Consider the following 57671-nt stretch of genomic DNA (forward strand, 5'->3'; position numbering starts at 1 on the left):
GGAGGAGATCGCCGCCAAGCGCGGTCTGCCGATCGAGGACGTCGCCCCGCCGCCATGCTGCGGGCCCGTGCCGCCGGCGCTGATCTGCCATGGCGACCGGATCCGGCTGCCCGCCGGACGGCTCGGCGCGCTGCGGGACGGGCACGCGCCGGCGCTGGAGGCGAGCGAGGTCCTGCGGCCCGGCCCACTGCTGCAGGTGGAGCCGCTGGACGGGCGGACGGGGCTGCGGCTGAGCGGCGAGGCCGACCGGTCGAGCCTCGACCGGCTCGAGGCGGCGTTGCGGGGCGCCCTCCGCGACGGACACGACCTGCACCTGGACGTGCGGGGGCTGCGGTACGCGGACGTGGCCGCGGTGCGCGTGCTCGCCCGCGTCGCCGAGGCGATGCCGGCGGGGGGCCGACTCGTCCTGCACGCGCCCGGCCCCGTCGTGCAGGCGATCCTGCGGAGCTTCGCGTGGGATCGCCGGCTCGTGATGGAAGAGGGGGAGTGGAGGTGAAGGGATCGGAGTTCGTTCATCAGGGCTGCGTGTACGCCAGCGACGAGGAGTTCCTGGGGATGGCGGTGCCGTTCATCACCGAGGGACTGCGACGGGATGAACCAGTCCTGGTCACCACAAAGCCGGTCAATCTAGACCTGGTGCAGGACGCCCTCGGCCGGCACGCCCACAGGGTCGACTACGCCGAGACGGCGTTCTTCGGCCGCCGTCCCCCGCAGCGCGTCGCCGCGTTCACCGGCTACCGGTACCGGCATCCCCGCGCCGTCCGGGTCCGCATCCTGGCCGAGCCGGTGTGGTCGGGCCGGTCGGTGCGTCAGGTCGAGGCGTGGGAGTGCATGGAGTCCGCCCTCAACACGGTCCTCACCGGGTCCGGCATCCACATGATCTGCCCGTACGATGCCCGTGACGTCCCGCCGGAGATCGTGTCCAACGCGCGCCGCACGCACCCGCACATGGTCGAGGGCGCCACGGTGGCCCCCAGCGGCGCCTATACCGAGCCGGTCTCATTCGTCCGGCACCGATCCACCGCACTGCCCGGACGACCGCAGGAGGCGGTGGTCCTGGGCTTCGGCGGTGACCTGAGCCGGATGCGCCACGCCATCGTCATGGAAACCGCCATGCTGGGGCTGCTCGGCGAACAGCTGATGATCTTCTCGGCGGCGGTCGGTGAGATCCTCGGTGGCGCCACCGGCGGACACGCCCGGCCCACCGTCGCGCTGTGGGCGGGCCCCGGTGAGGTGGTGTGCGACGTGCACCTGCCGTCGACGACGTCCCTCGACCCGTTCATCGGGCTGCATCCGCCGACTCTCGACCCCCGGCCGGGGGACGGGTTCTGGCTCGCCCGCCAGATCTGCGACCACCTCGATGTGCGGTGCGGCCCGGACGGCGCGACCGTCCGCCTGCACACCCCCAATCTGCGCACGGCCGAGGAGGGCCGGGGCCCGTTCGCGTGAAAAGGGGTGGTGCGGGACGCACAATGATCCGCCGACCGGGTAGTTCACCGGGATGAGCACACGCGCGCCGTCCCCTGGTGAACCGCCCGCCCGCGGCTTCGCCGCCGAACTCCGCGACGCGGTCACGCCGCGCTCGCTGGGCCTGGTCGCGGGTGTGCTGGCCCTGCAACTGGGGTTCATCCTGTCCTACATCGGCGCGCTGCATTCGCCCACGCCGCACCGCATCCCCGTCGCGGTCGTCGCCCCGGCGCCGGCCGCGGGGCAGGTGGTCGCCACGCTCGACGGCCTGGAGGGCGATCCGGTGCGGGCCCGCACCGCCGCCTCGGAGCAGGACGCACGACGGCTGATCATGGACCGGACGGTGGACGCGGCGATCATCGTGGACGCGCGGGGCACCACCGACACGCTGCTGGTCGCGTCCGCGGGCGGTCCCGCCGTCTCCACCACGGCCGAGCAGATCGCCGGCCGGCTCGAAGGGGCCCAGCACCGCCAGGTGCGGGTCGTCGACATCCGCCCGCCCGGCGCCAAGGACGGGCGCGGTCTGTCCTCCTTCTACCTCATTCTGGGCTGGGTCATCGGCGGCTACCTCGCCGCCGCCATCCTCGGGCTGGCGGGCGGCGCCCGGCCGGCCAACCCGCGGCGTTCCGTGATCCGCCTCGGTGCGCTCGCGGTGTACGCGGTCCTGTCGGGGCTCGGCGGCGTCGTCGTCGCCGGGCCCCTCCTCGGCGCGCTGACCGGACACTTCTTCGCGCTGTGGGCCGTCGGGACGCTGGTGGTGTTCGCCACGGCGGCGGCCACCGCGGCGTTCCAGACCCTGCTGGGGATCATCGGGATCGGCGTGGCGATCCTGCTGTTCGTCGTCCTCGGCAATCCCAGCGCGGGCGGCGTGTATCCGACGTCGCTGCTGCCCGCGTTCTGGCGCGCCATCGGCGAGTGGCTGCCGACGGGGGCGGCGACGACGGCCGTCCGCAACGTCGTCTACTTCTCCGGACACGACATCGCGCACGCCCTCTGGGTGCTCGCCGCCTATGCCATCGCCGGGACGGCCGTCACGCTCGGATCGTCGGTGGCCCGGCATCGTCGCGGCGAGACCCCGGCCACCGGATAGGCCCGGGGCCGCGCGTGAGTCAGCGGGGACGGAATCCGAAGTCCGGTGCGCCGCCGTCCCTCGCGCTCCTCACACAGGCTCTGGTTCCGGCGAAGGGCCCGGGAGCCGGACGGTGACGTCGAGCCCGCCGCCGGGGCGGGGCGCGGCCGTCACCGCGCCGCCGTGCGCGGTCGCGGTGGCGCGGACGATCGACAGCCCCAGCCCGGAGCCGCGGTCCGAGCGGACGCGGTCGTTGCCCAGCCGGCGGAACGGCTCGAAGATCGTCTCGACCTCGTAGGCGGGAACGACGGGCCCGGTGTTGGACACGACGATCTCGGCCCAGCCGCCGAGGTCCCGGGTGCGGACCGTCAGTTCACCGCCGTCCCGGTTGTGCCGGATCGCGTTCTCGACGAGGTTCTGGACGAGGCGCTCCACCAGCACCGGGTCGCCCGAGGTCGGGGCCCGGCCGAGCCGGCGGCCGGTGTCCACCTCCCGCTCCCGTGCCTCCGGCGTCGCCTGGTCCAGGACGTGCCGGGCGACGTCCGCCAGGTCCAGCGGGCTCGCGTCCACGATCGCGTTCTCGGTGCCCGCGAGGGTGAGCAACCCGTCGATGAGCCGCTCGTGCCGCCCGTTGACGACCAGCAGCGATTCGCCGAGCCGTGTGACGTCGTCGGTCGCGTCGGGACGGCGCAGCGCGACGTCCACGAGCGTCCGGTTGATGGCGAGCGGGGTGCGCAGTTCGTGTGAGGCGTTGGCGACGAACCGGCGCTGGCCATCGAACGCCCGTGCCAGCCGGCCGAGCATGGTGTCGAAGGTGTCGGCCAGCTCCTTGACGTCGTCACGCGGCCCCTCGTAGGCGATCCGCTCGGTCAGGTCATGGCTGCGCGCCACCCGTCCCGCCGTCTCGGTGATCTTGTGGATCGGGCGCAGCGCCCGGTCCGCCAGCAGCCAGCCGAACCCGAAGCCCGCCGCGCCCACCACGATCAGCGCGATCGTGCCCTGAGTCAGCAGCGAATTCAGCGTTTCTTCCTGGGACTGCACAGCGGCCTTCTTCACCTCGACCCGGGCCCACTCGGTCGTGACCGTCCCGGTCGGCGGCACCGGCACCACCCCGTTCGCGGACGCCCTTCCGTAGACCCGGTCCGTGCCTAGCTCCGGCGGCTGCTGGAGGTTGTTCTGGACCAGCACGTAGGTCAGCCCCAGCAGGACGATCCCCGCAGACAGGAACAGCCCCGTGCACAGCAGCGTCAGCCGCATCCGGATCGTCGGGCGGAGCCGTTCGGGAAGCCGCGTCATGGGATGCGGTACCCCACTCCCGGGACGGTCTCGATCACCGGCGGGTCGCCGAGCTTGCGGCGCAGCTTCATCAGCGTCACCCGGACGGTGTTGGTGAACGGGTCGGTGTGCTCGTCCCAGACCTTCTCCAGCAGCCGCTCGGCGGACACGATCGTCCCGTCCGCGCGCAGCAACTCGGCGAGCAGCCCGAACTCCTTGCGCGCCAGGTGGACGTACCGGCCGTCCCGTAGCACCTCCCGACGGGCCGGATCGAGCTGGATGCCCCCGCGCTCCAGCGTCGGCGGCGCCGCCGGGCTGGCCCGCCGACCGAGTGCGAGGACGCGGGCCACCAGCTCCTCGAACGCGAACGGCTTGGTCAGATAGTCGTCCGCGCCGAGCCGCAGGCCGTCGACCCGCGCGGGGACGGCGGCCGCCGCGGTGAGCATCAGCACCCGGACGAGCGCGCCGGACCCCACCACGGCGCGGCAGACGTCGTCCCCGTGCACCACCGGCAGGTCGCGGTCCAGGACGAGCACGTCGTAGTCGTTCACTCCGAGCCGCTCCAGCGCGGCGTCCCCGTCGTACACCACGTCCACGGCGAGGGCTTCGGCCCGCAGCCCCTCGGCGATGGAATCGGCGAGCATCCGCTCGTCCTCGGCGATCAGTACGCGCACGTCAACCGTCCTCAGAACCCCGTCGGCATCTGCCGCAACAGCATCGGGCAGCGGGCGTAACGCCGGCATAACGAGACTTGGTTACACCGGGGTTATCGGCCGGCCGATGAACTTGCGGGCGCCACCGGAGCACGTCCGGCGGCGACGACGGAGGGAGGCCATCGATGCGACGGCAGACGCTCGCGGTGCTGGCCCTGGTCCCCATGCTCGCCCTCGGCCTGCTCGGATGCGGGGACGACGGCGGGAAAGCCGGCGCGTCCGGTACCGCCAAGGCGGCCAGCGACCAGGAGAAGCTGCGCAAGTTCGCGCAGTGCATGCGCGCCAACGGTGTGGACATGGAGGACCCGTCGGCCGACGGGAAGATCACGGCGAAGATGTCCGCGCAGCCCGGATCCGGCAAGGGGGCACCTGGCCAGACTCCCCGGCGTTTGGAGGAGGCACAGAAGAAGTGCCGGCACCTGATGCCGAACGGCGGCAGGCCGCCCAAGGCCAAGCCGGAGGAGATCGCCCAGCAGCGCGCCCACTCCAAGTGCATGCGCGACAACGGCGTCACCCAGTTCCCCGACCCCGACTCCGACGGCGGCATCCGCATCCAGGCCGGCGAGGGCACCGGGATCAACCCCGATGGCGAGGTGTTCAGGAAGGCCGACAGGGCGTGCAGGAAGTTCGCCCCGGGCAGTGCTGACGAGCCGTCCGCAGGATCCAGGAAGGACGGGAATTGACCAGGGTGCGCACCGCCGCCCTGGGCGCGACGGGGCTGGTGGTGGTCGGCGGCGCCGGGCTGGCCACCGCGGGGATCGGCGGCGGAGGCGGCGCCACCACGGCGCACAGCTCGCTGCCGCCCGCGACCGCGCCGGTCGAAAGGACGACCTTGGTGGAGACCAGGCAGGTGGACGGGACGCTCGGCTACGGTATGGCGCACACCGCGTCCGGTGCCGGACGCGGGACCCTGACATGGCTCGCCGCGGCCGGGTCGGTGATCGCACGAGGGCGGCCGGTGTATCGGATCGACAACGAGCCGGTCCCGCTGCTGTACGGGAGGCTGCCGCTCTACCGGGCACTGAAGCCCGGGACCAAGGGCGCCGACGTCCTCCAGTTCGAGCGGAACCTGCGCGCTCTCGGGTACACCGGCTTCACCGTCGACACCACCTACGGCGCGGCCACCGCCGGCGCGGTCGAGCGCTGGCAGGACGCCCTCGGCCGCGCCGAGACCGGGACGGTGACGCCCGGCTCGGTGATGATCGCCCCGGGTGAGATACGGGTGGCCGAACGCAAGGCGTCCGTCGGCGAGCGGCCCGGCGGTGTCGTCCTCACCTACACCGGTACCGCCCGGGTCGTCAGCGTCGACCTGGACGTGCAGTACCAGCGGCTGGCGAAGAAGGGCGCGGAGGTGGAGGTCGAGCTCCCGGACGGCCGGACGACCAGGGGCCGGATCACCTCCGTCAGCAGGGTCGCCAAGGACGGGGAGGGCGACGCGCCGACCACCATCGCGGTCACGATCGCCGTCCGCGGCCAGCGGTCCCTCGGCTTCTACGACAAGGCGCCAGTACAGGTGAGCCTCACCGCGAACCGGCACCCGGACGTCCTCGCCGTGCCGATCGCCGCGCTGCTCGCGCAGGGCGACGGGGGGTACGCGGTGCAGGTCGTCCAGAACGGGACCGTCCGCAACGTCGTGGTGGAGACGGGTGTGTTCACCGAGGGCAAGGTCGAGGTCTCGGGGGCGGGACTGTCGGAGGGTATGAAGGTGGGGGTCCCGACATGAGCCCGGTCGTGGAACTGCGGGAGGTCACCAAGACCTACCCCGGCGGGGTCACCGCGCTGGACGGGGTGTCGTTGAGCATCGAGCCGCGCGAGCTCGTCGCGATCGTCGGACCGTCCGGCTCGGGGAAGTCGACGATGCTGCACCTGCTCGGGACACTGGACCGGCCGAGCGCCGGGACCGTCCTCGTCGAGGGCCGGGACGTCTCGACGCTGTCCGACCGGCGCGTGTCGGCGCTGCGCGCCCGCCGGATCGGCTTCGTGTTCCAGCAGTTCCACCTCGCCGTCGGGGTCGGCGCGCTGGACAACGTCGCCGACGGGTTGCTGTACGGGGGCGTACCCCTGGCGCGGCGCCGCGACCGCGCGCGCCGCGCCCTGGAGCGGGTCGGGCTCGGGCACCGCCTCGACCACCGGCCCCACCAACTGTCCGGCGGGGAGAAGCAGCGCGTGGCCATCGCCCGCGCGGTGGTCGGGGAGCCGGCGATGCTGCTCGCCGACGAGCCGACCGGCGCCCTGGACTCGGCGTCCGGCGCGGGGGTCCTGGACCTGCTGCGCGAACTCGCCGGCGGCGGCACCACCGTCGTCTTGATCACCCACGACCGGGACATCGCCGGGCAACTGCCCCGCCAGGTGCGGATGCGCGACGGGCGGGTCGTCCACGACGAGGCAGGGGCGGAGGCTGCGCGATGAGGCGCGTCGGCGGGAGGGCGGGCCAGTCCGGTTCGGTGGGCGAGCCCCGGGCGTCCCGGCGCGACGACGTCCCGGCGCGCCTCGGTTTCCGGGACGTGCTGAGGGTCGGTGCCGCGGGGCTGCGAACCCGGCCGATGCGGGTGTTCCTGTCCGCGCTCGGAATCGCGATCGGTATCGCCGCCATGATCGGCGTCGTCGGCATCTCCACGTCCAGCCGCGCCCAGCTCCAGGCGACGCTCGACCGGCTCGGGACCAACCTGCTGACGGTGGGCCCCGGCCACGACCTGTTCGGTGATGATGCGCAGCTTCCCGGGGAATCGGTCGGCATGGTCGGCCGGATGGCGGGCGTCCAGTCGGCGTCCGCCACGGGCAAGGTCAAGGACGTCCACGTCTACCGCAACGACCGCATTCCCGAGGCCGAGAGCGGCGGGATCACCGTGCTGGCGGCCCGGCTCGACCTGCCTCGCACGATCGGACTCGACATGGCCGCGGGGACCTGGCTCAACGCCGGGACCGCCCGGTACCCGGCGGTCGTCCTCGGCGCCGAGTCGGCGGCGCGGCTCGGCGTCTCCACGCCGAACGTGCAGGTGTGGCTCGGCTCGCGGTGGTTCACGGTCGTCGGCGTCCTGAGCGCCAACGACCTCGCGCCGGAGCTGGACTCGGCCGCGCTCGTGGGCTGGGAGGCCGCGGCGTCCCAGCTCGGCTTCGACGGGCACCCGACCACCGTCTACACCCGTACCGACAAGGACGCGGTCGAGGCCGTGCGTGACCTGCTGGCCGCCACCGCCAGTCCCGAAGCACCGAACGAGGTCGAGGTCAGCCGCCCGTCCGACGCACTCGCCGCCGAGAACGCCACCGACAAGACGTTCACCGGGCTGCTGCTCGGCCTCGGCGGCGTCGCGCTGCTGGTCGGCGGTGTGGGCGTCGCCAACACGATGGTGATCTCCGTCCTGGAGCGGCGCGCCGAGATCGGGCTGCGCCGCTCCCTCGGCGCGACCCGCGGCCAGATCAGGCTGCAGTTCCTCGCCGAGTCGCAGCTGCTGGCCGCGCTCGGCGGGGTCGGCGGCGTCGCGCTCGGCATCGTGGTCACCGCGGTGTTCGCGGTCGTGCAGGGCTGGCCGACCGTGGTGCCGCCGTGGGCGATGGCGGGCGGTGTCCTCGCGACCCTGCTCATCGGCGGCGTCGCGGGCCTGTACCCGGCCGTGCGCGCAGCTCGGCTGGCCCCCACCGAGGCCCTCGCGATGCCGTGAGGGTGCCCGAGGCGGCTTGACCCTGACCCTGACGTCAACCCTTAGCGTCGCCTGCGTCCGGTAGCGATCGGGAGGAGACGCGGGTATGGGCTCGGCAACGCTGGAGGGCAAGGCCGTCATCGTCACGGGCGGCGGGAGCGGGATCGGGCGGGAGACCGTCCGGCAGTTCGCGGACGAGGGTGCCGGGGTCCTCGTCGTCGGCCGGCGGCATCATCGTTAACGTCACCTCCATGCCGGCGGGACGGGGCTGGCCGCGGAACTCGGTCTACGGGGGCGGCAAGGTGGCGCTGGACTTCATGACCCACACATGGGCGATGGAGCTGGCGTCGCGCGGAATCCGGGTGGTGTCGGTCGCGCCGGGCGTGACCCGGACGCCGGTGCTCGTCCACGCGGGCTACACACCGGAGGAGAGCCAGGCGGTCGGGGAGGAGCTGATACGCCGTGTGCCCCTGGCCCGGATCGCGGAACCGGCGGAGATCGCCTGGTGGATCGTCAATGCCGTCCGCCCCGAGGCGGGCTTCATGACCGGTGCCGTGATCCGGGTGGACGGCGGCATGGGCGTCTCCTGAGTGCGATCCTGGTGCGACGGAGGTGAGGCGATGCTCATCGGCGAGCTGGCCCGGGCATCGGGGACAACCACCCGGGCGCTTCGGTACTACGAGCAGCACGGCCTGTTGCACGCCCGGCGGACGTCCAACGGCTACCGCCACTACGACGAGCGGGCGGTGACGCGCGTCCGCAACATCCGGCGGCTGCTGGCCTTGGGCTTCACCAGCGACGACGTGCGCCGATTCGTGCCGTGTCTGGACCGCGCCGACCTGGAGGAGCGCCAGTGCGATGAGAGCGCCCGGTTCGTCGAGGGCAAGCTCGCCGCCCTCGACGAGCGGATCGCCGAACTGAACGCCGTCCGCGGGCGGCTCCAGGGATTCCTGAACGGGGTGGACGGCGGGGCCGTGCTGGGCGGCTAGCCACGCCTATGCGAACATATGTTCGTGTTCGCGGCCACGATCCTGCATGCTGACCTGGACGCGTTCTACGCGTCGGTCGAGCAGCGTGACGATCCCGCGCTGCGCGGGCGGCCGGTGATCGTGGGCGGCGGTGTGGTGCTGGCGGCCAGCTACGAGGCCAAGGCGTTCGGGGTGCGAACCGCGATGAGCGGCGGCCAGGCACGCCGGCTGTGCCCTCGCGCCGTCGTCGTCCCGCCCCGGATGGAGGCCTACACCGCCGCCAGCCGCGCGGTGTTCGCGGTGTTCCGCGCGACGACCCCGCTGGTGGAGGGCCTGTCGATCGACGAGGCGTTCCTCGATGTGGACGGGCTGCGCGGTGTGCCCGCCGAGATAGCGGCGCGGCTACGGCGGGAGGTCGCCGAGGAGATCGGCCTGCCGATCACGGTCGGCGTCGCGCGGACCAAGTTCCTCGCCAAGGTCGCCAGCGGCGTCGCCAAGCCGGACGGGCTGCTGATCGTCCCGCCGGACGGCGAGCTGGACTTCCTCCGGCCGCTTCCGGTGCGGCGGCTGTGGGGCGTCGGGCCCGCCACCGCGGCCAAGCTCGCGCGGTACGGCGTCACGACCGTCGGCGACGTGGCGGACATGCCGGAGGGCACGCTGACCGCGCTGCTCGGCCCCGGTGCGGGCCGTCACCTGCACGCCCTGGCCCGCAACCGCGATCCGCGTCCCGTCCGGACGGGGGTGCGGCGCCGTTCGATGGGCGCCCAGCGCGCTCTCGGACGCCGCGAGCGGTCGCCCGGAGAACTGGACGTCATCGTGGTGGGGCTCGTCGACCGGCTGGCCGGCAGGCTCCGCAGGGCGCGCCGCGTCTGCCGGACCGTCACGCTGCGGCTGCGGTTCGGCGACTTCACCCGCGCCACCCGCTCGCGCACGCTCGCGCAGGCCACCGCCGACACCCCGGTGATCCTGGAGACCGTGCGCGGTCTCCTCGGCGTGGCGGCGCCCATGATCGGCGACCGCGGCCTGACGCTCATCGGGGTGTCGCTCGGCAACCTCTACGACGACCGGGCCGTCCAGCTCGCGCTTCCGTTCGACCACGGCCGGGCCGTGGACACCGCGGTCGATGGCGTCCGTGACCGGTTCGGTTCGTCCGCGATCACTCGGGCGGTGCTGCTCGGGCGAGATCAGGGTCTCACCATGCCGATGCTCCCCGACTGACCCCGGCCGAAGCGCCGCAGTCGGCGGCCGGCGGGGTGCCGGCCGCCTGGGCCTCAGGACGGCTCGACGATGCCCAGCCCGTCTGCGCCCACCTGAACGGCGGACTCGTCCAGGTCGGCCTCGGAGATCGGCTGGATGCGGCCGTCGAGGTCGAGGACGGGCGACGCCTCCTTGTACCAGGACTCGATGACGGCGTTGCCCCAGAAGTCCCGGCGGCGGTCGTCGTGGACGTTCCACCGGAACGTCTCGTGGTCGGGGTCGCCGGTGTAGTAGTCGGAGGTGTAGATCTCCACCCGGTGCCCGTCGGGGTCGCGCAGGTAGACGTAGAAGGCGTTGGAGACGCCGTGCCGTCCGGGGCCGCGCTCGATGTGGTGCTCCTTGCCGAGCGAGCCGAAGATGTCGGCGGTGCGCAGCACCTGGTGGGACTCGTGGGTCGCCATCCCGATGTGGTGCAGGCGGGGGCCCGCGCCGCCGGTGAAGGCGACATCGTGGACGGTCTGCTTCCGGAACATCCACGCCGCGTACAGCTCGTGCTCGTCGCCCTCGATCGTCTCCGAACAGCCGAAGCCGAGCGAGCGGTAGTGATCGTAGGCCGCGGGGATGTCGGGCGTGCAGATGTTGAAGTGGTCGAGCCGCGCCACCTGCGCGCCACGGTGCAGGTCATAGCGCTGGATGAGGCGCTCGCCGCGGGCGATCTCGTGGAAGAACTCCACGGTGAACCCGAGCGGGTCGACGACCCGGACCGCGTCGCCGACCCCATAGGTGCCCTCACCGGCGGGGATCCGCCGGACGGGCCGTCCGAGCTCGGTGAAGAACCTCTCGGCGTGGTCGACGTCCTCCGGGGTGCGCACCCGGTAGGCGAGATGATCCAGTGCCGCCACCGGCCCGGCGCGCAGCACCAGGGAATGGTGGGTGAGCTCGTCCGTGCCGCGCAGGTAGAGGGTGTCGGCCTCCTCGTGCTGGACGTGGAGGCCGAGCATGTCGACCCAGAACCAGCGGGCCTGCGCCAGGTCCGTGACCGCCAGCTGGGTGTAGGCGGAGCGGATGACGTCGGGAGGTGTGCTCATGAATGCTCCTACGCGCCGAAGCGAGGCGTGTGCACCTCGCCGAGCATGACATGCACGATCTTGGTCTCGGAGAAGAAGTCGATGCTGTGCGCCCCGCCCTCGCGGCCGAGACCGGAGTCCTTCACACCACCGAAGGGGGTGCGCAGGTCACGGACGTTGTGGGAATTGATCCAGACCATACCCGACGCGACCGCATGCGCGATCCGGTGGCCGCGCTTCAGGTCGCCCGTCCACACGTAACCGGCCAGTCCGTAACGGGTGGCGTTGGCCAGTTCGATCGCCTCGGCCTCGTCGTCGAACGCGGCGACGGCCACGACCGGTCCGAAGATCTCCTCCTGGAAGATCCGGGCGTCGCGGGGGACGTCGCTGAACACGGCGGGCTGGAGGTAGTTGCCCTCCGGCAGGTGGTCCGGGCGGGCGCCGCCCGCGACGAGCTTGGCCTCCCGCTGGCCGATCTCCACATAGTTCATCACCCGCGCGTAGTGCTCGGGGTGGACGAGCGCGCCGACCTCGGTGGCCGGGTCGGACGGCGGCCCGACCTTGACCTTCTCGGCCCGCTCGGCAAGCCGGCGGGTGAACTCCTCGTAGATCGGTCGCTCGACCAGCACGCGGGAACCCGCCGTGCAGCGCTCGCCGTTGAGGGAGAAGACCCCGAAGACCACCGAGTCCAGCGCCGCGTCCAGGTCGGCGTCGGCGAACACGACGACGGGCGACTTGCCGCCGAGCTCCATCGACAGCTCCTTCAGGCCGTCGGCGGAGCAACGCATGATGTGCCGGCCGGTGTCGGTGGAGCCGGTGAAGGACAGCAGCGGCACGTCCGGGTGGTCGACGAGCGCCTGGCCCGCCTCCTCGCCGATGCCGTGCACGATGTTGACCACGCCCGCCGGGACTCCGGCCTCGGTGAAGATCTCCGGCCACAGGTTGGCCGAGAGGGGCGTCCATTCGGCGGGCTTGAGCACGAGCGTGCAACCGGACGCGATCGCCGGGGCGAGCTTCCAGCTCTCCAGCATGAACGGGGTGTTCCACGGTGTGATCAGACCCGCGACGCCGGCGGGCGTCCGCACCACGTAGTTGATCTGCTGGTCGCCGACGCGGAAGGCCTCGTCGCCCAGCGCGACGATCACGTCCGCGAAGTAGCGGAAGTTCTCGGCGGCGCGGCGGGCCTGGCCCCGCGCCTGGGTGATCGGCAGCCCGGAGTCGAACGACTCGAACTCGGCGAGCTTGTCCTCGCGGGCCTCGACGGCGTCGGCGATGCGGGTCAGGATGGTGGCGCGCTCGCGGTTGCCGAGGGCCGCCCAGGCGGGGAACGCCGCGCGGGCCGCCTCGACGGCCTTGTCCACATCGGCGGCGCCACCCGCGGAGGCGGTGGCGTAACGGCTGTTGGAGACGGGGTCAATGACGTCGAAGACCGCTCCGCCGACGCTGTCGGCGAACGCGCCGCCGATCCAGTGCCGGATGTGCTCCGGCAGGCCGTCGGGGCGGGCGGGTGTGGAGGGGACGGGCATCGATGCTCTCTTCCGGTTCGGTGGCGGGATGGCGCGGCCGCGAGTCAGATACCCGCGGCGAGGTCGCCGCCCTGGTCGAGCAGTGCGCGGATGCGCACGAGGGCCTCGTCGGACGGCGCGGCCAGCGGTGGCCGGACGTGGCCGGAGGGGATCCGGCCGCGCTGCTCCAGCACCCACTTGGCGGGTGCCGGGTTGGTCTCGACGAACAGCAGGTCCACGAGGGGGTGCAGCCGGTAGTGCAGGTCGCGGGCGGCCGCCTGGTCACCGGCCGTCCACAGCTCGTACATCCGCGCGACCGCGGTCGGCGCGAGGTTGGCGACGGCACTGACGAAGCCCGCGCCGCCGAGGGCCAGCAGCGGCAGGCACAGCAGCTCGATACCGGACCAGACGAGCAACTCGGGACCGCACGCGTGCAGGACGCGGGAGAAGTGCTCGAAGTCCTTGGTCGTCTCCTTGATCCCGACGATGTTGTCGAAATCGGTGAACAGCCGGCGGACCGTCTCCGGCGCGATGTCCACGGACGTCCTGGACGGGACGTTGTAGACGACCAGCGGCAGGTCGGGGAACTCACGCGCGACCGTCGCGTACCACTGGTACAGGGCCTCCTGGGTGGGCCGCGCGTAGTACGGGGTGATCACCAGGGCGGCGTCGGCGCCGGCGTCGCGGGCGGCGGCGGTGACCTCCAGGGTCTCCTCCAGCTTGGCCGAACCGGTTCCCGGCAGGAACGGCACCCGGTCGCCGACCTCGTCCGCGGCGGTGCGGATGGCCGCGATGCGCTCGGCCACCGTCTGGCTGCTCGGCTCGCCGGTCGAACCGCCGAGCGAGATCCCGTGCGAGCCGGACTCCAGCTGCCAGCGGATCAGCCCGCGCAGGGCGTCGTGGTCGACGGCGCCGTCGGCGGCGAACGGGGTGACGACGGGCGCGATGGACCCGCGGATCGTCGACGGGTCGGTGCGGAACTTCACGTGTACTCCTCGGTCGAAACGTTCAGCGGCCGTCGCGGCGCCAGGCCTCGTAGGCCTGGCGCCAGTTGGGGCCGAGCGGATAGAGGCCCTCGATGGGCTCGCCGGCGGCGACGCGCTCGGTGATGAAGCGCTCCTGCGTCTCCTGCTCGATCGAGTCCTCGACAAGATCGGTGACCAGGTCCGGAGGGATGACGATCACACCGTCGGCGTCCCCGACGAGGATGTCGCCGGGCTGGACCAGCGCTCCGCCGCACGCGATGGGGACGCCGGTGTCCCACGGGACGTGGCGGCGGCCGAGCACGGCGGGGTGCGCTCCGGCGTGGAAGACGGGCAGCCCCAGTGCGGCGACCGCGGCGCTGTCCCGCAGCCCGCCGTCGGTGACGATCCCCGCGGCCCCGCGCACCTTGGCGCGGAGCGCGAGGATGTCGCCGATCGTGCCGGAGGAGTGGTCCCGGCGCGCGTCCATGACCAGCACCTGGCCGGGGCGCAGTTCCTCCACCGCCCGCTTCTGGGCGTTCATGCCGCCGCCGCGGGCCTTGAACAGGTCCTCGCGCAGCGGCAGGTACCGGAGCGTGTGCGCGGTGCCGACCATCTTCGAGTCGCCGTCCGCGGGGTGGACGCCGTCGATGCTCATGTGCTGGAAGCCGCGCTTGCGGAGCTGGGAGCTGAGGGTGGCGGTCGACAGGTCACGCAGGGCCGCGGCGGTCGCCTCGTCCAGGAGGGGCTTCGGCGCGTAGGAGGGGCCCCACGCGTCGGATCGCACCGACTCGTCCACCCGGGGCATGGCGCCCCAGCCGGCCAGCGCATGGTCCGCCTCGACGATCGTGTTGAGGAGCCGGCCGGTCGACTCGTCCCCGGCCGTCACCTCCACCTCGACCGTGTCGCCGGGAGCGGCGACCGAGGCGCCGGCCGGGGTACCGGTGAGGATGACGTCGCCCTCTTCCAGGGTGACCAGCCGGGACAGGTCGGCGACCAGCGTGGCGAAGGGGAACAGCAGCGTGTCGGTCGTGTCGTCCTGGACCGGCTCCCCGTTCACCCACGTCCGGACCCGCAAAGCGGCCGGATCGATCTTCCGCGCGTCCAGCAGTCGGGGGCCGATCGGGGTGAACCCGTCCGAGCCCTTGGAGCGGAGGTTGGAGCCGCGATCGGCGTAGCGCAGGTCGTGCACCCCCGCGTCGTTGGCCGCCGTCACCCACGCGACGTGCCTCCACGCCTCGTCGGGGGAGACCCGTGCCGTACGACGCCCGATGACCAGGGCGATCTCGCCCTCGAAGGTCATCAGCTCGCAGCCGGCCGGGCGCACCAGGGGCTCGCCTGTCCCGGCGAGCGAGGACGGCGGCTTGAGGAAGTACGAGGGCTCGGCGGGGATCCGGCCGCGCTCCTTCGCCCGTGAGGGGAAGTTGAGATGCACGGCGATGATCTTCGAGGGCCGGTCGCCCAAGGGGTGCGGCACTGGTGCTCTCCTGTGACGGGACGGAAGCAAACCTCGCGGGGCGAGGTCAAAGTAAATCGTATATGAAGTCATGCACGATGACGAGGGTGCACTGCGAGTGACTTCGATCGTTCCAAATAGACCTTGGTGCGAGAGGGGGTCTGATCAGCCCGTACAGTATGATCGCAAATCGTATGCGAAATCCTCTAGGAGGAGCTGGATGATGCCGGACACAGCAGGTCTCGCCGCGCGCACGCTGACCCCCGACGCGCCCGCGGACGCGCCGCCCGTGCTGCTCGTGCACGGTTTCGGCTCCGATGGAACGGTCGACTGGATGGACACCGGCCTCGCCGCCGCGCTCACCGCGACCGGCCGCACCGTCATAGTGCCCGACCTGCGGGGTCACGGCGCAAGCCCCGTCCCCACATCGGCCGCCGAGGTGACCGCCCCCGCGCTCGCCGCCGACCTCGTCGCCGTCATGGACCAGGCCGGCGCCGCGACGTTCGACATCGTCGGCTACTCCCTCGGCGCCCGCGTCGCGTGGGAGATCCCGGCGGCCGCTCCCGGCCGCGTGGAGCGTAGCGTCCTCGGCGGCCTGGCCCCGGGCGAGCCGTTCACCGCCGTCGACATCGACGCCCTGCACCGCGCCGTCAGCGACGGCACCGAGTGCGAGGATCCTTTCACCGCCGCCATCGCCGGCATGGTCAAGGCCCACGGTGACCGCGCCGCCGGGCTTGCGCTTTGCGTCGAAGGACTGCGCTCCGTCCCCTTTGCGGGAGGTCCTTGGAACGCGAAGGCTCTTCCCGTCTTCATTGTCGGCGAGAATGATGACCTGACACGAGGAATCGATGGCCTCGCCGAGTCGATCGGCGGGGCGCGACTGGTCACCGTGCCCGGCGCGCACCACGAGGTGCTCGCCGGGACGCATTTCCGCGACACGGTCCTGGACGTGCTGGCGCGGTGACCGGACGGTCGAACCGAGTCGGGGGGTGCGGGCAGAGGATGAGGAGAAACGGGTGAGTTCCGCCAAGAAGCAGGAGCAGGGCAAGGAGTCGAAGGCCGAGTTCTGCTACGAGCTGTTGCGCTCGCGCATCCTGGAGGGCACCTACGTGCCGGGCTACCGGCTGGTCATCAACCAGCTCGCCCAGGAGACCGGGGTCAGCACGATCCCGCTGCGCGAGGCGCTGCGCCGCCTGCAGTCCGACGGCCTCGTCGAGGTCGTGCGCAATGTCGGCGCCCGGGTGGCGGTCTTCGACGCCGAGCAGGTCGAGCACACCCTGCAGATCCTCGCCCGCCTGGAGGGGTACGCGACCGCGATCTCGGCGCCGTTCATGGCCGCGGCGCAGATCGCCCGCTCCCGTGAGATCAACGACCGCATGGTGGAGGCGCTGGAGGAGTTCGACCCCACCGCCTTCACCGCGCTCAACCGGGAGTTCCACTTCTCGATCTACGAGCACTGCCCGGACGGGCACCTGCGCTCCCTCCTGGAGGCGGAGTGGACGCGCCTGGACCACATGCGCCGCTCGACCTTCACCTACGTCCCCGGCCGCGCCCGCCGCTCGGTGGTCGAGCACGGCCACATTCTCGACCTGATCGCCAAGGACGCCGCACCCACCGACATCGAGCGCATTGCCTGCGCCCACAAGAATGCGACCGCCGACGCCCTCCACAGCGCCCACCCGGTCCCCCACAAAGCCTGAGCCCCAGAAGGACCCCGAACCCCCGCAGTGTGAACCGCACCCCCCACAGTTCGGCCCAACCGGCAAAGATGGACTCGCCAACCCCCGGCAGGTGAGTTCCCGAGCCAACGGCCTGAGCCGCACCCCGGCTGGGTTGAGCCTCAGCCGCCGGTTACGGGCCAGGCACCGGAGCGAGCGCCAGCGAGCCGCTCAGCCGGGGGGATTGGGGGTCGCCCCCCAAGAAGAACCAGCCCAACAAACACGCCGTTCCCACCGGGCGAGGGGAGAACGGCGTGTTTGGGTTTCGGGGCGTGCTCAGGTGAGGAGCTGGCCGCCGTCCACCTGGATGATGGCTCCGGTGATGTGGTCGGCCTGGTCGGAGACCAGGAAGAGCACCAGCGGGGCGATGTCGTCGGTGGTGGCGATCTTGCCCAGCGGGATGCGGCTCTCCCAGGCGGCGCGGGCCTGGGGGTCGTCCATCAGACCCGCGGTCATGGGGGTGTGGACGGGCCCGGGGGCGACTCCGTTGACACGGATGCCGTGACCGGCGAGTTCGAGGGCGCCGGTGCGGGTCAGGGCGTCCACCGCAGCCTTGGTGGCCTCGTAGTGGCCGAGACCGGCGGTCGGCTGACGGGCGCCGATCGAGCTGACGTTGACGATCCGGCCGCGGGTGCCGTGCTCGATCATCTGCGTCGCGACGGCCTGGGTGACGGTGAAGGTGCCCCGCAGGTTCACCGCCACGACCGTGTCGAAGATCTCCAGGGGCAGGGACGTCAGCGGTCCGCCGCCCGCGACCAGGCCGGCATTGTTGACCAGGACCTCGATGGGTCCGTGGGCCTCGGCGACGTGGGCCACCGCGGCAGAGACCGAGTCGGCGTCGGTGATGTCCACGGTGACGGCGTGCGCGTCGATCTCCTTGGCGACCCGCGCCGCGGCGTCGGCGTCCCGGTCGGCGATCACCACGCGGTCGCCCGCGGCGGCGAACGTGGTGGCGATTCCGCGGCCGATGCCGCTCGCCCCGCCGGTGACCAGGACGACCCGCCCGCTCATCGGGCCTCCGCGATGATGATGCGCGGGCTGCCGGGCAGCGCGCGCGTCTCGACGGGCTCCCAGCCCGCGGCGGTCAACCAGCCGCGTACCTCGTCCTCGGGGTAGACGACGGTGCCGTCGATGACGAGGTACTCGCCGGCGTGCACGGCGTCCAGGACGCGCTGCTCGGGGTCAGAGTCCAGGAAGAAGTCGAGCAGGACGAGGGTGGCGCCCGGCGCGGCGGCACGGCGGGCGCGCTCGACGATGCTCTTGTTCTGCTCGGCGTCGAAGCGGTGCACGACGTGCTCCAGCAGGACGAGGTCGAAGCCCTCGGGGACGTCGCCGGTCAGCGGGTCGGCCTGCACGACCTCGACGCGGTCGCCCACGCCGGCGTCGTCCATGACCTTGCGGGCGAAGTCGACGAGCTCGCCGCCCGACAGGAAGGTGCCCTGGGCGTTCTCGGCCGAGCGCAGGGCTTCCGCCAGGAACGAGCCGGATAGACCACCGAAGTCCAGGATGCGGGAGAAGCGGGTGAAGTCGAAGTTGTCCGCGAGCATCCGGGCGTGCAGGGCGTTGTAGGTCATGACCCCGCCCAGGAAGGTCTGCATCCGGTCGCCCGCGAGGTCGAGCTTCTGGGGCTCGGCGGTGCGGGTGGTGTCGGCGAACTCGAGCCAGTGCCCGTAGCTGATCGCGTTGAGGAAGGCCAGGAACGGCCGCAGGTCGGTCTCGTCCCCGCCGCCCGCCAGATAGGCCGCGGTGGCGGGGGTGTTGGAGTACCGGCCGTCCTCGCGGCCGAGCAGCCCGAGCCCCGCCATCGTGTCGGCGAGGATCCGGGTGGTGCGCTCCGGTAGCCCGGTGCGTTCGGCCAACTCGGATGTCGTCGCGGGACCGTCGGCGAGGGCGGCGAACAGGCCGGCCTCGCTCGCCGCGAAGAGCTGCTTGGCGGCCATGTATCCGGTGGCGACGCCGAGGATGCCAGAAGGGTCGGTTCCCGGGGCGGGATGCGACATGAAGATGCTCCTTCGCGGTAAAGAATATGCCAGATGCTATACGATCATAGGTCCAACGGCCAGGGCACCGCCCGGGGGCCGATCACCCCTTATCGGAGGTCAGCGATGGAGTTCGCGGAACGGGCGCCCAGGCGGCGGCTCGGTGTGCACGGCCCGGAGGTGCCGCTCCTGGCCCTCGGCTCATGGAACACCTGGGACCGGATGGACCGCGAGGACGCGGCCGAGCTGATCCGCCTCGCCGTCGACCGGGGCGTCGACATGTTCGACGTCGCGCACTACAACTTCGGGCCGCACGCCGAGAACGCCGTGACGGACGTGCTGTTCGGGCAGGCCGTCCGCGACGCGGGCCTGGCCCGTGAGGACTACCTGCTCTGCGGCAAGCTGTGGCTGTGGGATTACCCCACCTCCTCCTTCGCCGAGCAGATCAAGGTGTCCCTCGGCCGGATCGGCACCGACCACGCCGACATGGTGGTGCTCGGCGACTTCATGGAGCGGCCCGACATGCGCGCGGTGGTCACCGACGTGTCGGAGCTGGTCAGGGCCGGGAAGTTCACGTCCTGGGGCGTCAACAACTGGTCGGCCGGGGACGTCCTGTTCGCCTGCAGGTTCGCCACCGCCGAGGGCCTGGTGCCGCCCTCGTTCGCGCAGCTCAAGTACAGCGTGGCGCGCCGGTCGGTGCCAGAGGGCGCGCCGTACTCGAACCTGTTCGCGCACGAGGGTCTCGGCCTGCAGGCGTCGGACGTGCTGGAGGGCGGCATCCTCGCCGGACGGCTCGAACCCGAGCGCAAGATCGGCGCGGACCCGGGCGGAATCCGGGATCGCATCCGCGCGGCCTACCCCGAGCTGCAGCGCGCCGCCGACCGGTTCGGCGCCACCCCGGCACAGGTCGCGATCGCCTACTGTCTGGCCCATCCCGCGGTGGCGAACGTCCTGGTCGGGGTGAGCCGTGCGTCCCAGCTGGAGGACAACCTGACCGCCCTCGGCCTCGCGGCCCGGCACGGTGCCGAACTACGCGACGCCGTGGCCGGGCTCTGGCTCGACAGGGGAGTGGTGGACCCCGCCGCCTCCTGGGGCACCGACGCGCCGGTGCCCCGCTGATCGTCAGGACTCGTACACCGGCTCGCCGTCAAGGACGGTCATGGCAACCGGCAGCGACGGGAGGGCCTCCGGCTCGACGTCGTGGAGATCGCCGTCTAGGACGCACAGGTCGGCGACCTTGCCGGGCTCGATGGAGCCCTTCCAGTCGTCGGCGCCGTCCTGCCAGGCGGGGGTGATCGTGTACGCCCGCAGCGCCTCGGTGACCGCGAGCCGCTGTGCCTGCCCGCGGACCGCGCCGTCGAGCCCACGGCGCGTCACCGCGGCGGCCAGACCCGCACGCCAGTCGGGGGTGAGCACCGGGGCGTCCGAGCTCAGGCAGAGCCGGACGCCCGCGTCGAGCGCATCGCGGGTCGGCCAGGCGTCGCGCAGCGCCTCCTCGCCGAGCGCTGCGGCGAGCATCGGTTCGGTCGCGACCGGGATGCCGGCCTGGGTGTTGAGGCCGATCCCACCGGACGCGAGGACGGTCAGGGTCTGCGGCGAGAGCAGGTCGCCGTGGATGATGTAGTGCCGCGCGTCGCGGCCCTCGCGGGCCAGGGCGGTGCTGAACGCCTCCGCCACCACCCGGGTGGTCCGGTCACCCGTGGCGTGCACGCCGATCTGGTGCCCGGCGGCGTGCGCCGCGTCGATCATCGCGCGCAGCGCCGCCTCCCGCTCCCCGTCCGACTCGCCCTCGATCAGGAGCGAGCCGTACGTCCCGTCGCCATAGGGACGGTCCGTCCAGGCAGTCTTCATCGGCGGGATCCCGTCGGCGAAGATCTTCACGCCCGCCACCCGGAACCGCCCGGGGACATCGGCCGGGGGCTTGAAATCGCGCAGCCCCTCCGCGAACTCGGCGGCCGAGCTGCGGCCGTCCAGCTCCCCGAACAGCATCAGGGCCGTGACACGCGCCTTGAGCAGGCCCTCCGCGGCCAGGTCGGCGTAGTCGCGTAGCGCGGCGGAGCCGAAACAGCCGCTCGCGCCGTCGTCCTCGCCGGGACCGAGACCGGGCTCGGTGTAGCTGGTGACGCCGAACGAGGCGAGCAGATCCGCGGTTCGCAGGATCGCCCGCCGCCGCTGCTCGGCACCCTCCAGGCGGGTCGGCGTGTCGTGCGTGTGCCCGCCGGTGCCGGCGAGCTGATCCATCAACAGACCCGGCCACATGAGGCCGAGCCAGACGCCGTGGAGATGCGAGTCGTTGATGCCAGGAACCAGAGAGCGCCCCCTCAGCCGGACGATCCGCGTACCCTTGCCCACCAGCGGCGTTATCTCGCCATCGGTTCCGACGCGCGCGATCTTGCCGTCGCGTACCGCGACCGCCTCGGCGATCCGGTCACGCGCGTTGACGGTGTGCACCCGCCCGCCGGTAAAGACGAGGTCGGCTGGCCTGGATTCCTCGGTCATATCGCGCTCCAACTCTGGACACCGTCGATGGGATGCAATTAACGTACACGGAATCAGATACGATTTTGGAGTACCCACCCCGCTTGAGCGGGCACACTGGGCCTTCGGAGGTTAACGATGCCCCTGGATCCCGAGGCGCAGCGGATCATTGACCGCACCCCCGCCGAGGACCCGAACAGCGCGGCACCGCTCGACGTGGCAACCATGCGCGAGCAGTTCCGCCTGATGTGGACTTTGCCGGAGGAAGACCGGCCGCCCGTTGGCTCCGTCACCGAGACCACGGTCCCGGGACCGGCCGGCGACATTCCCGTCCGCGTCTACAAGCCCGAGGGTGAGGGCCCGTTCCCCGCGTTCGTCTGGTTCCACGGCGGCGGCTGGACGATCGGCAGCCTTGAGGAGAACGAGTTCTCCTGTCGCACCGTCTGTGCCGCCGCGGGAGCCATGGTCGTCTCCGTCGACTACCGGCTCGCCCCGGAGAACCCCTTCCCCGCTGCCGCCGACGACGCCTACGCCGTCGTCTCCTGGGTCGCCGCGCACGGCGCCGAGATCGGCGCCGACCCCGCCCGGATCGCCGTGGGCGGCGAGAGCGCGGGCGGCAACCTCGCCGCGGTGGCCGCCCTCAAGGCCCGCGACCTCGGTGGCCCGGCCCTGGCGCTGCAGGTCCTCGTATCACCCGTCCTCGGGCACCCCGACGACGGGCGCGCGTCCTACAGTGACTACTCGGAGGGATTCTTCCTCTCCAAGTCGAGCATGGACTGGTTCTTCACCACCTACCCCTCCGACGCCCGCGACCTGGACGACCCGTACCTGCTGCCGCTGCGCGCCGAGGACCTGTCCGGCCTGGCGCCGGCGCTCATCCTCGGGGCGGAGTGCGACGTGCTCCGCGACGAGGGCGAGGAGTACGCCAGGCGGCTGGAGGAGGCCGGGGTCGCGACCGAGCTGGTCCGCTACGACGGCATGATCCACGCGTTCTTCGGCCCGCTCGCCACCGAGCTGTCGGTCGCCAAGGACGCGCACGCCCGGACCGCCGCCGCCCTGCGCTCCGCGTTCGGCGGCGAGTGATGACCACTCCGGCCCTTGCCCTGGAGGGTGTCAGCGTCGACCGGGCGGAGGTCCCGGTGATCCACGACGTCACGCTCGACGCCGCCCCGGGCGAGGTCACCGTCATCCTCGGCGCCAACGGCGCCGGCAAGACCACCCTCATGGACGGCATCGCCGGCCTGGCGAAGGTCAGGTCCGGCGCGATCCGGCTGGACGGGACGGCCATCGAGAAGCTCGCCCCCTATCGCAGGGCCAGGGCGGGCCTCGGCTACGTGGAGCAGGCACGTACCACCTTCCGGACGCTGACGGTCGAGCAGAACCTGCTGGTCTCCCAGTCCGGCGGCGGCGAGCTGGCCACCGTGTACAAGCTGTTCCCCGAGCTGGACAAGCGCCGCAACCTGCAGGCCGGCTACCTCTCGGGCGGAGAGCAGCAGATGGTCGTGCTCGGCCGGGCGCTGGTCTCCGAACCGAAGGTGATCCTGATCGACGAAATGTCGCTGGGTCTGGCCCCGATGGTGGTGCGCCGGCTCATGACGACGATCGGCGAGCTCGCCGGCATGGGGATCGCGGTGGTGCTCATCGAGCAGTTCGCGAACCTGGCGCTGGAGGTGGGCACCCGCGCCCACGTGCTGCGCAAGGGCGGTGTCGTGTTCTCCGGGCCGTGCGCCGAACTGCGCGGCGACGACGAGCGGCTGCACCGGCTCTACTTCGGCGGGCCGCCCCTGACCACCGCTGACCGGGACGCCGGCTCGGCAGAGAGCGAGCGGCCATGAACCTCGTCGACAAGCGCGGACTCGGCATCGGGATCGGGCTGGCCGTGCTGGCCTGCGTCGCCCTCCCGGCGGTGCTGTCGCCCTACTGGATCTACCTCGCCATCAGTGCCGTGGTGAGCGCCGTGATCATGCAGAGCTTCGGCGTGATCGTCGGGCGGGTCGGCATCATGTCGCTGTGCCAGATGTCCTTCGCGGCGATCGGCGCGTGGGTCGTCCTGCGGCTGAACGTGGCGGACGCGCCGGGCGGGTTCTTCGTCTGGCTGGTGCTCGGTGGCCTTGCCGCGGTGCCCGTCGGGGTGGCGATCGGGCTGCCGGCCCTGCGCATCCGCGGGGTCAACCTGGCCGTCGTCACCTTCGGCTTCGCGGTCTCGGCCGACATCGTGTGGAACGCCAACCCGTTCCCCGGTGCCAAGGATCTGAAGATGCTGGACCGGCCCGAGCCGTTCGTCACCGACAGTTCCTACTTCGTGTTCGTGGTGATCGTTTTTACCGTGCTGGCCGTCGTGCTGGGCATGATCGCCAAGACCCGGCTCGGCCTGTCGTGGTACGAACTGCGTCACTCCGAGCGGTCCGCCGCCTCACACGGCATCTCGGTCGCCCGCAGCAAGCTCGCCGCCTTCGCGATCAGCGCGTTCATCGCCGGCATCGGGGGCGGTCTGCTGGCCGGGCAGCTGAGCCTGGTGGTGCCGAGCAACTTCGCGATGGGCCAGTCCCTCGCGCTGTTCGCCGTCGCTATCATGATCGGCCCACACCACCCCGAGGGCGCGGTGATGGGCGGGATCTTCGGCGCGATTATGCCGACGATCATGGACAAGGTGTCGCTGCCGCAGGACTTCGGCGGCGTGCTGTTCGGCGTCGGTGCCCTGCTCGCACTGCGCAGCGGTCTCAGCCAGACCGACCTCACCCGGATGCGGAAGCGCGAACGGGGCGCGCGTAAGCTGATAAAGGAGGCGGACGAGGGCAAGCCGGATGAGGGCGCAGAGTCCCTGCCGGTTCCGGTGACGCCACGAGACCCGGGCGACCGGAAGCCCTGCCTGTCGGTGACGGGTCTGACCGTCCGGTTCGGAGAGGTCGTCGCGCTCGACGCCGTCGACCTGATCGTCCCGGAGGGCGCCGTCGTCGGCCTGATCGGGCCCAACGGCGCGGGCAAGTCCACCTTCATCGCCGCCGTGACCGGCTTCGTCACCGGCTACAAGGGAACGGTCGAGCTGACCGGAAAAGGACTGGACAAGCTCGACCCCAGCACCCGGGCCAAGCGCGGCCTGCGCCGCACCTTCCAGACGACGGCCATCGCCCCGGAACTCACCCAGTACGAGTACCTGGCGATCGGAGCCGGCCGCCGGCTGCCCCGCACCGAGGCGGACGAGCTGCTGGAGTTCTTCGGTTGCCCGCCCGGGGAAGTCCCGGTGTCGATCGTCGACGCCGGCACCCGGCGGCTCCTGGACGTGGCGGCCGCCATCGCCGCCCGGCCCAAGGTCGCGCTCCTGGACGAGCCGGCCGCCGGCCAGTCGGCCGCCGAGTCGCTTCGGCTCGGCGCCAGGCTCACCCAGGTGCCCGAGCGGTTCGGGGTGTCGATCCTGCTGGTCGAGCACGACATGGAACTCGTGCAGGCGACCTGCGAGCAGGTGACCGTCCTGGACTTCGGACATGTCATCGCCTCCGGTCCCACCGGTGAGGTCCTCGCGGACCCCGCCGTCCGGGCCGCCTACCTCGGTGCCGCGGACGTCCCGGCGTCCTAACCAGACCCCGCCAGCCATCCCACCCCGCGAAAACAAGGGCCTCTGCCATGAAACTCAGATATCTGTCCGCCGCGGCCGCCACCGTGCTCGCCGTGTCCCTCACCGCCGGCTGTAACTCCTCGGATGGCGGCTCCGATGGGCCGATCAAGGTCGGCTCGATCAACGGCATCACCGGTCTGTTCCAGACGCCGGAGGTCCCGAAGGCCGTCAAGGCGGTCTTCGAGGAGGTCAACGCCGCCGGCGGCATCAACGGCCGCAAGCTGGAGCTGATCAGCAAGGACGACGCGATGGACCCGTCCCGGTCCGGCCAGGCCGCCCGTGAGCTGATCCAGTCCAACGGCGTCGTCGCGCTCGCCGGCTCGTCCAGCGCCGTGGACTGCGGCCTGAACCGCGCCACCTACAGCAAGGAAAAGATCGTCTCGGTTCCGGCGATCGGCGTCGACCCGGCCTGCTTCACCAGCCCGAACATCGCGCCGGTCAACCCCGGCCCGTACGCGCTGACCACGGCGATGCTCTACTACGCGTCCGAGACGCTGAAGCGCGACAAGGTGTGCATCGACTACACCGTCCTGCCCGGCAGCGGCGGCGGCATCGAGGGCGCCATCAAGAAGTGGACGGAGATCACCGGCAAGACGCTCGCCCACAAGAACCTCGCCGTCGGACAGGGCGACCCGACGCGTTACCTGGTCGCGGACAAGAACGCCGGCTGCCAGGCCGTGCTCTACAACGCGACCGTCGGCCCCTGGTTCGCGCAGGCCAAGACGCAGGGCATGCAGAAGGTCGACTTCATCCTGGCGGCCAACAGCTACACCGACGCCAACGCCAAGACGATCCCCGCGGACATGACCGCGTGGGCCGGCACCGAGTGGCAGCCCTACACCGACCCGACCCTGCCGGGCAACGCCCGCTGGGCGAAGATCGTTGAGCAGAACGGCATCCAGAAGACGGCGTTCAGCCAGGGTGCGGTCATGGCGGCGGACATCTTCGTCCAGGTCCTCAAGACCATCAAGGGCGACATCACCCGCGAGTCGGTGACCAAGGCGTTCAAGGAGATGAAGCCGATCAACTACCCGATGGTCGGCACGCCGTACGTGTTCGGGCCGGGCAACGAGCACAACCCGATCCAGGGCAGCCGGTTCGTCAAGGCCGACAAGGGCGGCTGGAAGGTCCTGCCCGGCGGCTTCACCGTCCCGGGCAAGAACTGAGCCTCGTTCGTCCGGGCGCGCGCGGCCTCCGCGCGCGCCCGGCCCCACCCGGAGGAACCCTATGGTGAACTCTGTGATCGCCGGGCTGACCAGCGGCGGCGGTTACGCCCTGCTCGGCCTGTGCGTCGTCCTGACCTACCGGCTGGTCGCCGTCGTCAACTTCGCGATGACGGCCGTCGGCGCGATGGGCGCGTTCGTGATGGTCTCGCTGACCGACGACGGCATGAGCCTCTGGCTCGCCCTGCCGATCGGCGCGCTGTCGGCCGCGCTGCTGTCCGGGCTGCTCGGCGCGGCACTGGTCCGCTGGTTCGCCGGGCACCGGGAGCGGACGAAGGCGGCCGTCACGGTCGCGCTGTTCGTGGCGCTCAGCGCGATCGGCCTGCGGCTGTTCGGGAGCAACTCGACCGGCGCGCACCAGTTCCCGAACCCGTTCGGCGACCCCGTGTTCACCATCGGCAGCGTGGTCGTCCCTCAGTCGGTGCTGGTGTCGCTGGCGTTCGCGGTGCTCATCACGCTCGCGGTCGGCCTGCTGCTCACCCGCACGCGGATCGGGCTGAAGCTGCAGGCGCTGTCGGAGCGGCCGAGCACCGCCGAGGTCGTCGGGATCCCCGCGCCCCGGCTCGCCGTCGGCGTGTGGGCGGGCGTCGGAGCCATCACGATGCTGGTGATCGTGCTGGTCGCGCCGCGGCTCGGCGGCGACTTCGGTGCCCTGTCCGGGCTGATCAGCACCGCGCTGGCCGTCGCGATGGTCGGCGCGTTCCGCAGCCTGCCGCTGACCCTCGTCGGCGGGCTGATCCTCGGATGCCTGGAGGGCCTGTCATCCTCCGTGGACTCCATCCAGAAGTACCAGGGTGTCGTGCCCTTCCTGGTGATCCTCGTGCTCCTGTGGTGGCGCAGCCGCCGCGAGGTCTGGGACACCGCCCACAGCAGATGACGAAACGAGGAGACACCCTATGCCCGATCTGACGTCGACCAGGGCGGCGGTGCTGCGCGAGCACGGCGCCGTCCTGAGCATCGAGGAGCTCCCGCTGCCCGCCGAGGTGGAGCCGGGCGCGGCCGTCGTCCGCGTCGACTGCGCGACGCTGTGCGCGACGGACGTGCACCTGTGGGCCGGTCACATGTCGTTCCCCGACATGCTGCCGATCGTCCTCGGGCACGAGATGATGGGCACGGTGTGCGCCGTAGGGCCGGGGACGCGCGACGCGCTCGGCCGCACCGTCAAGGTGGGCGACCGCATCGGCTGGTCGGAATCGGTGTGCGGGCACTGCTACGGCTGTACCGTCCTGCGCAACCCCGTCGCCTGCGCCGAGCGCGGGTACGGGTTCCTGCAGCGCGCGGACCGTCCCCCGTACGCCACGGGAGGGCTCGCCGGGCACAACTACGTGACGCCGGGCGCGCTGAAAGTCGTCCTGCCCGACGACGTGAAGGACACCTGGGCGGCGGCCGCGGGCTGCGCGGTCAAGACCGTCCTGCACGCGTTCGACCGGGCCGGGGGAGTCCGCCCGGGCTCGGCGGTGGTGGTCCAGGGCGCGGGAGCGCTCGGGATCGTCGCCACCGCCGTCGCGAGCGTCGCCGGTGCCGGCAAGGTCATCACGATCGGCGCGCCGGACGAGCGGCTGGAGCTCGCCCGCGGCTTCGGCGCCGATGTGACCATCGGCCTGGACGGCGACGCCGACGCGCGGCACGCCGCTGTCATGGAGGCCACCGGCGGGCGCGGTGCCGAGCTCGTCCTCGACCTCGCCGGCGCGCCCGGAGTCGGTGCCGAGGCGGTGGGCATGGCCGCGTTCGGCGGCCGGTTCGTGATCGTCGGCAGCACCGGCCCGCAGCCGGAGCAGCTCGTCCTCGGCGCGATCATGGGCAAGGAGCTGAACGTCCTCGGCTCCCTGAACGGCGACGTCGGCGACTACCACCGGTCGATCGAGTTCCTGCGGACGTTCCAGGACCGTTTCGTCTGGGACGACCTCTTCAGCGCGCCGGACGGGCTGGAGGGGGCCTCCGCGGCCCTTGCCGCGATGTCCCGGCTCGAGCAGGTCAAGGCCGTCATCCACCCACACCGATGAGGAACACAGTGTCCACCAGCATTCCCCGCCGCCGTCTCGGCACGGCCGGTCCCGACGCGTCGGTGCTGTCCCTCGGCTCCTGGCACACCTACGACCGGATGGACTTCGGTGACGCCGTCACGATGATCCGGCACGCCGTCGACACCGGTATCAACATGTTCGACGTCGCCGTCTACGGGATGCCCGGTCACCCGCCGGTCTTCACCGACGTGCTGTTCTCGGCGATCGTGCGGGCCGCCGGGATCGCCCGAGAGGACTACCTGCTGTCCACCAAGTTGTGGCTGGAGGGGTACCCCGAGTTCTCCATGCGCGATCAGCTCGCCAACGCCCTGTTCCGGGTGGGCGCCGACCACGCCGACGTCGCCGTGCTCGGCGACATCCGCAGCGACGACCTCGACCTGCGCCGCCTCGCCGAGGAGCTCGCGGAGCTGGAGCGGGAGGGCCTGCTCGGCTGCTGGGGCGTCAACAACTGGTCGGCGACCACGATCCTGGAGATCCGCGAGCACGCCCTGGCCGCGGGTTCGCCCGGCCCGCAGCTCGCGCAACTCAAGTACAGCCCGTGCCGGCGCGCCATCCCCGACGGCGAGCCGTTCGCGGAGGTCTTCGCGGCGGGCGTGTCGATGCAGGCGTCCGACGTCCTGGAGGGCGGCATCCTCGCCGGCAAGTCCGGCTCGTCCCGGCAGATCGGCCGCGACCCGGGCGAGATCCGTCCGCGGATCCAGGACGCCGCCGCCGGCATCGCGGACCTGGCGAAGGAACTGGAAGCGACGCCCGCGCAGCTGTGCATCGCGTTCACTCTCACGCACCCGTCCACGAGCACGGTGCTGTTCGGAGCGACCAGCCTGGAGCAGCTGACCGGCAACATCGCGGCGCTGGACGTCCTGGAGCGCGTCGGCGCCGAACGGCTGCGCTCGCTGATGGAGCCGTTCTGGGTCGACCGCGGCATCGTGAACCCCGAGGGCCCGTAACCGTCCCCTCTCTGGACCATCTCCTCATTGCACGCTCGTCGTCCTCCCACGGTCTCCTGTGGGGGGACGACGCGGTTTCCGCTCCGCCACTCCATCACTTCGCCACCCCGCCGGTCCCCGGTCAGCGCACGGGCGCGCGGTGGCGGTCGAGCGGGACGCCGCCGTCCGCGTCGTACACCCAGCCCCGGTGCCCCCTGCCGGTGACCTCCAGCCGGACCAGAGGACGGTAGCCCTCCGCGTCGATCCCCTCGTATCCGTGCCGCACGATCGAGTGGTAGATGTCCTCCGACACCACGAGCACCAGCGGCGCCTCCGCGCGGCGGAGCGCGTCCTTGGCCTCCGGGCAGTCCAGCAGCCGGAAGGCGATGTCGAGCGCCTCCCCGAAATTGCCGCGGCCGTCGTTGTGGACCTCTCCCGCGTGCACCACCACACGCATCCGGATCCGCCGGTCGCGACCCGGGGCGATCGCCGGCGTCGCATTGTGCTCGGCGAGCAGCGCGGCCAGGATCGGCACCACCGGGTGCAGCAGCAGCGTCTTCGGGACCTCGTCCAGCGGCCGGACGAGGACGAGCGCTCCGTCCCCACGGTCGACGAAGTCCTCCCGGTAGCGCTCCTCGATGCCCGCGCGCAGGAAGGCCTCTTCGAGCAGCCGGTAGAGCGTCCGGCGCAGCTCGGCCTTCACCGGGTCGGTGCGAGTGGTCGAGCCCTCGATGTCCACCGCCAGGATCGCGCGGTAGCGCGGCCGGACCCGCGCGGGATCGACGACCGGGAGGCGCGGGTCCGACGCGTCGACCAGCAAGGGACGCCGGGCCTCCGCCCGCGCCCCCTCCGTCGCCGCGTCGGCCGACCCGTCCGGTCGCGTCGCCGTCTCGTGATTCATCCCCCGCGCCCCTTTCCGCCTTCCCCGCCGTCCGGTCAATTCGAGCCTCACAGTGCCTGGCCGTACCGGCAACCCAGGCGAACCCGGAAAAGGCGCCCGCGTTTTCCCGGGCATTTCCCGCCGCCTTTTCCCATCGGCAAACGCAGCGGAATTCCCGCTGTCACCGGGGTGCGTCCCAGGGACAAGGGGAGAGTGTCCCGGATCGACCCGGACGGGCGGGGCGCCGGTCCCGGACGCCGTGTCCGGCCATGCCCGCATCGATCGGATAACGCCCGCTACCCACAGGTGACGGGGTGCAGGACACTTCGGGTGAGCGTGCGGACGCCCGCCGTGACACCGCCCCTCTCGTCCGGGAAAGCACGGACAGGAGCCCGTGGGTTCCCGGTGGCCGGAGATGCCCGCTGGTCCGAACATGAAGAGGGTGGTCGTGGTGATATCTGGCCCGCGGCGGCGCCGCACGCCGCCGTGGTTCGGCCCCGAGACGAGGCGTGCCTTCCTCACCGGTGTCGCGGTGGCTGCGGTGGCGCTGGCCGCCGGATGGCCGTACTGGCGCGGCCATCCGGTCGCCGCCGCGGTCACGCTCGCGGGCTGCGCCGCCATCGCGGTGGAGGGGGTGCTGCTGGCGACCGGCGGGCGCACCCGGCGTACCGGCCGGCTGTTCGTGTTCGCGTCCTTCGCCTGGGCGCTGAACTGGCTGGCGAGCTGGGACGCCGGGCCGGGGCCAATGGTCTCCCCGTACGCCCAGGCCGAGTTCTACCTCGCGCTCGCCATCGGCGTGCTGCTCTACCCAAGTGGGCGGCTGGAGTACCGCGCCGACCGGATCTGGACCGCCGTGGCGTGCCTGGTGCTGCTGGGCTGTCCGACGGCGCTCTGGGTCACCTCCGAGCCGGAGTGGGCCGCGTTCCGCGGGGAGTCGGTCTGGTGGCCCGCGCTCTATCCCGACCTCGGTGTGTTCAGGGCCGTGCTGTGGGTGTCGACAGTGCTGTACCTGCTCCTCGCCCTGTCGTTCGCGGCCGTGCTGCTGCTCCGGCTGCCGAAGATGGGCCGGATGAAGCGCGTCCTCACCCTGCCGGTGACAGTCGCGCTGGCGTTCGTGGGGATCTCCGCGGCGCTGACCCAGAAGCCGGTCATGGAGGCGTCCATCCCCCTGGACGATCTGCTTGAGGTCTACACGGTGCAGGGCGCGGTGTTCGTGCTCGTCCCGCTCACCCTGCTGGCGTCCGGGGTGCGCGCCCGGATCGGCGAACTGGCGGTCGCGGGCCGGATGCTCCGGTTGACCGCGCCGGTGACGGTGGAGCGCGTCCGCGACGCGCTGCGGGACGTGCTGCACGATCCGTCCCTGCGGCTGTGGTTCTGGGCACCGGAGGAGGGCCTGTACGTCGGCGCCGACGGACGGCCCGCCGCCCTGGAAGCCTCCGCCGGCCCGGGCCGTGGGGGTGAGGGACGGTGGCGGCGGACGGTACTGACCGCCGCCGGCGATCCGCTCGCGGTCGTGGAGTTCGGCAGCTCGCTGCGCGACCACGAGCCGCTCGTCGAGGCCGCGCTCGTCGCCGGCGGTCGGGCGCTGGAGACGGCGCGGCTCCAGGCCGCCGTGCACGCCGGGCTCGAACAGGTCCGCTCGGCGTACGAGCGTCTCGTCCGGGCCGAGACGGTGGAGCGCGAGCGGCTCGCACGCGATCTGCACGACGGCGCGCAGCAGCGGCTGCTCGCCCTCGGCGCGATGCTCGGCACCCTGGAGGCCGTGACGGGCGATGCGGCGGTGAAGGACCACGCGCGCGGCTGCCGCCAGGAGCTGATGGCGGCGCTGGCCGAACTGCGGGCGCTGGCCCGCGAGGTCCGTCCGGCACTGCTCGCCCAGGACGGGCTGGGCCCGGCCCTGGAGGTCGTGGCCGAGCGGATCGGCACCCGGGTCCGGCTGGACGTGCCGCCCGATCGGTACTCCAGGGAGATCGAGTCCACCCTTTACTCCGTCCTCTGCGAAGCCTTGTCGTACGCTGTCGACCGCGCGCAGGCGTCCCGCGTGACCGTGCGTGTACGTTCGGAGGGTGCCCGGCTCGTCGCGGAGGTCAGCGACGACGGCGGCAGCCCGGGCGACCCGGCCGCCGACCTCGCCGGACTGGCCGGCCGGATCCGGGCGCTGCGCGGGCACGTGGAGGTCGCCGGCGATCCCGGCCGCGGCACGACGGTGAGGATGGTCCTGCCATGCGAGTAGCGGTCGCCGAGGACAGCGGGATCTTCCGGCAGGCGCTGGTCACCCTGCTCACCACGGTCGGTATCGAGGTCGCGGTGTCCGCGAGCTCGGGCGAGGAGCTGCTGACCCGGGTCGCCGACGATCCGCCGGACGTGGCGATCGTCGACTTGCACATGCCCCCGACCTACACCAACGAGGGCGTCGTCGCCGCGCGGCGCCTCTTGGAGCGGCATCGCGGGCTCGGCGTGCTCGTCCTGTCGGCCTACAACGAGACCCCGCAGGCGATGGAGCTGTTCCGCGACCAGCCGCGCGGCGTCGGCTACCTGTTGAAGGATCACGTCACCGATGTCGAGAACCTGCGTTCCGCGTTGGAGCGGGTGATGCGGGGCGAGGTCGTCATCGATCCGGACGTGGTGAGCCGGCTGGTGGAGGCACGGCACCGTGAGCAGGAGCTGGCGAAGCTGTCCGACCGGGAGCGGCAGGTTCTGGCGCTGATGGCCGAAGGCCACTCCAACGCCGGGATCGGCCAGCGGTTGCACCTGTCCGCGCGCACCGTCGAAGATCACGTGCGCGCCATCTTCGGCAAGCTCGGGATCAGCTCCTCGGGTGGGCCGCCCGGCCCGCAGCACAGCAACAAGCGCGTGCTGGCGGTGCTGGCCTGGCTGCGGGCGGCCGAGACACGTTGGGACTCGTCCTGAAACGTCCGGATACGTACTGACCTGTTCGTCTCAGCCGTCCCGCGCATCAATCAGGTAACGGGCTCTCCCGTGAACAGGCGCGGTGGGCGAGACTGACGGTGCGAGTCCGGTCGCGTTACGTGACCCGTCGGCGGCCTCCGCCCTCCGCGGGCCTCGACACGGAAGGGGCCCTGGTGAGGTCCGTGCCCGGGCGGTGGATGCCGCCATGGTTCGGCGCGCGGGTGCGCGGCGCCGTCGCCTCGGGCACGGCCGTCGCCGCGGTGGCGCTGGCCTGCGGCTGGCCGTACTGGCGCGACCACCCGGCCGCCGCCGTGATCACGCTGGCGGGCTGCGGCGGCTTCGCCGTCGCGGGCGGTGTGCTGGCCGCCGGGCGGCTTGGCCGCCGAACCGGCTGGCTGTTCACCGCCGCCTCCGCCGCGTGGGCGGTCACGTGGCTCGCGAGTTGGAATTCGGGCGCGGCGCCGCTCGTCTCGGTCTTCGCACAGTCCGCCTTCTACCTCGCCGTCGGGACAGCGGTCCTGCTGTATCCCGTAGGGCGTCTGACCGGTCCCGCCGAGCGGCTCTGGACGGCCGCCGCCGCGCTGGTCCTGGTCGGCGGCCAGGTGCTGCTGTGCCTTACGTCCCGTCCGGAGTGGAACGGATTCGCCCCCTCGGTGATGTGGCCGGGGCCGTTCCCCGACCGCGCCGTCTTCGACGGCTCCTTACGCGTGCTGATCTGCGGGCTGGTCGGCGTTGTCGGTTTCCTCGTGGTCATTCTCGTCCGCCGGTTACCGAGGACGACCCGGCTGGAGCGCACTTTCACCGTCCCGGTCGCGGCCGCCATGGTCGTGGCCGCCGCCGGGGCCGTGGCGAGCCAGGGCTCGATCGTGGGCGCCGACGTTCGGCTGGACGATGTGCTGCGCGTCTACCTCCTCCAGGGCACCTTCGCCATGGTGCTTCCGCTCGCCTTCCTCGCCACCGCGGTGCGCGGGCGGCTCGCGGAGCTGACCGTCGCCGAGCGCATGCAGCGCCTCACCGACCCCGTCTCCGTCGAGCGGGTGCGCGACGCCCTGCGCGGCGTCCTGCGCGACGACACCCTCGACCTGTGGTTCTGGGCGCCGCAGGAGCGGGCCTACGTGGACGTCGCCGGCCGCCGGGTCGAGGCGTCCGGGCCGGCCGAGCCGGGCCGCTGGCGGCACGAAGTGCGGACCTCCGGCGGTGACCGCCTCGCCACCGTCGAGGTCGCCGCCGCACTCCGCGGCCACGGGTCGCTGGTCGAGGCGGCGCTGGTCGCCGGGGGCCGCGCCCTGGAGGCCGCGCAGCTTCAGGCCACCGCCCAGGCCCACCTGGAGCGGGCACGTGCGGCCCGCGAGCGCCTCGTCCGGGTACAGGCCGCCGAGCGGGAGCGGCTCGCCGCCGACCTCCAGAGCAGCGCGCAGCACCGGCTTCGCGTGCTGGAGGCCATGCTGGAGGCGCTGGAGTCGGCCGCCGCGGAGCCGTCCGCCCGTGCGCGGGCCGCCGACTGCCGCCGCGAGCTGGCCGGGGTCGTCGCCGAACTGGACGACCTCGCCCGCGGCGTCCACCCGGCGATCCTGGCCGACGCCGGTCTCGGCCCCGCACTCGAGCTGGTCGCCGCCCGCGCCCCCGTGCCCGTCCGCGTCGAGCTGCCGGCCCGTCGCTTCCCGCCCGAGATCGAGTCGACGCTGTACTTCGCGCTCTGCGAGGCGGTCGCGAACGCCGTCAAGCACGCCCGCGCGCGCTCCATCGACCTTCAGGTCCGCGCCGGCCCGGAACAGATCGTCGCCCGGGTCCGCGACGACGGTGTCGGCGCCGCAGCGCCCGCACCCGGCGGTGGGCTCGCCGGCCTCACCGACCGTGTCCGCGCCCTCCGCGGCCACGTGGACATCCAGAGCCCGCCCGCCGCCGGCACGACGCTGACCATCACCCTCCCGGCGGAGTGACCCGCGGCTGTCCGGCACCGGCCTGCCGGCCTGGCCCGGCGGGACGCGCGGACACCGCGCGACGCGGGATGCTCGGGGCTCGGGAAGGTGATGCGATCCGTGGAGGGGCCATGCCGGGGGACGAGGCGCTGGAGGGCCGGGACGCCGCGGGGGAGCAGGCCGTGGAACCGTACGGCGAGGACGACGGCTCGGTCGAGGTGAGCGGGCCGGAGGGGCCGCCGCGCCGGCTGCGGCCGGGCGACCGGCTGACGTTCGGTCGCGGCCCCGAGGTCGACCTGGCGTTCGGTGAGAACAACCGCTGGATGTCGCGACGCGTCGGTGAGATCGCGGTGGAGGCGGACGGCGTGCGCATCGTCAACCTCAGTGCCAAACACGTGCTGGTGGTGGAGACCGGGATCGTGGGCGAGGATCCCGGACCGGTCCGCCCCGAGCCGGTCCGGCTGCGGCCCCGGCTGCCCGGCGACCCGTCCGAGGCGTGCCTGCTGTCGGCGGGCAGCGCGCTGGTGGGGTCGGCGCTCATGCTCCGGGAGAGGCGGGCGGTCCATGTGCGGCTGCCCGAGCGGGGACCCGGCGGGGAGCCCGCCCTCCCGCCAGGACGCGCGAGCTTGTCGAGCACCGTGGCCGGGATCACGATGAACCCCGAGAAGCGCGAGTTCATGGTGGCGCTGCTGCTGTGTGCACCGTGGTTGCGGGACACGTCCCGGTTGGCCAGGCTCCCGTCGGTCCCGGAGATCGGCCTGCGGGCGCTGGAGGTCGTCGGGGCGGCCTACCCGCTGCGGGTGGTCGGCAGGGATCCCCGGTTGCGGGACCGGCTCACCGGCAAGGTCAACGATCATCTGAAGGCGCTGCGCAGGAAGCTGGTGGCTCGGACGCTGCTGCCCTCCGAGGGGACGGTCGGGCACACCGCCATCGCCACCGCGCTCATCCACTACGACATCCTCGGAACCCGTCACCTCGCGCTGTTCGAGGACCGGTACTGGCTGGACGTCCAGGCCAACCACTGGACCTACTGCCTGGACGATGCGTCAAGTCCCTGATCGGGGAGCAGACGCCGGGCTCCCGCCCCCCGGATGCTGAGGAGCATCGCACCCGGTGAACCAGCAGGAGGACACGATGTTCTGGAGACCACGGATCCGCCGGCCGCGGGCGGCGGCGACCGTCGTGGCGATCGACCTCATCACCCGCCTCGGCCTCATCGCGGCCGCCGTCGCCATGGCCCTCGGCGCGGACGACGCCGCCTTCCCGCTCGGCCACGGGTACTGGATCGTGGCCGCGCTGAGCGCGGTGCCGCGAGCCGGTGTCGTCGTCCACGTCGACCGCGGGTCAGCGGGCCACTGAACCCCCGGCCGGGTGTCCGCCGCACGCGGGCGCCCGGCCGTCTTGTTCAGCGCCGGAGCCGCCGCAGGGTGAGGAACGCCGCGGCGCACCCCTGGGCGGCGAGGACGAGGACGCAGAGCGTCCAGGTACCCGCACCGTGCCGCCACAGCGTGTCCGGAGAGGCGGCGCCCCGCCCGAGATCGACCGTCACGGCGAGCGCCGCGAACCCCCAGCGCGCGGGCACGAGCACGGCGGGGCCGGCGAGCAGCGGCTCGCCTGCCAGCGGGACGAGCCCGCCGCACAGCGGCAGCTGGAGTGCCGTCGCGGCCGTGACGGCGGGCAGCGCCCATTCGGGACCGGGAACGTACACCGCGACCGCCATGCCGAGCAGAGTGCATGCCAGCGCGGTGACGGCCAGCGCGACGGCGATCTCCACAGTCGGCAGGCCGAGCAGTACGGACCCGGACGGTCCCGGCCGCAGGGCCCGCAGCAGGAACACGGCGAGGACCGCCTGTGCCGCCGCCAGGCCACCGGATACGGCGACCTTGGCCAGCAGGTACGACTCGGGCAGCAGCCCGGCCGCTCGCTCCTGCCCGTACAAGAGGCGTTCTGTGGCGAGGTCACGCGCCGCGGGCAGCGCGGCCGCCGCCGCGACGCCGACCACGAGCACGACCAGGACACGGCGGGCTCCGGCACCGGGGACGGCCAGCCCGGAGTCGTCGGCGACGGCCAGTGCGAGCAGTACCAGCAGCGGCACCACGAGTGCCATCAGTGCCGTTGCGGCGGGGTCGGCGGCCATCAGCCGGAGCCGGCGTCGCATGAGGACCCGCGCGTCGCGCAGGGCACGGCGGCGGACGGCCGGATCGCGCACCACGGCGCCGGCAGGGGTCGCCGCCGGAGGGGGCGGCGGGGCGGCGGGCACCTCCGCGATCAGGTCGGACCGGGCCTCGGCGACCGTCGCCAACCCCTCGAAGACGTCGGCCCAGGCGGTGGAGACGAACCGGTGGCGCAGCCCCGACGGCGGGCCGTGGTAGGCCTCCTGCGCGCCGGGCGCCAGCACCAGCACCGAGTCGCAGCCGTCCAGCCCACCGGGCTCCCGGGTGGCCAGCACGACCTGCCGGCCGGTGTCGGCGAGCCCGCGCAGAAGCCGCGTCATCTCGCGGGCGCGGCCGGGGTCCAGTCCCGCGAGCGGCTCGTCCACCAGCAGCAGCGACGGATCGGTGATCAGCTCGCAGGCGATCCCGAGCCGCCGGCGCCGATCCTCGTCCAGCGCCGACACCCGCCGGTCCGCGACGTCCTCCAGCCCGGTCTCGGCGAGCGCGGAGCGCACCGCCGCCGCCCGCTCCGCGCGGCCGACGTCGCGTGGCCTTCGCAACTCGGCCGTGTAGGACACCGATTGCCGCACGGTGAGCCGCGGATGGCCGGCGGCCTCGTGCGGCACGTAGCCGATCCGGGTACGGACCTCGGCGTTGGCGTGCACGTCCTGGCTCTCGTAGCGGACGCGTCCCGCCGGTGGCCGCCGCCGCCCCGCGAGCTGGCGCAGAAGGGTGGACTTCCCGCATCCGGACGGGCCGACGACCGCCAGCAGCGACGCGCCGGTCAGCCGCAACGTCAGCGTGGGGGCGAGCGGTTCGCCGTGCGCCGCCGGGAGCACGGCGAGGCCGGCCGCCTCCAGTCCGGCGCCGGCGGCCCGGGGCAGGAAATGCAGCCGGTCGGCGATCCGCACGAGCCGGGTCCGCCCGCAGGTCAGCACGTCCCCGTCGCGCAATGTTGCGCGGGTCGCACAGTCGCCGTTGACGAACGTCAGATTCGCGCTGCCGAGGTCCTGCACGACATGCCCGCGCGGCCCGAGGACGATCCGCGCGTGCTCGCGGGAGACCAGCGGGTCGTCCAGCACGAGGGTGTTGCCCGTGCCGCGCCCGATCGTCAGGTGCCGACCGAGGGGGACGGGTTCGCGGGCCGGGTGCGCGTCGAGGGCACCGGTGGCCGAGCGGTCCTCGGCGGGGACCGCGACCAGTTCGACGAGCGGGCCGTCCAGCGGGTCGCCGAGCCGGACGGCGAGCCCGGCACCGACCGGCCGCGCGGTGACCGGCGCGTCCTCGTGCCAGGTCCCGTTCACGGTATCGAGGTCGCGGACCACCCAGCCGTCGTCGTGACGGAGCTCCAGGTGCCGCCGGGAAACGCGGGCGTCGACGAGGACGACGTCGCACTCGGCGCCACGGCCGACCAGCACCCGGTCACCCGGGACGAAGGCGCGGGTCCGCCCTCCGGCACGCACGGTGAGGTGCCCCGGACGGGCGGCGGGCTCGCTCACTGGCCCGTGAGTTCCGGGCTCGGCGAGTCGGTGGAGGGCGGCAGGTAGCCTGCGGCGGCGACGAGTTGAGCGTCGCCGAGGACGAGCGATCCGCCGGCGCAGCGGGAGGCGTCGCCTCCGCTGAACGTCCAGCGGAGGGTGAGCCGCAGGACGCCGCGGACGTCGACGTCCAGGTCCTTGGACTTGCCGAGCGTGGTGGTGATCGACTTCAGCTTGCGAGCGTCGCCGTAGAACTCGACGGTCACCTGCGTCTTGGCGGCGGCCGAGTTGTCGTCGACACCGGCCAGTCCCTGCAGCCGGGTGTAGTGCTGACCGAGGTCGTACTCGACGCTGCCGGTCTCGTTGCCGCAGGGCGAGCCCTCGACGCCGATGGCGTGTAACTGGGCGTGGCCCGACAGCCGGTAGCCTGCCGCCTCGGTGCCGGTGGTGATGTCGTCCCCCACACTCGGCTCAAGGTCGGCGAGGTACTGGATGGCCTGCCGCGAGGAGACGGTGAGCTGCAACGTGGCCGGCAGGTCGGAGCCCGGCTTGGGGTCCTGGGAGAGCACCACACCGTCCGGGGAGCCGGAGGGCGCGGGCTCACGGCGGATCTGCACGCCGACCGAGGGCGGCAGCAGTGCCCGCGCCTGCGCCTCGGGCAGGCCGGTGAGGTCGGGGACCTGGTTCGGGCCGTAGGAGGGCCGCGCGCTGCTCGTCCCGGCACTCGGCGCGGGGGAGTACTCCCCCGACCGCACGGGGGAGGGCCCCGGCGCGGCGACGCGCTGCCCGGAGTCCGGGGAGCGGGTCGCGACGTACCCTCCGGCGGCGACCGCGCAGAGCACGGCGACACAGGCGGCGGCGATACCGAGGACACGTCCGCGGCGAGTGCGCGCGGCCGGCTCCGCCGCACCCCCGCCGTCGCGCTGCGGGGCCCCCGGCATCGACAGCGCGGTGTCGGCCCCGTGCAGGACGGCGACCGGTTCGGGAGGCTCGGTCAGCGTTTCCGCGGCTGGGACACGGTGGAGGTCGCGGGCCAGCGCCTCCAGCAGGATCGCGACCCGGCCGGCCGGGCCGGGACGGGCCTCGGGGTCCTTGGCGAGCAGCGCCTCGATCAGGGTCCACAGCGCGTCCGGGATGCCCGGCGGGCGGCCCGGCGCGCTGGTCCCGTGCCGTTGCAGGACGACCAGCATGGAGTCGGCGGCGAAGGGAGTCACCCCGCAGCACATCTCGTAGAGCATGATCCCGAGGGCGTACAGGTCGGTGGCCGGGGTGGGCGGCCGGCCGTCGGCGAGTTCGGGCGCGATGTAGGGCGCGGTGCCGACGAGCATGGTCGACTTGCTGCCGGTCTGCTCGGCGATGCGCGCGATGCCGAAGTCGGTCAGCCGAACGGAGGGCGGCGTGCGGTGGGTGTCAAGGAGCACGTTCTCGGGCTTGATGTCACGGTGGACGACGCCCGCCTCGTGGATGGCGGCCAGCGCGGACGCGGTCTCCGCCGCGACGTTGCAGGCGTCGCCGGGTCGCATCGCACCGTGCTCGTTCAGCGGCCTGCGCAGGTCCGATCCGGTGACCAGGTCCATCACGATGGCGAGGGTGTCGCCCTCGACGACCAGGTCGTGCACGCGCACCAGGTGCGGGTGCACGACGTCGGTCAGGATCGCGCCCTCGCGCAGGAATCGGTTCACGGTGTCCCGGTCGCGTGCGAGGGTGTCGTGGAGGACCTTGAAGGCGAGTGCCTCGCCCTCGTGGGAACGTCCGCGCCACACCTCACCGGTGGCGCCGCGCCCGAGGACCTCTTCGAGGATGTATTTGCTGCCCAGGGGGCGTTCCACTACGGACTCCTAGAAATGCCGGTGCCGAAAGGCAGAGAACCCGGCAATCCTTCCACCGTCTGTTTTCGCTGGCCGTGTTTACAGGCCTGAGCTCCTCGCATGACCGCCTGCGGCCATCGACCCGGGACAATAAGGGGCGCATTCCTATATAAGTCGGACATCCTGCGGATTTGCGAATGCAGGAAATCGAAGAAGATCCTTTTGGGTGGGAGGCGCCCGCCGTTCCGGCGCCTCCCACCCCAAGGGCCGTCAGCTGATGTCGCGGCGGCGGAAGGCGAGGAGGCCGGCCGCGGCGAGGGCCAGCGCCAGCGCGGTGAGGGAGAGGAGGGGCAGCGCGGAGAACCCGCCGCCCGGGAGCTTCGGCGTGTGGGTGAACGGCGAGACGTCCAGGACCGCCTGCGGCAGGTTCAGCACCGGCCCCACCTGCCCGAGCATCACGCAGACGGTGAGCACACCCCAGCCGGCCTGCGTGGCGCGGGGGAGCAGGCCGAACAGCAGCACGGTCGCCGCCGCGATCACCCACACCGCGGGGAGCTGCGCGAGCGCCGCGCCGAAGACGCGGGGGAGCTGCCCGCCGAGATCGTCCGAGCGCACGCCGTGCACCAGCCCGACGGCGATGCCGGTCAGGGTGAGGACGACCGCCGTGCCCGCGACGGTGACGGCGAGCTGGGCCAGCGCCCAGCGCACCCGCCCGACCGCGGTCGCCAGCACCGGTTCGAGCCGCTGGGCCGTCTCCTCCCCGCGCAGCCTGAGCACGCCCTGAACCGCGTAGACGGCGGCGAGCAGCGCCATCAGGCCCATCGCCGTGGTGAGGAATGCGTCCGTGATGTCCTGCTGCCCGCCCATCTCCCGGATGCTCTTGGCAGTGGAGTCGCTGTCGCCGACCAGGTCGCCCACCCCGTCCGCGACGCCGCCGATGGCCAGTCCGTAGACGAAGAAGCCGCCCGCCCAGCCGGCGAGCGTACCCCGCTGCAGCCGCCACGCCAGCGCGAAGGGACCGTGCAGGGACGGGGCGGCGCGCTTCGGGCCGAGGGAGGGAGCGAGGATCCCCGCGCCGAGGTCGCGCCGCTCGGTCAGCGCGTACGCGGCGGTGGCCAGCAGTGCGAACGTCAAGAGCGGCAGGAGCAGCACGGCCCAGTGGTCACCCGCGAACGGCCGCACCCGCTGGGCCCAGCCGATCGGCGACAGCCACGACACCCAGCCCGCCGAGCCGACATCGCCCACCGCACGCAGCAGGAAGCTCGTCCCGAGGACGGCGAACGCCAGCCCGTTGGCCAGCCGGGACGTCTCGGCGAGCTGCGAGGTGACGGCCGCGACGCCCGCGAACACCAGCCCCGACACGAGCCAGGACAGGGCGAAGGCGACCGCGCCGTCCACCGGCGCTCCGAAGGCGACCATCACGAGCGCCGCCAGTACGGCCAGGGTGGCGCCGGCAGCGCCGGCGACGAGCAGGGCGGCCGTCAGCGGTGCGCGGCGACCGAGAACGCCGGCGCCGACCAGCTCCAGCCGCCCGCTCTCCTCCTCGGCGCGGGAGTGCCGCACCACGAGCAGGATGCACATGACGCCGACCATCGCGGTGCCGGTCGCGCCGACGCGCCAGGCGGCCATGCCGCCCACGGTGTGGTCGTTGAGGACCGGCCCGTACAGGGCCTTAGCCGAGGGGTTGTCGTTGATGCCACGCGCGAACTTCTCCAGCGACCCCGGCTCGTCGTAGCCGGTCTTGAAGCCGTAGACGGTGCTGGCGACCAGGGCGGTGAGCGCGTAGATCCAGGACGGCATCATGATCCGGTCACGGCGGAGCCAGATCTTCAGCAGCAGCCCGGTCCCGGCCAGCCGCCCGGGCCGCGCGGCCGGGAGCGAGGTGGTCGTGACGGCGGTCATGACACCTCCGCGGAGGTCAGCTCGTCCTGGTAGTGGCGCAGGAACAGCTCCTCCAGCGTGGGCGGGCGGCTGGTCAGGTTCCGCACGCCCGCCGGGGTGAGCCGCTCCAGCAGCGTCCCGAGCCGATCGGTGTCGACCTCGCAGCGGATCTGTACTCCCTGCCCGTCCAGGCGGCGGACGTCGAGGTCCTGGACGCCGGGCAGCCGGTTCAGGTCGCCGGGGTCGGCGGCCAGTTCGGCGGTGATCGCCGTGCGGGTCAGGTGCCGCAGCTCGTCGAGCGTGCCGGTCTCCGCGGTCCGGCCCTTGCGGATGATGGTGACGCGGTCGCAGAGCGCCTCGACCTCGCTGAGAATGTGGCTGGACAGCAGCACCGTCCGGCCGGCGCGGCGCTCCTCCTCGACGCACTCGCGGAACATCTCCTCCATGAGCGGATCCAGGCCGGAGGTGGGTTCGTCGAGGATGAGCAACTCGGCGTCGGAGGCGAACGCGGCGACGAGCGCGACCTTCTGGCGATTGCCCTTGGAGTAGGCGCGACCCTTCTTCCTCGGGTCGAGGTCGAAGCGTTCGAGCAGTTCCTCGCGGCGGTTCTCGTCGAGGCCGCCGCGCAGGCGCCCGAGCAGATCGATGACCTCCCCACCGGACAGGTTGGGCCATAGGGTGACGTCGCCGGGGACGTACGCCAGACGGCGGTGCAGGGCGGTCGCGTCGTGCCAGGGGTCTCCGCCGAGGAGCCGCGCGGTTCCGGCGTCCGCGCGCATGAGCCCGAGCAGGACGCGTATCGTGGTGGATTTCCCGGCCCCGTTGGGCCCCAGGAAGCCGTGCACCTCACCCGCCCGGACCGTCAGGTCCAGGCCGTCGAGCGCACGGGTGGGGCCGAAGGTCTTGACCAGGCCGGTGGCCTGGATCGCCTCAGTCATCGTCATCTCCCTCGGCGGCGGGGGCCGCCTCGTACATGTCCAGCCCGGCGTGACCGCGGGCCACGATCTCCCGGCTCAGCAGCCGGTCGTCGAACACCTCAAGGACGGCGCGGCGGAGCCGCGGCGACCCCTCGGCGGTGAGCGTGTCGGTGTCGAGCACCCGGGACAGGTGCTCGTGCAGCACCACGACGCCGGCGGTCATCGCCGCCACGGCCGCCGAGTAGGCGCGCAGGTCGCGCGTGGCGGGCTCGGAGACGCCGGTCGGCGGCGCCTTGAGGTACCGCTCCGTGAGGTCCACCATGTCGTCGAACAGCTGCGCGGCCGCGGGCGAGCCGTCGACGAGCGCACGGGCGAGGTAGCGGCGGACGGGCAGGTCGGCCCGCATCGCCGCCGCCAGGAACCCCGGATCGCCGGCCTCGTCCGTCGTCGACCGGGTGCTGTTGCTGCGGACGACGTCGAGCGCGTAGGCGTCGCACGCCTGGCGCAGCGCGTCCTTGGACCCGAAATGGTGCTGGACGAGGCCCACCGATACGCCGGCGGCCTCGGCGATGCCCCGGAAGGTCGCCCCTTTAATACCGTGCTGGGCGAACTGTAGGAGCGCCGCGTCCCTGATGCGGGACCGGGCCGTCAGATCCTCGGGTGCCGGGGTCCTGCCCCGACTGGTCGATGCCATGATCACCTCGGTCCAATACGCTTGTATGGCTTCCAATATGCTCGTATACCATACACATGTATTGTAGCGCGGCGCGACAGACCCCCTCCACGTAGTTAGTCAAGTCTCGCCTTGGCCCTGCTGTCGTCCGCGCGAACAACTCCGCCCGCTCCCCGGCGTCGGCGACCGTGCTCGGCCCAATGTTCACAGGGGTTCGGTGCTGACCTGGGAAGACCTGTGGACCGAGCTCGCCGGTGTCCTTCCGACGCCCCTGCCCGATGTGCCGGACGGGCGCGCGCGCCGCCTCCGGCGACAACCTGCTCCCGCGCGAGCGAGCACAACGCCCGCTCTCCCTCGCCCCGGACGGCTTCCACCGCACCCGCGACCTCGTCCGCGAACTCCCGCGCGGGCACCTCGTCGTCGAGGGCCGCGGCAAGGATCAGATCAACCGGGGCCGGAGCGTGGGCAAGATCGGCAAGGAAGCGCTGGCCGCGGATCTTTCCTCATAGGGCGCCCGGCGGCGACCGGGCGCCGTGCGAATCCAGGCGGGGCGTTCTTTCGTATAGTGCCGGTCAAATTTACCCAAAGCGGCCCCCACTAAACTGTCCGAGGGCCTTGTTTTGAAGTCTTTAGTCGCGCTTTAGTGGACGCTGAGATGTTGGGACTTCGTCGGTACCGAGATCGGGGCGGCGGAGATCGTATGGCCATCGGCCGGACGGTAACCAAATATACAGACGATATTGGCACTGTGGATATCGGGGATTATTGTTGGCGTCGACGGCCGCCGCCTGGGGTGGGCGGTCACGAGATCCAGGGGATGTGAATCGGAAGCAGTTCGGCGAGTCCGGACGTGGCGCGCCGGCAACGGGAAGTGATTTTCGGTCATCCGCGACATGCGCGGGCGTGAGCCCGTATGCGGGCACTCGTGGCGGCCGTAATCGGAGTTTAGCGAGAGTGGCGGTGGGGTCGCGGACGGTCGGGGAATAAGGATACCCCCGCGCCCCGTGCCGGAAGCTCTGAACGCCATTCCCTGCCGACCGCAATTGACGTCGATTCGCTGGCAAGCGAGTAACTCGGGGGCGCCTATCAATGAATTTCGGTGATCAGACGCCACAGGTCAGGGCGGAAGTTTTCACGTTCTGAAGTCAAGGGTCAACTCCACGTTCGTTGCCAGGAGACCGGGCCGGTGTCATTATCCTTTCCATCTGGTACCGCGCCAATGGTGCCGCCGTGTTCCGACCATCGTCGCGACATGCGAGTGAGGAGAAAGGTGATCACCACACAGGGGGCCCCTGTGAACTTGGTCGAACGGGACGAGGAACTCGCGGCGCTCGAAGAGTTGCTCGCCGGGTTCGCGCAGGCGCGAAGCACGGTGGTGTTGATGAGCGGCGGGATCGCCACCGGCAAGACCGCGCTGCTGCGGACCTTCGCGGAGAAGGCGGCGGGGTCCGGAGCGCTCTACCTCGGCGCCGTCGCGTCCCGCCTCGAACGCAACGTGCCCTTCGGCGTCCTGGAGCAGCTCTTCCGGAGTCCGGACCTGCCCGACGTCAGCGCGGAGGCCGCGATGCGGTGGCTCGACGCCGGCGTCCGGAACGCCTCCCCGGACGGGACGGCGTCCGTCGGCGACACCGGCCGGTTGAGCTCGCCCATCCTGCGCGGGCTGTGCGACGTCCTGCGTGACCTCACCGACAGCCGGCCCGTCGTCATCGGCGTCGACGACGCGCACTACGCCGACGAGACCTCGCTGGGATGCCTGTTCTACCTGCTGCGCCGGCTGCGGTCGGCGCCGCTACACCTGATCTTCAGCGAGTGCTCCCACCTTGCGGCCGCGAACGCACTGCTGCACACGGAGGTCTTGCGCGACCCGTCCCTGTGCCGGATACGGCTGGAGCCGCTCTCGAAGGCGGGTGTCACCGACATGATCGCGGCGCGTCTGGGTGAGGAGGACGCCCGGGACCTCGCCCCCTCCTTCCATGAGGCGAGCGTGGGCTATCCGCCGCTGGTCCAGGCGCTCATCGAGGACTACCGCGCGGATCCGGAGATCATGGCGGCCGGGCTCACCGGCGGTGACGCGTTCGGCCGCGCCGTACTGAACCTGCTCTACCGGTACGAGGCCCCGGTGATGGAGGTCGCGCGCGCCACCGCGATCTTGGGCGACCACGCATCGGTGAAGCTGCTGGGCAGGATCCTCGACATCGACGCCGGGTCCGTCGCCCAGTCCCTCAACACGCTGACGAGCGCGGGCATCTGGGCGAACGGCCGCTTCCGCCACGACGCCTTCCCCGCGGCGATCCTGGACGGCACCCCGCCGACGGCTCGCATGGTCACGCACGGCCGCGCCGCCGAGTTGCTCAACAACGAGGGCGTCGCGGCCGCGGAGGTGGCCGCGCACATCGTGGCGGCCGACCACATCGACGCGCCCTGGGTGATCCCCATCCTGCGGGAGGCCGCGGAGCACGCATTGGCGAACGACAACGTGATCACGAGCCTGCACTACCTGCGGGCCGCCCACCAGATGTGCGACGACGAGCGTCAGCGGCCGGTCATCGCCTCCGCGCTCGCCGACGCGGAGTGGCGCGTCGATCCCGCCCGGGTCCTGCGCCACCTGCACGAGATCAACCCTGTCGCCAACGGGCATCCGATGGACGGGATGGATGGGTACGACGGTTTCACCCCTGTGACGTACCTTCTGTGGCACGGTCGCATGGCCGAGGCCCTCGACATCGTCGACACGTCCCCGCACGATCGCGAGGGGGTACCGCCCGCGGCCGACCTGGAGACTCCCCGCCTGTGGGCGGCCTACCTGTACCCCGCGCTCCTGCGGGACCATTTCGCCGTGCATCCCGGGCCGACGGCCCACGGGCGGGGATGGAAGGCCGCGCCGAACCCCGAGCTACAGGGCGCCGCCATGCTCGCGTCCGGGCTGGTCCATGGGAGCGGGAACGGCATCCTGGACACCGCGGAGGGGATACTCCAGCGCTCCCGCCTGAACCACCGGACGTTCGCCCCGCTCACGACCGCGCTCGCCCTGCTCATCTACAACGACCGGCTCGACCAGGCGGCGACCTGGTGCGACTCCCTGCTGGAAGAGGCCGCCGCCCGTTCCAGCCCCACCTGGCACGCGCTCTTCTCGGCGGAGCGGGCACTGATCTCGGTCAGGCGGGGCGACCTGGTCGCGGCCCAGCGGCACGCCGACTTCGCGCTGCGCCTGATCCCCCCGGCGAGCTGGGGCGTCGCGGTCGGACTGCCGCTCGCGGCGATGGTGCAGGCGACGACGTCCCTCGGCGACGTCGACGGCGCGGCGACCTACCTCGACGTCCCCGTGCGCGAGGCGATGTTCCAGACCCGTATGGGGCTGCACTACCTGTGCGCGCGTGGCCGCCACCATCTGGAGGCCGGCCGCCCGCACGCCGCCCTGTCCGACTTTCGGGCCTGCGGGAAGCTGATGGCGGGCTGGGGCATCGACTTGCCCGCGGTCGAGCCGTGGCGCGCCGGGGCCGCCCAGGCGCACCTGCTGCTGGGGGAGGAACTGGAGGCCAGGCGACTCATCGACGGGCAACTCGCGCTGCTGTCGCCCGCGCACCTGCGCACGCGCGGGATCTCGCTGCGCGTCCAGGCCGCGACCCGCGACATCGAGGCCCGGCCGCCGCTGCTGCGCGAGGCCGTGGCCGTCCTGGAGCGTAGCGGCGACCAACTTGAGCTGGCCTACGCGCTGGCCGACCTGAGCCGGGCGTGCAAGGAGCGCGGGGAGGGCCGGGATGCCCGCGCACTGGCGCGCCGGGCCTGCGACCTCGCCCACAGGTGCGGGATCGACCTTGCGGACCGGGTGCTCGCCGGCGAGCTCGCGGAGCCCGACGGGGAGCCGGGCCGGGTCGCAGAGCTGAGCGACGCCGAGCAGAGGGTCGCGGCGTTGGCCGCCGAGGGGTGCACCAACAGGGAGATCTCCGAACGCCTGTACATCACGATCAGCACGGTCGAGCAACATCTGACGAAGATCTACCGCAAGCTCAATGTGAAGCGCTTCGACCTGCGGTCCGCCCTCCAACACCACGAAACGAACGACGCGGTTTCCGGGATCCCGCGGCATGGCGGGCAGGTTCGCCTCGTGGGGGACGAGCCCCGGCCGCAGCCGGCGGCCAACCGGAACCTGTGGCCCGCGGGTCAGAGCGTGGCGGCGTGCAACGGCTGCGGATGACTCCGTCCCCCCAAACTATTGTCGCCCGCAAGTCGTTCGCAAACTCCGGACCACGAATGCGACTCTGGCTGATCGGTGTCCGCGGCGGCCGGTTGTTCTTCTACTCGTGGCGATGACCAATAGGGGTGCGGATCATAGGGGCTGACCGTTCAGAGCGGGCTGGCTAGATTGTCCATGAACATCCCGGCGCCCCGGTGGCCCAACAAGGCAGGCAGGCAACGGACTCAAAATCCGTACAGTGTGGGTTCGAGTCCCACCCGGGGTACCCATGCTCAACGGCGGCCATCGGCCGCCTTTGAACCGACGATGTCGGCGCCGGAGTTTCGCGTCCCGTGCGGGCCGCCCCCCGTTTCCAGGGACGATCCGGACGGGGGCAGCACGATCTCCCTGGCCTGCAGAGCGCCTTTGAGGTCGAAACGCTTCACATTGAGCTTGCGGTAGGTGTTGGTGAGGTGCTGTTCCACCGTGCTGATGGTGATGTAGAGCTTCTTTGATATCTCACGGTTCGTGTAGCCGTCGGCGGCCAGTGACGCCACTCTCCGCTCCGCGTCGCTCAACCTGAGACCGGTGTCGCCGGGGTTCTCGTCACCGTCGTGCGGGGCCGCCCGACCCGGAACACCACATTGCCGAGCGAGGCCGTCGGCCTTGGCCGCCAGTTCCCGGGCGCGGTCATGTCCACCCATTCGGGTGTGGAGATCGCTCAGATCGCGCAGCGCATGCGACAACTCCAGCCGGTCGCCGTAACGTTCGAGCAACTCCACCGCCTGCTCGAGCAGCGCGCGGCGATCCGGGAGGTCATGGGTCGCGGCCTGCACGCGCAACGCCATGCCGCGGGTGCGGATGTGGGCGGGCGATGCGAGCGCCAGCTGCTCGTCGGTGAGCCGTCTCGCCTCGCGTGGGGCCCAGCCCAGGGCGAGGAGCGCCTGGGCGGCGCCGATACGCCAGGGTTCGACGGCCGCGTCGGCCCGCATCGACCCGCACGCGTGGAAGTCGTACAAGGCGGCGTGGTACCGCTTCGCCGCCAGGTGGTGGTGTCCGCGGGCGTAGTAGTAGTGCTGGCCCATCGGAGTCCGGAACATGGCCTCGGGTACAGAGATGTCCAGGAGGGCCGCCGCGTCCTCCTGCCGGCCCGTGAACGTCCTGACCAAGATCAGGCACGAGAGGGGCAGCCCGGCGATGACACCCCAGCCCTTTCGGGGGATCAGGTTCCACGCCTCCTCGGCCCGCTCCTCGGCCGCCACGAGCTCGCCCTGCCGGAGGTGGATCAGCGACCGCAGCGCGGTGAACAGGGCGAGCCAGGTCGGGCTGCGCCGGGCCATCGCCTCCTCGATGAGGAAGTCGCACCATGGCGCCGACGTGGCCGGACGGCCGCCGTACACGAGCGTGCCGAGCGCGATCGACAGCGGCACGAACGTCTGCTCGTTCAGGCGAGAGCGTTCCAAAATGCGCTCGGCGGCCCCCAGCGCGCCGTCGATGTCACCACAGCGGAGCCGGGTCACCAGCAGGGGGCCCGCGTGGTACCCCGTGTCGGCAGGCGGCGCGGCCCGGACGGGCGCCCAGGGTTCGGCGGCACCGGGCTCCACCGCCTTACCGGGCTCCCCCGCTTCACCGGCGTCCGGTGCTTCCTCCGGAAGCGCGGGGGGCACCAGTTCGGGATACAGAGATGCCGGCCAGTGCTCGGGAGGGATGAGATCGAGGACGGCCGGATGGTCACCGTGCTGCGTGCCGAAGCCGTTCCGCAGGATCATGTCGAGGGTCCGCAGGGCCTCCGACAGCCGTCCCTGCCACATCAGCGATGTCAGGGGGGCGGCGGTGTACCGTTCGTCCAGCAGGTTCTCGCGGATGGCGAGGTCGCACTCCGGCAGCCGCCGCAGGACCATCGTGGGATCGACCCGCCACTCGGCGTCGGCGAGCACGGCGGCGATGACGGCCCGCCGCCGCTCGTCGCCGCACATCTGGTGGGCTGCCCTGAGGTAGCGGATGCCGGTGTCCAGGTCGTCGCGGATCAGTGCCTGCTCGGCTGCCTCGCGCAGGGTGGGCAATGCCCAGGGCGGCTCGCCGTGGTTGGAGGCGACGATGTGCTCGGCCACCTCCGCCGCGGCCGCGCCCTCGGAGTGCAGCAGTTCGGCCGCCCGCAGATGCAGGCTCCGGCGCTCCGCGGCGGGCATGCCGTCGGCGACCGCGGCCTGAGCCACCGCCTGCCGGAAGCGTCCGCCGTGCAGTATGCGCGCCGACGTCAGCGTGGCGACCGCCCGCGCGGCCGACTCGGCGTCGATGTCGAGCAGCATTCCGAGCAGCCTCGGCGGGACGGGCTTGTTTAGGACGGCGAGTGCGCGTGCGGCGTCCAGGACGGGGAACTCGTGGCGGCGCAGGAGATCGACCACCGCCCGGCCGAACGCGCCGCCCGCGACGCGCTCGGGAACGAGCGGCTCCGGCCCGGCGGCGTAGTCCTCGACCAGTGCCTGCACGAGCGCCGGGTTGCCGGCGCTCGTCTCGTGGAGGGCGGGTGCCAGGCGCCGGGCCGTGCCCGCGTCGAAGCGGCGTCGCAGGAGGTCGGTCACGTCGCCGGTCGACAGCGGGCCGAGCTCGATCAGGCGGGAGTGGGGCTCGCGGAGGAACTCGGTGTGCAGCGGGGCCCTGGCGGTGTGGGAGCGCGGCCGTTCGGTGAAGACCGTGAGCAGCCGGGCGGATCGGAGTCGGCGGACGAGGTACAGCAGGCACCGGAGGGACGTCTCGTCGGCGTGGTGGACGTCGTCGACGCCGATCACGACGGGGCGGTGTTCGGTCAGGCCGCGCAGCAGGTCCCACATCCCGCGAAACCACACCAGAAGCGGCAGGCGGTGGGCGTCCAGCAGCCGTCTCGCCCGTTCGGCCATGGTGTCGGGCAGCTCGGGACTGCAGAAGAGCTGCTCCAGCACCCCCACCGGCAGGTTGGTCTCCAGGGGCGAGGCGACGGCGCCGAGAACGACGGCGCCGGAGTCGCGGGCCGTCTCCTGCAGGGAACACAGAAGGGAGCTCTTGCCGGTGGCGACATCACCGCTGATGATCGCCACCCTGCTGCGCACCAGCAAGGAATCGGTCAGCAATTCTTCGAGTGCGGCGACTTCCTCGTTCCGTTCCACCGGACTCACGAATTCTCCCCGAACTGCCGTTCTTTGATTATCAGGTCGTGTCGCCGGGCCTGCGATCGGACTCACATGGCCGAGGGATCTCGCCAGAAGTAAATCTACCGATGCTCCTGTCATTGGGCAACTCGGTTACCTAGTGCGACCGAATGTGGACATCGGTGAGAGGTCCACTGATATTCACTTCTTGGGTGTGTGGCACACAGGTTATGCGAATGTAGACTTTGAGTAAGTTTCGTCTGGATTCGGCATCCTGTAGTCGACGCTCGGGGTGGCTCCGATATCGAGAGCCATCATTGGATTTCCGCTCCCCGGTCGGCCGGCGCCGCGCCGTCAAGATCACAACTGGTTTGTACAGTGGGCGTGGATCCGCGTGCTCTGGCCCTGCTGGGCGCTCGATTTCTGTGGCTGCCGTGGTGCGGGCGGCCATGGTCGAGCCAGGGGAATGTGTCGCCGGCCGGCCCACGGTCGCAGCGCTCCTGTGGGTGCCTCCAGGGGTCCGTTCCCCGCGCTGGGGTGGTCGAGTAGGGGTCCCCCTAAAAAGGATGCAAGGTGACATTCTGCATCTCGCTGACCTGCGGTGACTTCTCTCCGTGCCAGCCTGGATGCGAAGCTGTCATTGCCGGTCGGCCGGCTGTGCGGGCAGGCTTGTCCTGGCCGCTCTGCGGGCGCGCCCGCCTCGTGCGGGCGGCACGAAAGCGGCGACGATGACCGATCCCGCTATTTGCTGGGTGCGCGGGATGGAGCACAGCCGTCGGCGGCCCCATGTGCCCTCCTCGTTATTGACGGATATCGGCATACCGTCAATTAATTCACGGCGAAGTGAATTGTCTGTTCGGCCGTGTCGCGAGGATGCCGGCCGCGCACTGTACACGCCGTCCGGGGGGATCGTCGGGGCCTGCCCGGCGCGACACGCCCGGGTTGATGCTGTGGCCCCGCGCGGGGTGCCGTCCAAGCGGTTTGGTGCGGCTTTAACACGGCGATAGGGGTGCGGAACACGGCGGAAGGGGCTGCGTCCTGGTCTGAGGGTTCGCGGTAGGGGCTGTGGATTACGGGTACCACTCGGCGCCCCGCCGTCACATCATCTGAGAGGTGTCTTGACCGCCCGCGGGGCCGCTTCCGAGATTCACCGGCCCTCGCAGGACGGAGTCTTGTCGATGATGAGGGTGTGATGAACGAACACGGTAGCGATGGCGAAGCCGTCCCCATCGACGGCCCCGCCGGTATTCCCATATAGGGCTCGACGCGTTCCGCCGCGGCCCGGCGAGCGTGGGACCGAGCCGTGGCATCGCGGCGGACATGCGGATTTCGACCTGCTCGACGCGCCGGGGTCGGGCAGCGGACCTTCGCTGGACCATGGGCACGCGCACCGCCGGGCCGCGGGCCGCCGCGTGGGACGACGGGCGACGGCCGTGCGGCCGGCCCGCTTGAGGGGAGAGCATCGTGAGATACGAGGTCCTGGGGCCGCTGCGCCTCGTCGACGGGGACGGCTGCTCCGCCATCAGCGCACGGAAGATCGAGACCGTGCTGACCGTGCTGCTCATCCGTTCCGACCAGGTGGTGGCGCTGGACCAGCTCATCACCGAGATCTGGGGGGACGCGCCGCCGCGCCGCGCGATGGCGGGGTTGCACGTCTACATCTCCCAGGTCCGCAAGTTCCTCAGCCGCCCCTGGCGGGCGGAGAGCCCGATCGTGACCCAGCCGCCCGGTTACCTGCTGCGCAAGGGCACCGACGAGATCGACTTCCACCTCTTCTTCGAAGCGGTGGACCGGGGACGCGCCCTGATGCGGGAAGGACTGTACGAAGAGGCCGCGGCCTCCCTGGAGGCGGCCCTCGGTGTGTGGCGGGGACCGGTGCTGGGTGACCTGCGCAGCGGCCCGATCATCGAGGGCTTCGTGACCTGGATGACGGAGTCGCGGCTGGAGTGCCTGGAACTGCTCGCCGACGCCCACCTGCGCCTCGGCCGGCATCGCGAGGTGATCGGGCGGCTGTACTCGCTGGTCACCGAGAACCCGCTGCGGGAGTCCTACTACCACCAGCTGATGCTGGCGCTCTACCGGTCGGACCGGCAGGCCGACGCTTTGAAGGTGTACCAGTCCGCGCGCTCCACGCTCAAGGAGGAACTGGGGCTGGAGCCTTGCCGGGCGCTGCGGGACCTCCAACGGGCGATTCTGACGGCGGACGAGCGCCTCGACCTGCTGGCCGCCTCGTAGACCGCGGCGACCGAGGAGGCGGAAAGGGCGGGCAGGGCAGGCGAAGCCATTCGGAAAATCCGCGCGAAAGTCCGCTTTCCATGGCCCTGACACCACTTTTGTGGCGCTTTAGAGCCCCCTCCGAGAATGGGAAAGTCGAGCGCCTGATTTAGGCGAATGCGGTCGCCGTCGGTGACCGGACCAGGTTCCTCTTGAGTGGCGTGGAGTGTGATGGCGGGTATTTCCATCGCGGTCGTCGGATTGTCGTGCAGGCTGCCGGACGCCGCGGATCCGAACGCTTTCTGGCGGCTGCTCTGTGAGGGTCGCCACGCGATCGGGCCGATGCCGTCCGACCGGCGGCGGGCGGGCCTGACCGGGCCGGCCCCGCTGGGCGGCTTCCTCGACTCGGTCGACACCTTCGACGCGGCGTTCTTCGGCATCACCCCCCGCGAGGCCGCCACCATGGACCCGCAGCAGCGCCTCATGCTGGAGCTGGCCTGGGAGACGCTGGAGGACGCCGGGATTCCCCCGGACACGCTCGCCGGGACCCGGACGGGTGTCTTCGCCGCCGCGATCTGGGACGAGTACGCCGCGCTCCTGCGCCGGAACGGGACACCCGCCGCAAACCGGTACGCGATGACCGGGGTGCACCGCAGCATCATCGCCAACCGCGTCTCCTACGCCCTCGGCCTGCGCGGTCCCAGCCTGGCCGTGGACACCGCGCAGTCCTCGTCACTGGTCGCGGTCCACACGGCGTGCGAGAGCCTGCGGCGTGGGGAATGCGACGCCGCCCTGGCCGGCGGGGTCAACCTGATCCTGAGCGAGGACAGCATGGAGGCCGCCGCGGCCCAGTTCGGCGGGTTGTCGCCGGACGGCCGCTGCCACACCTTCGACGCCCGCGCCAACGGGTTCGTCCGCGGCGAAGGTGGCGGCGCGGTGCTGCTCAAGCCCCTGGACACCGCGTTGCGCGACGGCGACCGGGTGTACTGCGTGATCCGCGGTGGCGCCGTCAACAACGACGGCGCGACCGACGGGCTGACCGCCCCCGGGCGGCTGGCGCAGGAGGAGGTGCTCCGGCTGGCGTACCAGCGCGCCGGGGTGCGGACCGCGGAGGTGCAGTACGTCGAACTGCACGGCACCGGGACGCCGGCGGGCGACCCCGTCGAGGCGGCGGCGCTCGGCGAGGTGCTGGGGCGGCCCGGTCCAGACGGGGAGCCACCGCGGGTGGGATCCGTCAAGACCAACGTCGGGCACCTGGAAGGCGCGGCAGGGATCACCGGGCTCCTCAAGGTGATCCTGAGCATGGCGCATCGCCGTCTGCCCCCGAGTCTCAACTTCACCGTGCCCAACCCGCGCATCCCCTTGGAGCAACTCGGGCTGCGTGTGCAGCGGGAGCCGAGCGACTGGCCGTCCCCCGGCAGCCCCCTCGTCGCCGGAGTCAGCTCGTTCGGGATGGGCGGGACGAACTGCCACCTGGTCCTCACCGAGACACCTGTCCGAGCCCCGGCGGAGGTGCCCGCGACCGCCGCGCCCCCGATCGTCCCGTGGCCCGTCTCGGGAAAGACCTCGGACGCGTTGCGCGTCCAGGCCGAGCGTCTCCACGTGCACCTGACGGCGGAGCCGGACATCGACCCCGCCGACGTCGGACACGCACTGGCGACGACCCGCACGGCGCACACGCACCGCGCGGTCGTCCTGGGCCATGACCGCGCGACGCTGCTCGGTCGGCTGGACGCGGTGAGGCAGGACATCGAAGAACCCGGGGTGATCCGAGGCCAGGTGACCGACGGCGGCGTCGGCGTGCTCTTCAGCGGCCAGGGAAGCCAGCGTCCGGGGATGGGCCGCGAGTTGCACGCCGCCTACCCCGTCTTCGCCGACGCCCTTGACGAGGCGTGCGCCGCACTCGACCCTCATCTGGACCAGCCATTGCGTACGGTGATGTTCGCCGACTCCGGCGCGCCGCTGGACCAGACCGCCTACACGCAGCCCGCGCTGTTCGCCGTCGCGGTGGCCCTGTACCGGCTCGCCGAAAGGTGGGGGCTGCGGCCCCGCCACCTGATGGGACATTCGGTGGGCGAGATCGCCGCCGTGCACGTGGCCGGGGTCCTCTCCCTCTCCGACGCCGCCACGCTGGTGGCGGCGCGGGGGCGCCTCATGCAGTCGGTCACCGCGGCCGGTGCGATGGCCGCCTGGCAGGCCACCGAGGAGGAGGCCGCCGAAGCCCTCGCGGACACCGGTGGCCTGGTCGCCGTCGCCGCGGTCAACGGCCCCTCCTCGGTTGTGGTGTCCGGCGAACGGGACGCCGTCCACGACGCGACCCTGGCCTGGCGGGACGGCGGACGCAAGACCAGCGTGCTGCGGACCAGCCACGCATTCCACTCGCCGCACATGGACGGCATGCTCGACCAGCTGCGGGACGTCGCCGCGATGCTGCCGTTCGCCGCGCCGCGGATTCCCGTCATCTCCAACGTGACCGGCCGGCCGCTGACCGCCGAATCGCTGGCCGACCCCGGCTACTGGGCCGAGCACGCACGCCGGGCCGTGCGGTTCATGGACGGCGTGCGGTGGATGCGCGCCGAGGGCGTCTCCACCTTCCTCGAACTCGGCCCCGACGCCGTGCTGACCGCCATGACGCGCGAATGCGTCGGGGGCCCGGACGATGAGGCCCGTCCGCGCCCGGTGGCTCTGGCGGCTCTGCGCCGCGGCCGCCCCGAGGCGGAGACCTTCGCGTCCGCCATGGCCGGAGCGCACGTGCGCGGCGCCGACCTCAGCTGGGAGCACGCCTTCGGCGTCGGGCCGCGACGGCATGTCCCCCTGCCCACCTACGCCTTCCGACGCCGGCGCCACTGGTTCGGCGAACCGGCGGACCAGACCGACGCGGAACCGGTCACCCCGGAGCGGGCGACCGGCGCGACTCCACCGACCCTGCGGCTCGCCGGGCTGGGCGACACGGAACGGCGGCGGATCCTCGCCGACACCGTGCGAAAGCAGACGGCCCTCGTCCTCGGACACGCCGGCGCCGGCGCCATCGACCCCGAGCTGTCCTTCAAGGCGCTCGGACTCGACTCGGTGGCGGCGGCCGAACTGAGCGAGCGGCTCGGCGCCGCGACCGGCCTGCCGCTCGCGACGACCCTCACCTTCGACCACCCGACCCCCGCCGCCGTCACCGACCATCTGCGCGCCCGGATCCTCGACGACCCGGCGCCCCCGCCGGCCGCCCCGCACGTCGGCCCCGTCGACGAACCGATCGCCATCGTCGGGATGGCCTGCCGTTACCCAGGCGGGGTGACCTCGCCCGAGTCCTTCTGGAACCTTGTCGCCGACGGGGTGGACGCGGTGGGGGAGTTCCCGCGCGACCGTGGCTGGGACCTGGCGGGCCTGTTCGCCGCCGACCCCGAGGCGTCCGGCACCAGCCGCACCCGCGAGGGCGGTTTCCTCTATGACGCGGATCTGTTCGATGCGGGGTTCTTCGGGATCAGTCCGCGTGAGGCGCTCGCGATGGATCCGCAGCAGCGGCTGCTCCTGGAGACCGCCTGGGAGGCGTTCGAACGCGCGGGTCTCGACGCCGCCGCGCTGCGGCGCAGCCCGACCGGTGTCTTCGTCGGTGCGACCGCCCAGGACTACGGCCCGCGCCTGCACGAGGCGACCGACGGGCTCGACGGCCATCTGCTGACCGGTACGACGCTCAGTGTGGCGGCCGGACGGGTGGCGTTCACCTTCGGTCTGGAGGGTCCGGCGGTGACGGTCGACACCGCGTGCTCGTCGTCGCTGGTGGCGATCCATCTGGCGTGCCAGTCGCTGCGCCAGGGCGAGTCGACCCTGGCGCTCGCGGGCGGCGTGACCGTGCTCGCCGGACCGGGCATGTTCACCGAGTTCTCTCGTCAGGGTGGGTTGGCGGCGGATGGGCGGTGTAAGGCGTTCGCGGCGGGTGCTGATGGGACGGGGTGGTCGGAGGGTGTGGGTTTGGTGTTGTTGGAGCGGTTGTCGGATGCGCGTCGTGCGGGTCGTCGGGTGTGGGGGGTGGTGCGGGGTTCGGCGGTGAACCAGGACGGCGCGAGCAACGGCCTGTCGGCACCCAACGGCCCGTCGCAGCAGCGGGTGATTGGTCAGGCGTTGGCTAGTGCGGGTTTGTCCGCGTCCGATGTTGACGTGGTGGAGGCGCATGGGACGGGGACGAGGTTGGGTGATCCGATTGAGGCGGGGGCGTTGTTGGCGACGTATGGGCAGGGGCGTGTGGGTGGTGGGCCGTTGTGGTTGGGGT

46 protein-coding genes and 1 tRNA gene (1 of these 47 running past the window's edge) are annotated in these 57671 nt (G+C 72.0%); 31 read left to right on the forward strand and 16 right to left on the reverse strand.

Annotated features, from left to right (window positions below; all coding sequences use genetic code 11):
• From AMA02S_RS37510 to AMA02S_RS37520, 3 genes are all read left to right on the forward strand, one after another.
• On the forward strand, positions 1 to 496 hold a 496-nt coding region (locus AMA02S_RS37510; protein ID WP_067469084.1), incomplete at its 5' end, for an STAS domain-containing protein.
• Entirely contained in the window at positions 493 to 1449 is a 957-nt protein-coding gene (locus AMA02S_RS37515) for a sensor histidine kinase (protein WP_157431089.1), read from the forward strand. The genes AMA02S_RS37510 and AMA02S_RS37515, both read left to right, overlap by 4 nt.
• A gap of 52 nt (positions 1450 to 1501) precedes the next feature.
• Positions 1502 to 2557 (forward strand): ABC-2 transporter permease, encoded by a 1056-nt coding sequence (locus AMA02S_RS37520; RefSeq protein WP_067469090.1) that lies wholly within the window; start codon positions 1502 to 1504, stop codon positions 2555 to 2557.
• 69 nt (positions 2558 to 2626) lie between these two features.
• Here AMA02S_RS37520 and AMA02S_RS44805 read toward each other — a convergent pair whose 3' ends face one another.
• Together AMA02S_RS44805 and AMA02S_RS37530 are read right to left on the reverse strand one after the other, a co-directional pair.
• Positions 2627 to 3832 (reverse strand): sensor histidine kinase, encoded by a 1206-nt coding sequence (locus tag AMA02S_RS44805; protein ID WP_067469092.1) that lies wholly within the window; start codon positions 3830 to 3832, stop codon positions 2627 to 2629.
• A complete protein-coding gene (locus AMA02S_RS37530) occupies positions 3829 to 4485 on the reverse strand; it encodes a response regulator transcription factor (RefSeq protein ID WP_174551015.1) in 657 nt (218 codons plus the stop codon). The genes AMA02S_RS44805 and AMA02S_RS37530 overlap by 4 nt, the downstream gene beginning before the upstream one ends.
• Before the next feature lie 164 nt (positions 4486 to 4649).
• On the opposite strand from AMA02S_RS37530, the gene AMA02S_RS37535 reads away from it, so the two are divergent.
• The 8 genes from AMA02S_RS37535 (at position 4650) to dinB (ending at position 10348) form a co-directional block, all read left to right on the forward strand.
• Positions 4650 to 5207, forward strand: a complete 558-nt coding sequence (locus AMA02S_RS37535; protein ID WP_084266005.1) for a hypothetical protein — start codon at positions 4650 to 4652, stop codon at positions 5205 to 5207.
• Between the two features lie 5 nt (positions 5208 to 5212).
• Positions 5213 to 6247 (forward strand): peptidoglycan-binding protein, encoded by a 1035-nt coding sequence (locus AMA02S_RS37540; protein WP_067469094.1) that lies wholly within the window; start codon positions 5213 to 5215, stop codon positions 6245 to 6247.
• A complete protein-coding gene (locus AMA02S_RS37545; protein WP_067469096.1) occupies positions 6244 to 6933 on the forward strand; it encodes an ABC transporter ATP-binding protein in 690 nt (229 codons plus the stop codon). Before AMA02S_RS37540 ends, AMA02S_RS37545 begins: the two co-directional genes overlap by 4 nt.
• Positions 6930 to 8183, forward strand: a complete 1254-nt coding sequence (locus tag AMA02S_RS37550; RefSeq protein ID WP_084266007.1) for an ABC transporter permease — start codon at positions 6930 to 6932, stop codon at positions 8181 to 8183. The genes AMA02S_RS37545 and AMA02S_RS37550 overlap by 4 nt, the downstream gene beginning before the upstream one ends.
• A gap of 85 nt (positions 8184 to 8268) precedes the next feature.
• Entirely contained in the window at positions 8269 to 8403 is a 135-nt protein-coding gene (locus AMA02S_RS44490) for an SDR family NAD(P)-dependent oxidoreductase (protein WP_245668008.1), read from the forward strand.
• A gap of 10 nt (positions 8404 to 8413) precedes the next feature.
• Complete coding sequence (locus tag AMA02S_RS37555; protein ID WP_245668009.1) at positions 8414 to 8752, forward strand: SDR family NAD(P)-dependent oxidoreductase; 339 nt, start codon at positions 8414 to 8416, stop codon at positions 8750 to 8752.
• A gap of 30 nt (positions 8753 to 8782) precedes the next feature.
• The gene (locus AMA02S_RS37560) at positions 8783 to 9151 is read left to right on the forward strand and encodes a MerR family transcriptional regulator (RefSeq protein WP_067469102.1); all 369 of its coding nucleotides are present in this window, start codon (positions 8783 to 8785) and stop codon (positions 9149 to 9151) included.
• 24 nt (positions 9152 to 9175) lie between these two features.
• A complete protein-coding gene (gene dinB, locus AMA02S_RS37565) occupies positions 9176 to 10348 on the forward strand; it encodes a DNA polymerase IV (RefSeq protein WP_218005254.1) in 1173 nt (390 codons plus the stop codon).
• A 53-nt stretch (positions 10349 to 10401) separates the two neighbouring features.
• Here dinB and hpaD read toward each other — a convergent pair whose 3' ends face one another.
• From hpaD to AMA02S_RS37585, 4 genes are read right to left on the reverse strand one after another with little or no spacing between them, the layout of a single operon-like run.
• Positions 10402 to 11415, reverse strand: coding sequence for a 3,4-dihydroxyphenylacetate 2,3-dioxygenase (gene hpaD / locus AMA02S_RS37570; protein WP_067469108.1), 1014 nt, complete (start codon positions 11413 to 11415; stop codon positions 10402 to 10404).
• An 8-nt stretch (positions 11416 to 11423) separates the two neighbouring features.
• Positions 11424 to 12920, reverse strand: coding sequence for a 5-carboxymethyl-2-hydroxymuconate semialdehyde dehydrogenase (gene hpaE / locus AMA02S_RS37575; RefSeq protein ID WP_067469111.1), 1497 nt, complete (start codon positions 12918 to 12920; stop codon positions 11424 to 11426).
• Between the two features lie 44 nt (positions 12921 to 12964).
• Complete coding sequence (gene dapA, locus AMA02S_RS37580; RefSeq protein ID WP_067469114.1) at positions 12965 to 13885, reverse strand: 4-hydroxy-tetrahydrodipicolinate synthase; 921 nt, start codon at positions 13883 to 13885, stop codon at positions 12965 to 12967.
• A gap of 22 nt (positions 13886 to 13907) precedes the next feature.
• On the reverse strand, positions 13908 to 15338 hold the full coding sequence (locus AMA02S_RS37585) for a fumarylacetoacetate hydrolase family protein (RefSeq protein WP_245668010.1): 1431 nt from the start codon (positions 15336 to 15338) through the stop codon (positions 13908 to 13910).
• Positions 15339 to 15537: 199 nt separating this feature from the next.
• On the opposite strand from AMA02S_RS37585, the gene AMA02S_RS37590 reads away from it, so the two are divergent.
• Complete coding sequence (locus AMA02S_RS37590; protein WP_245668011.1) at positions 15538 to 16281, forward strand: alpha/beta fold hydrolase; 744 nt, start codon at positions 15538 to 15540, stop codon at positions 16279 to 16281.
• A gap of 52 nt (positions 16282 to 16333) precedes the next feature.
• On the forward strand, positions 16334 to 17017 hold the full coding sequence (locus AMA02S_RS37595) for a GntR family transcriptional regulator (RefSeq protein ID WP_067469116.1): 684 nt from the start codon (positions 16334 to 16336) through the stop codon (positions 17015 to 17017).
• A gap of 294 nt (positions 17018 to 17311) precedes the next feature.
• Here AMA02S_RS37595 and AMA02S_RS37600 read toward each other — a convergent pair whose 3' ends face one another.
• Together AMA02S_RS37600 and AMA02S_RS37605 are read right to left on the reverse strand one after the other, a co-directional pair.
• Positions 17312 to 18046, reverse strand: a complete 735-nt coding sequence (locus tag AMA02S_RS37600; RefSeq protein ID WP_067469119.1) for an SDR family NAD(P)-dependent oxidoreductase — start codon at positions 18044 to 18046, stop codon at positions 17312 to 17314.
• Positions 18043 to 19035 carry a methyltransferase gene (locus tag AMA02S_RS37605; protein WP_067469122.1) on the reverse strand — a complete coding sequence of 331 codons (993 nt, stop codon included), beginning with the start codon at positions 19033 to 19035 and terminating at the stop codon, positions 18043 to 18045. Before AMA02S_RS37605 ends, AMA02S_RS37600 begins: the two co-directional genes overlap by 4 nt.
• 105 nt (positions 19036 to 19140) lie before the next feature.
• On the opposite strand from AMA02S_RS37605, the gene AMA02S_RS37610 reads away from it, so the two are divergent.
• The gene (locus AMA02S_RS37610; protein ID WP_084266008.1) at positions 19141 to 20133 is read left to right on the forward strand and encodes an aldo/keto reductase; all 993 of its coding nucleotides are present in this window, start codon (positions 19141 to 19143) and stop codon (positions 20131 to 20133) included.
• Positions 20134 to 20136: 3 nt separating this feature from the next.
• On the opposite strand, the gene AMA02S_RS37615 is transcribed toward AMA02S_RS37610, so the two are convergent.
• Complete coding sequence (locus AMA02S_RS37615) at positions 20137 to 21513, reverse strand: amidohydrolase (protein ID WP_067469125.1); 1377 nt, start codon at positions 21511 to 21513, stop codon at positions 20137 to 20139.
• 117 nt (positions 21514 to 21630) lie between these two features.
• Between AMA02S_RS37615 and lipP1 the strand changes: the two genes are divergently transcribed.
• The 7 genes from lipP1 (at position 21631) to AMA02S_RS37650 (ending at position 29299) form a co-directional block, all read left to right on the forward strand.
• Complete coding sequence (gene lipP1, locus AMA02S_RS37620; RefSeq protein WP_067469128.1) at positions 21631 to 22575, forward strand: LipP1 family hormone-sensitive lipase; 945 nt, start codon at positions 21631 to 21633, stop codon at positions 22573 to 22575.
• Positions 22575 to 23327 carry an ABC transporter ATP-binding protein gene (locus AMA02S_RS37625; RefSeq protein ID WP_067469131.1) on the forward strand — a complete coding sequence of 251 codons (753 nt, stop codon included), beginning with the start codon at positions 22575 to 22577 and terminating at the stop codon, positions 23325 to 23327. The genes lipP1 and AMA02S_RS37625 overlap by 1 nt, the downstream gene beginning before the upstream one ends.
• Positions 23324 to 25066: a branched-chain amino acid ABC transporter ATP-binding protein/permease gene (locus AMA02S_RS37630; RefSeq protein WP_084266009.1), complete on the forward strand. Its 1743-nt coding sequence runs from the start codon at positions 23324 to 23326 to the stop codon at positions 25064 to 25066. The genes AMA02S_RS37625 and AMA02S_RS37630 overlap by 4 nt, the downstream gene beginning before the upstream one ends.
• A 47-nt stretch (positions 25067 to 25113) precedes the next feature.
• A complete protein-coding gene (locus tag AMA02S_RS37635) occupies positions 25114 to 26271 on the forward strand; it encodes an ABC transporter substrate-binding protein (protein ID WP_067469134.1) in 1158 nt (385 codons plus the stop codon).
• A gap of 61 nt (positions 26272 to 26332) precedes the next feature.
• Entirely contained in the window at positions 26333 to 27205 is an 873-nt protein-coding gene (locus AMA02S_RS37640) for a branched-chain amino acid ABC transporter permease (RefSeq protein ID WP_067469137.1), read from the forward strand.
• Positions 27206 to 27224: 19 nt separating this feature from the next.
• Positions 27225 to 28331 (forward strand): zinc-binding dehydrogenase, encoded by a 1107-nt coding sequence (locus AMA02S_RS37645; protein WP_067469140.1) that lies wholly within the window; start codon positions 27225 to 27227, stop codon positions 28329 to 28331.
• 8 nt (positions 28332 to 28339) lie between these two features.
• Positions 28340 to 29299, forward strand: coding sequence for an aldo/keto reductase (locus AMA02S_RS37650; protein WP_245668012.1), 960 nt, complete (start codon positions 28340 to 28342; stop codon positions 29297 to 29299).
• Positions 29300 to 29420: 121 nt separating this feature from the next.
• Here the strand turns inward: AMA02S_RS37650 and AMA02S_RS37655 are convergent, their stop codons facing one another.
• Positions 29421 to 30179 (reverse strand): nucleotidyl cyclase domain-containing protein, encoded by a 759-nt coding sequence (locus tag AMA02S_RS37655; RefSeq protein ID WP_157431091.1) that lies wholly within the window; start codon positions 30177 to 30179, stop codon positions 29421 to 29423.
• A 412-nt stretch (positions 30180 to 30591) separates the two neighbouring features.
• Here AMA02S_RS37655 and AMA02S_RS37660 point away from each other — a divergent pair, with 412 nt between their 5' ends.
• The 5 genes from AMA02S_RS37660 (at position 30592) to AMA02S_RS37680 (ending at position 36346) form a co-directional block, all read left to right on the forward strand.
• Positions 30592 to 32391 carry a sensor histidine kinase gene (locus AMA02S_RS37660; RefSeq protein WP_169806962.1) on the forward strand — a complete coding sequence of 600 codons (1800 nt, stop codon included), beginning with the start codon at positions 30592 to 30594 and terminating at the stop codon, positions 32389 to 32391.
• Positions 32382 to 33068, forward strand: coding sequence for a response regulator transcription factor (locus AMA02S_RS37665; RefSeq protein ID WP_067469151.1), 687 nt, complete (start codon positions 32382 to 32384; stop codon positions 33066 to 33068). Before AMA02S_RS37660 ends, AMA02S_RS37665 begins: the two co-directional genes overlap by 10 nt.
• A gap of 173 nt (positions 33069 to 33241) precedes the next feature.
• Entirely contained in the window at positions 33242 to 35008 is a 1767-nt protein-coding gene (locus AMA02S_RS37670; protein ID WP_157431093.1) for a sensor histidine kinase, read from the forward strand.
• 110 nt (positions 35009 to 35118) lie between these two features.
• On the forward strand, positions 35119 to 36045 hold the full coding sequence (locus tag AMA02S_RS37675) for an FHA domain-containing protein (RefSeq protein WP_067469157.1): 927 nt from the start codon (positions 35119 to 35121) through the stop codon (positions 36043 to 36045).
• Positions 36046 to 36100: 55 nt separating this feature from the next.
• A complete protein-coding gene (locus AMA02S_RS37680) occupies positions 36101 to 36346 on the forward strand; it encodes a hypothetical protein (protein WP_067469160.1) in 246 nt (81 codons plus the stop codon).
• Positions 36347 to 36392: 46 nt separating this feature from the next.
• Here AMA02S_RS37680 and AMA02S_RS37685 read toward each other — a convergent pair whose 3' ends face one another.
• The 5 genes from AMA02S_RS37685 to AMA02S_RS37705 all read right to left on the reverse strand — a co-directional run bounded on the left by AMA02S_RS37685 (position 36393) and on the right by AMA02S_RS37705 (position 43918).
• A complete protein-coding gene (locus AMA02S_RS37685) occupies positions 36393 to 38639 on the reverse strand; it encodes an FHA domain-containing protein (RefSeq protein WP_067469163.1) in 2247 nt (748 codons plus the stop codon).
• On the reverse strand, positions 38636 to 40447 hold the full coding sequence (locus AMA02S_RS37690) for a protein kinase domain-containing protein (RefSeq protein ID WP_067469166.1): 1812 nt from the start codon (positions 40445 to 40447) through the stop codon (positions 38636 to 38638). The genes AMA02S_RS37685 and AMA02S_RS37690 overlap by 4 nt, the downstream gene beginning before the upstream one ends.
• 249 nt (positions 40448 to 40696) lie before the next feature.
• Entirely contained in the window at positions 40697 to 42328 is a 1632-nt protein-coding gene (locus AMA02S_RS37695) for an ABC transporter permease (RefSeq protein ID WP_067469169.1), read from the reverse strand.
• On the reverse strand, positions 42325 to 43245 hold the full coding sequence (locus AMA02S_RS37700; protein ID WP_067469172.1) for an ABC transporter ATP-binding protein: 921 nt from the start codon (positions 43243 to 43245) through the stop codon (positions 42325 to 42327). Before AMA02S_RS37700 ends, AMA02S_RS37695 begins: the two co-directional genes overlap by 4 nt.
• Positions 43238 to 43918 (reverse strand): TetR/AcrR family transcriptional regulator, encoded by a 681-nt coding sequence (locus AMA02S_RS37705; protein WP_067469175.1) that lies wholly within the window; start codon positions 43916 to 43918, stop codon positions 43238 to 43240. Before AMA02S_RS37705 ends, AMA02S_RS37700 begins: the two co-directional genes overlap by 8 nt.
• Positions 43919 to 44151: 233 nt before the next feature.
• On the opposite strand from AMA02S_RS37705, the gene AMA02S_RS37710 reads away from it, so the two are divergent.
• From AMA02S_RS37710 to AMA02S_RS37720, 3 genes are all read left to right on the forward strand, one after another.
• Entirely contained in the window at positions 44152 to 44406 is a 255-nt protein-coding gene (locus tag AMA02S_RS37710; RefSeq protein ID WP_157431094.1) for a hypothetical protein, read from the forward strand.
• A 785-nt stretch (positions 44407 to 45191) separates the two neighbouring features.
• Positions 45192 to 48092 carry a helix-turn-helix transcriptional regulator gene (locus AMA02S_RS37715; RefSeq protein WP_067469181.1) on the forward strand — a complete coding sequence of 967 codons (2901 nt, stop codon included), beginning with the start codon at positions 45192 to 45194 and terminating at the stop codon, positions 48090 to 48092.
• A gap of 188 nt (positions 48093 to 48280) precedes the next feature.
• Positions 48281 to 48357: transfer RNA gene (locus AMA02S_RS37720), tRNA-Leu, on the forward strand.
• 7 nt (positions 48358 to 48364) lie between these two features.
• Here AMA02S_RS37720 and AMA02S_RS37725 read toward each other — a convergent pair.
• A complete protein-coding gene (locus AMA02S_RS37725) occupies positions 48365 to 51223 on the reverse strand; it encodes a helix-turn-helix transcriptional regulator (RefSeq protein WP_169806963.1) in 2859 nt (952 codons plus the stop codon).
• 1437 nt (positions 51224 to 52660) lie between these two features.
• On the opposite strand from AMA02S_RS37725, the gene AMA02S_RS37730 reads away from it, so the two are divergent.
• Together AMA02S_RS37730 and AMA02S_RS37735 are read left to right on the forward strand one after the other, a co-directional pair.
• Positions 52661 to 53431: an AfsR/SARP family transcriptional regulator gene (locus AMA02S_RS37730; protein WP_067469187.1), complete on the forward strand. Its 771-nt coding sequence runs from the start codon at positions 52661 to 52663 to the stop codon at positions 53429 to 53431.
• 210 nt (positions 53432 to 53641) lie between these two features.
• Positions 53642 to 57671, forward strand: part of the annotated coding region (locus tag AMA02S_RS37735) for a type I polyketide synthase (RefSeq protein WP_157431095.1) (this coding region is incomplete at its 3' end). Its footprint extends 395 nt past the window's final position; 4030 of its 4425 annotated nt are in view.

This window comes from Actinomadura macra NBRC 14102 (assembly GCF_001552215.1).
Taxonomy (GTDB): Bacteria; Actinomycetota; Actinomycetes; order Streptosporangiales; family Streptosporangiaceae; genus Spirillospora; species Spirillospora macra.

What these genes read in the sequence shown, in the direction of transcription:
- AMA02S_RS37655 (WP_157431091.1), bottom strand. Translation starts at nt 30,179, where the DNA reads ATGAATCACGAGACGGCGACGCGACCGGACGGGTCGGCCGACGCGGCG.
- AMA02S_RS37700 (WP_067469172.1), bottom strand. Translation starts at nt 43,245, where the DNA reads ATGACTGAGGCGATCCAGGCCACCGGCCTGGTCAAGACCTTCGGCCCC.
- AMA02S_RS37615 (WP_067469125.1), bottom strand. Translation starts at nt 21,513, where the DNA reads ATGACCGAGGAATCCAGGCCAGCCGACCTCGTCTTTACCGGCGGGCGG.
- AMA02S_RS37545 (WP_067469096.1), top strand. Translation starts at nt 6,244, where the DNA reads ATGAGCCCGGTCGTGGAACTGCGGGAGGTCACCAAGACCTACCCCGGC.
- AMA02S_RS37610 (WP_084266008.1), top strand. Translation starts at nt 19,141, where the DNA reads ATGGAGTTCGCGGAACGGGCGCCCAGGCGGCGGCTCGGTGTGCACGGC.
- lipP1 (WP_067469128.1), top strand. Translation starts at nt 21,631, where the DNA reads ATGCCCCTGGATCCCGAGGCGCAGCGGATCATTGACCGCACCCCCGCC.
- AMA02S_RS44490 (WP_245668008.1), top strand. Translation starts at nt 8,269, where the DNA reads ATGGGCTCGGCAACGCTGGAGGGCAAGGCCGTCATCGTCACGGGCGGC.
- AMA02S_RS37675 (WP_067469157.1), top strand. Translation starts at nt 35,119, where the DNA reads ATGCCGGGGGACGAGGCGCTGGAGGGCCGGGACGCCGCGGGGGAGCAG.
- AMA02S_RS37625 (WP_067469131.1), top strand. Translation starts at nt 22,575, where the DNA reads ATGACCACTCCGGCCCTTGCCCTGGAGGGTGTCAGCGTCGACCGGGCG.
- AMA02S_RS37705 (WP_067469175.1), bottom strand. Translation starts at nt 43,918, where the DNA reads ATGGCATCGACCAGTCGGGGCAGGACCCCGGCACCCGAGGATCTGACG.
- AMA02S_RS37520 (WP_067469090.1), top strand. Translation starts at nt 1,502, where the DNA reads ATGAGCACACGCGCGCCGTCCCCTGGTGAACCGCCCGCCCGCGGCTTC.
- AMA02S_RS37590 (WP_245668011.1), top strand. Translation starts at nt 15,538, where the DNA reads ATGATGCCGGACACAGCAGGTCTCGCCGCGCGCACGCTGACCCCCGAC.
- AMA02S_RS37635 (WP_067469134.1), top strand. Translation starts at nt 25,114, where the DNA reads ATGAAACTCAGATATCTGTCCGCCGCGGCCGCCACCGTGCTCGCCGTG.
- AMA02S_RS37645 (WP_067469140.1), top strand. Translation starts at nt 27,225, where the DNA reads ATGCCCGATCTGACGTCGACCAGGGCGGCGGTGCTGCGCGAGCACGGC.
- AMA02S_RS37660 (WP_169806962.1), top strand. Translation starts at nt 30,592, where the DNA reads ATGAAGAGGGTGGTCGTGGTGATATCTGGCCCGCGGCGGCGCCGCACG.
- AMA02S_RS37695 (WP_067469169.1), bottom strand. Translation starts at nt 42,328, where the DNA reads ATGACCGCCGTCACGACCACCTCGCTCCCGGCCGCGCGGCCCGGGCGG.
- AMA02S_RS37600 (WP_067469119.1), bottom strand. Translation starts at nt 18,046, where the DNA reads ATGAGCGGGCGGGTCGTCCTGGTCACCGGCGGGGCGAGCGGCATCGGC.
- AMA02S_RS44805 (WP_067469092.1), bottom strand. Translation starts at nt 3,832, where the DNA reads ATGACGCGGCTTCCCGAACGGCTCCGCCCGACGATCCGGATGCGGCTG.
- hpaD (WP_067469108.1), bottom strand. Translation starts at nt 11,415, where the DNA reads ATGAGCACACCTCCCGACGTCATCCGCTCCGCCTACACCCAGCTGGCG.
- AMA02S_RS37665 (WP_067469151.1), top strand. Translation starts at nt 32,382, where the DNA reads ATGCGAGTAGCGGTCGCCGAGGACAGCGGGATCTTCCGGCAGGCGCTG.
- AMA02S_RS37550 (WP_084266007.1), top strand. Translation starts at nt 6,930, where the DNA reads ATGAGGCGCGTCGGCGGGAGGGCGGGCCAGTCCGGTTCGGTGGGCGAG.
- AMA02S_RS37640 (WP_067469137.1), top strand. Translation starts at nt 26,333, where the DNA reads ATGGTGAACTCTGTGATCGCCGGGCTGACCAGCGGCGGCGGTTACGCC.
- AMA02S_RS37630 (WP_084266009.1), top strand. Translation starts at nt 23,324, where the DNA reads ATGAACCTCGTCGACAAGCGCGGACTCGGCATCGGGATCGGGCTGGCC.
- hpaE (WP_067469111.1), bottom strand. Translation starts at nt 12,920, where the DNA reads ATGCCCGTCCCCTCCACACCCGCCCGCCCCGACGGCCTGCCGGAGCAC.
- AMA02S_RS37605 (WP_067469122.1), bottom strand. Translation starts at nt 19,035, where the DNA reads ATGTCGCATCCCGCCCCGGGAACCGACCCTTCTGGCATCCTCGGCGTC.
- AMA02S_RS37555 (WP_245668009.1), top strand. Translation starts at nt 8,414, where the DNA reads ATGCCGGCGGGACGGGGCTGGCCGCGGAACTCGGTCTACGGGGGCGGC.
- AMA02S_RS37560 (WP_067469102.1), top strand. Translation starts at nt 8,783, where the DNA reads ATGCTCATCGGCGAGCTGGCCCGGGCATCGGGGACAACCACCCGGGCG.
- AMA02S_RS37535 (WP_084266005.1), top strand. Translation starts at nt 4,650, where the DNA reads ATGCGACGGCAGACGCTCGCGGTGCTGGCCCTGGTCCCCATGCTCGCC.